The 57671-nt window shown below is 71.5% G+C and carries 49 protein-coding genes (1 of these 49 running past the window's edge); 26 read left to right on the plus strand and 23 right to left on the minus strand.

The features are described from left to right. The 5 genes from RIN46_RS02700 to RIN46_RS02720 form a co-directional block, all read right to left on the minus strand. Nucleotides 1-822: ice-binding family protein (locus RIN46_RS02700; protein WP_309109439.1), on the minus strand; the 822-nt coding region annotated here is incomplete at its 3' end. 813 nt (nt 823-1635) lie between these two features. Then, entirely contained in the window at nt 1636-2535 is a 900-nt protein-coding gene (locus RIN46_RS02705; protein ID WP_309080107.1) for an amino acid ABC transporter permease, read from the minus strand. Further along, nucleotides 2532-3212 (minus strand): amino acid ABC transporter permease, encoded by a 681-nt coding sequence (locus RIN46_RS02710; RefSeq protein ID WP_309080106.1) that lies wholly within the window; start codon nt 3210-3212, stop codon nt 2532-2534. The genes RIN46_RS02705 and RIN46_RS02710 overlap by 4 nt, the downstream gene beginning before the upstream one ends. Nucleotides 3213-3297: 85 nt before the next feature. After that, the gene (locus RIN46_RS02715; protein ID WP_309080105.1) at nt 3298-4137 is read right to left on the minus strand and encodes a glutamate ABC transporter substrate-binding protein; all 840 of its coding nucleotides are present in this window, start codon (nt 4135-4137) and stop codon (nt 3298-3300) included. A gap of 72 nt (nt 4138-4209) precedes the next feature. Continuing rightward, a complete protein-coding gene (locus RIN46_RS02720; RefSeq protein ID WP_309080133.1) occupies nt 4210-4929 on the minus strand; it encodes an amino acid ABC transporter ATP-binding protein in 720 nt (239 codons plus the stop codon). A gap of 178 nt (nt 4930-5107) precedes the next feature. On the opposite strand from RIN46_RS02720, the gene RIN46_RS02725 reads away from it, so the two are divergent. The 3 genes from RIN46_RS02725 (at nt 5108) to RIN46_RS02735 (ending at nt 6552) form a co-directional block, all read left to right on the plus strand. Further along, on the plus strand, nt 5108-5917 hold the full coding sequence (locus RIN46_RS02725) for a TIGR00730 family Rossman fold protein (RefSeq protein WP_309080104.1): 810 nt from the start codon (nt 5108-5110) through the stop codon (nt 5915-5917). A 6-nt stretch (nt 5918-5923) separates the two neighbouring features. Then, a complete protein-coding gene (locus RIN46_RS02730; RefSeq protein ID WP_309080103.1) occupies nt 5924-6220 on the plus strand; it encodes a DivIVA domain-containing protein in 297 nt (98 codons plus the stop codon). A 164-nt stretch (nt 6221-6384) separates the two neighbouring features. Further along, nucleotides 6385-6552, plus strand: a complete 168-nt coding sequence (locus RIN46_RS02735) for a DUF3117 domain-containing protein (RefSeq protein WP_309080102.1) — start codon at nt 6385-6387, stop codon at nt 6550-6552. 64 nt (nt 6553-6616) lie between these two features. Here the strand turns inward: RIN46_RS02735 and RIN46_RS02740 are convergent, their stop codons facing one another. After that, complete coding sequence (locus RIN46_RS02740) at nt 6617-7249, minus strand: O-methyltransferase (RefSeq protein WP_309080101.1); 633 nt, start codon at nt 7247-7249, stop codon at nt 6617-6619. Between the two features lie 152 nt (nt 7250-7401). On the opposite strand from RIN46_RS02740, the gene sigE reads away from it, so the two are divergent. The 3 genes from sigE to RIN46_RS02755 all read left to right on the plus strand — a co-directional run bounded on the left by sigE (nt 7402) and on the right by RIN46_RS02755 (nt 9685). Beyond that, complete coding sequence (gene sigE, locus RIN46_RS02745) at nt 7402-8004, plus strand: RNA polymerase sigma factor SigE (protein ID WP_309080100.1); 603 nt, start codon at nt 7402-7404, stop codon at nt 8002-8004. Between the two features lie 8 nt (nt 8005-8012). Beyond that, nucleotides 8013-9137, plus strand: coding sequence for a zf-HC2 domain-containing protein (locus RIN46_RS02750; protein WP_309080099.1), 1125 nt, complete (start codon nt 8013-8015; stop codon nt 9135-9137). Nucleotides 9138-9208: 71 nt separating this feature from the next. Next, the gene (locus tag RIN46_RS02755) at nt 9209-9685 is read left to right on the plus strand and encodes a Sec-independent protein translocase TatB (RefSeq protein WP_309080098.1); all 477 of its coding nucleotides are present in this window, start codon (nt 9209-9211) and stop codon (nt 9683-9685) included. A 15-nt stretch (nt 9686-9700) separates the two neighbouring features. Here the strand turns inward: RIN46_RS02755 and RIN46_RS02760 are convergent, their stop codons facing one another. The 3 genes from RIN46_RS02760 to RIN46_RS02770 are packed head-to-tail and all read right to left on the minus strand — an operon-like array spanning nt 9701 to nt 12733. Next, nucleotides 9701-10828, minus strand: coding sequence for a P-loop NTPase (locus RIN46_RS02760; protein WP_309080097.1), 1128 nt, complete (start codon nt 10826-10828; stop codon nt 9701-9703). Beyond that, nucleotides 10825-11460 carry a DUF1003 domain-containing protein gene (locus tag RIN46_RS02765; protein WP_309080096.1) on the minus strand — a complete coding sequence of 212 codons (636 nt, stop codon included), beginning with the start codon at nt 11458-11460 and terminating at the stop codon, nt 10825-10827. Before RIN46_RS02765 ends, RIN46_RS02760 begins: the two co-directional genes overlap by 4 nt. Continuing rightward, complete coding sequence (locus tag RIN46_RS02770) at nt 11453-12733, minus strand: magnesium transporter MgtE N-terminal domain-containing protein (RefSeq protein WP_309080095.1); 1281 nt, start codon at nt 12731-12733, stop codon at nt 11453-11455. The genes RIN46_RS02765 and RIN46_RS02770 overlap by 8 nt, the downstream gene beginning before the upstream one ends. Nucleotides 12734-12885: 152 nt before the next feature. Between RIN46_RS02770 and RIN46_RS02775 the strand changes: the two genes are divergently transcribed. Further along, entirely contained in the window at nt 12886-13869 is a 984-nt protein-coding gene (locus RIN46_RS02775) for a general stress protein (RefSeq protein ID WP_309080094.1), read from the plus strand. A 96-nt stretch (nt 13870-13965) separates the two neighbouring features. On the opposite strand, the gene RIN46_RS02780 is transcribed toward RIN46_RS02775, so the two are convergent. Further along, nucleotides 13966-15513, minus strand: coding sequence for an aminopeptidase P family protein (locus tag RIN46_RS02780; RefSeq protein ID WP_309080093.1), 1548 nt, complete (start codon nt 15511-15513; stop codon nt 13966-13968). Nucleotides 15514-15574: 61 nt separating this feature from the next. Between RIN46_RS02780 and RIN46_RS02785 the strand changes: the two genes are divergently transcribed. Next, a complete protein-coding gene (locus RIN46_RS02785; protein WP_309080092.1) occupies nt 15575-16423 on the plus strand; it encodes a PHP domain-containing protein in 849 nt (282 codons plus the stop codon). 63 nt (nt 16424-16486) lie between these two features. On the opposite strand, the gene RIN46_RS02790 is transcribed toward RIN46_RS02785, so the two are convergent. The 3 genes from RIN46_RS02790 to RIN46_RS02800 all read right to left on the minus strand — a co-directional run bounded on the left by RIN46_RS02790 (nt 16487) and on the right by RIN46_RS02800 (nt 20813). Next, nucleotides 16487-17359, minus strand: a complete 873-nt coding sequence (locus tag RIN46_RS02790; RefSeq protein WP_309080091.1) for a DNA methyltransferase — start codon at nt 17357-17359, stop codon at nt 16487-16489. 3 nt (nt 17360-17362) lie between these two features. Further along, nucleotides 17363-19024: a DEAD/DEAH box helicase gene (locus RIN46_RS02795; protein WP_375141834.1), complete on the minus strand. Its 1662-nt coding sequence runs from the start codon at nt 19022-19024 to the stop codon at nt 17363-17365. 331 nt (nt 19025-19355) lie between these two features. Continuing rightward, complete coding sequence (locus tag RIN46_RS02800; protein ID WP_309080090.1) at nt 19356-20813, minus strand: RNB domain-containing ribonuclease; 1458 nt, start codon at nt 20811-20813, stop codon at nt 19356-19358. Nucleotides 20814-20940: 127 nt separating this feature from the next. Here RIN46_RS02800 and RIN46_RS02805 point away from each other — a divergent pair, with 127 nt between their 5' ends. Beyond that, a complete protein-coding gene (locus tag RIN46_RS02805) occupies nt 20941-21600 on the plus strand; it encodes a ferritin-like fold-containing protein (RefSeq protein ID WP_309080089.1) in 660 nt (219 codons plus the stop codon). A gap of 54 nt (nt 21601-21654) precedes the next feature. Here RIN46_RS02805 and RIN46_RS02810 read toward each other — a convergent pair whose 3' ends face one another. Continuing rightward, nucleotides 21655-21876, minus strand: coding sequence for a DUF3107 domain-containing protein (locus RIN46_RS02810; RefSeq protein WP_309080088.1), 222 nt, complete (start codon nt 21874-21876; stop codon nt 21655-21657). 15 nt (nt 21877-21891) lie between these two features. After that, nucleotides 21892-22551 carry a TetR/AcrR family transcriptional regulator gene (locus tag RIN46_RS02815; protein WP_309080087.1) on the minus strand — a complete coding sequence of 220 codons (660 nt, stop codon included), beginning with the start codon at nt 22549-22551 and terminating at the stop codon, nt 21892-21894. Nucleotides 22552-22711: 160 nt separating this feature from the next. Between RIN46_RS02815 and moeB the strand changes: the two genes are divergently transcribed. Further along, a complete protein-coding gene (moeB, locus tag RIN46_RS02820) occupies nt 22712-23962 on the plus strand; it encodes a molybdopterin-synthase adenylyltransferase MoeB (protein ID WP_309080086.1) in 1251 nt (416 codons plus the stop codon). Nucleotides 23963-24028: 66 nt separating this feature from the next. Here moeB and RIN46_RS02825 read toward each other — a convergent pair whose 3' ends face one another. Continuing rightward, entirely contained in the window at nt 24029-25432 is a 1404-nt protein-coding gene (locus tag RIN46_RS02825) for a glutamyl-tRNA reductase (RefSeq protein WP_309080085.1), read from the minus strand. 148 nt (nt 25433-25580) lie between these two features. On the opposite strand from RIN46_RS02825, the gene hemE reads away from it, so the two are divergent. The 8 genes from hemE to hemL all read left to right on the plus strand — a co-directional run bounded on the left by hemE (nt 25581) and on the right by hemL (nt 34444). Then, nucleotides 25581-26642, plus strand: coding sequence for a uroporphyrinogen decarboxylase (gene hemE, locus RIN46_RS02830; RefSeq protein WP_309080084.1), 1062 nt, complete (start codon nt 25581-25583; stop codon nt 26640-26642). Nucleotides 26643-26672: 30 nt separating this feature from the next. Beyond that, nucleotides 26673-28187, plus strand: a complete 1515-nt coding sequence (locus RIN46_RS02835) for an FAD-dependent oxidoreductase (protein WP_309080083.1) — start codon at nt 26673-26675, stop codon at nt 28185-28187. Nucleotides 28188-28249: 62 nt separating this feature from the next. Next, nucleotides 28250-28957 (plus strand): hydrogen peroxide-dependent heme synthase, encoded by a 708-nt coding sequence (hemQ, locus tag RIN46_RS02840; RefSeq protein WP_309080082.1) that lies wholly within the window; start codon nt 28250-28252, stop codon nt 28955-28957. Beyond that, nucleotides 28957-30162: a ferrochelatase gene (locus RIN46_RS02845; RefSeq protein ID WP_309080081.1), complete on the plus strand. Its 1206-nt coding sequence runs from the start codon at nt 28957-28959 to the stop codon at nt 30160-30162. The genes hemQ and RIN46_RS02845 overlap by 1 nt, the downstream gene beginning before the upstream one ends. Then, nucleotides 30159-31127 (plus strand): hydroxymethylbilane synthase, encoded by a 969-nt coding sequence (gene hemC / locus RIN46_RS02850; protein WP_309080080.1) that lies wholly within the window; start codon nt 30159-30161, stop codon nt 31125-31127. The genes RIN46_RS02845 and hemC overlap by 4 nt, the downstream gene beginning before the upstream one ends. A 16-nt stretch (nt 31128-31143) precedes the next feature. Further along, complete coding sequence (locus tag RIN46_RS02855; protein WP_309080079.1) at nt 31144-32100, plus strand: uroporphyrinogen-III synthase; 957 nt, start codon at nt 31144-31146, stop codon at nt 32098-32100. Further along, nucleotides 32097-33077: a porphobilinogen synthase gene (gene hemB, locus RIN46_RS02860; protein ID WP_309080078.1), complete on the plus strand. Its 981-nt coding sequence runs from the start codon at nt 32097-32099 to the stop codon at nt 33075-33077. Before RIN46_RS02855 ends, hemB begins: the two co-directional genes overlap by 4 nt. Nucleotides 33078-33118: 41 nt before the next feature. Next, nucleotides 33119-34444 carry a glutamate-1-semialdehyde 2,1-aminomutase gene (gene hemL, locus RIN46_RS02865; protein WP_309080077.1) on the plus strand — a complete coding sequence of 442 codons (1326 nt, stop codon included), beginning with the start codon at nt 33119-33121 and terminating at the stop codon, nt 34442-34444. A gap of 117 nt (nt 34445-34561) precedes the next feature. Here the strand turns inward: hemL and RIN46_RS02870 are convergent, their stop codons facing one another. The 4 genes from RIN46_RS02870 to RIN46_RS02885 all read right to left on the minus strand — a co-directional run bounded on the left by RIN46_RS02870 (nt 34562) and on the right by RIN46_RS02885 (nt 38081). Beyond that, nucleotides 34562-35395, minus strand: coding sequence for a MetQ/NlpA family ABC transporter substrate-binding protein (locus RIN46_RS02870; protein ID WP_309080076.1), 834 nt, complete (start codon nt 35393-35395; stop codon nt 34562-34564). 124 nt (nt 35396-35519) lie between these two features. Further along, the gene (locus RIN46_RS02875) at nt 35520-36200 is read right to left on the minus strand and encodes a methionine ABC transporter permease (RefSeq protein ID WP_309080075.1); all 681 of its coding nucleotides are present in this window, start codon (nt 36198-36200) and stop codon (nt 35520-35522) included. 2 nt (nt 36201-36202) lie between these two features. Continuing rightward, nucleotides 36203-37192: an ATP-binding cassette domain-containing protein gene (locus RIN46_RS02880; RefSeq protein WP_309080074.1), complete on the minus strand. Its 990-nt coding sequence runs from the start codon at nt 37190-37192 to the stop codon at nt 36203-36205. 166 nt (nt 37193-37358) lie between these two features. After that, entirely contained in the window at nt 37359-38081 is a 723-nt protein-coding gene (locus RIN46_RS02885) for a 3'-5' exonuclease (RefSeq protein ID WP_309080073.1), read from the minus strand. Nucleotides 38082-38186: 105 nt separating this feature from the next. On the opposite strand from RIN46_RS02885, the gene RIN46_RS02890 reads away from it, so the two are divergent. The 3 genes from RIN46_RS02890 (at nt 38187) to RIN46_RS02900 (ending at nt 45385) form a co-directional block, all read left to right on the plus strand. Beyond that, a complete protein-coding gene (locus RIN46_RS02890) occupies nt 38187-38564 on the plus strand; it encodes an MGMT family protein (protein ID WP_309080072.1) in 378 nt (125 codons plus the stop codon). A 69-nt stretch (nt 38565-38633) separates the two neighbouring features. Beyond that, entirely contained in the window at nt 38634-41981 is a 3348-nt protein-coding gene (locus tag RIN46_RS02895; RefSeq protein ID WP_309080071.1) for an ATP-dependent DNA helicase, read from the plus strand. Next, the gene (locus RIN46_RS02900; RefSeq protein ID WP_309080070.1) at nt 41978-45385 is read left to right on the plus strand and encodes an ATP-dependent DNA helicase; all 3408 of its coding nucleotides are present in this window, start codon (nt 41978-41980) and stop codon (nt 45383-45385) included. Before RIN46_RS02895 ends, RIN46_RS02900 begins: the two co-directional genes overlap by 4 nt. 59 nt (nt 45386-45444) lie before the next feature. On the opposite strand, the gene RIN46_RS02905 is transcribed toward RIN46_RS02900, so the two are convergent. Beyond that, entirely contained in the window at nt 45445-46812 is a 1368-nt protein-coding gene (locus RIN46_RS02905; RefSeq protein WP_309080069.1) for a phosphotransferase, read from the minus strand. A gap of 178 nt (nt 46813-46990) precedes the next feature. On the opposite strand from RIN46_RS02905, the gene nudC reads away from it, so the two are divergent. Together nudC and RIN46_RS02915 are read left to right on the plus strand one after the other, a co-directional pair. Then, a complete protein-coding gene (gene nudC, locus RIN46_RS02910; protein ID WP_309080068.1) occupies nt 46991-48088 on the plus strand; it encodes an NAD(+) diphosphatase in 1098 nt (365 codons plus the stop codon). After that, on the plus strand, nt 48085-50190 hold the full coding sequence (locus RIN46_RS02915) for an ATP-dependent DNA helicase UvrD2 (protein ID WP_309080067.1): 2106 nt from the start codon (nt 48085-48087) through the stop codon (nt 50188-50190). Before nudC ends, RIN46_RS02915 begins: the two co-directional genes overlap by 4 nt. 48 nt (nt 50191-50238) lie before the next feature. Here RIN46_RS02915 and RIN46_RS02920 read toward each other — a convergent pair whose 3' ends face one another. Then, entirely contained in the window at nt 50239-51444 is a 1206-nt protein-coding gene (locus RIN46_RS02920; RefSeq protein WP_309080066.1) for a hypothetical protein, read from the minus strand. A gap of 159 nt (nt 51445-51603) precedes the next feature. Here RIN46_RS02920 and RIN46_RS02925 point away from each other — a divergent pair, with 159 nt between their 5' ends. Next, nucleotides 51604-52314: a YgjP-like metallopeptidase domain-containing protein gene (locus RIN46_RS02925; RefSeq protein ID WP_309080065.1), complete on the plus strand. Its 711-nt coding sequence runs from the start codon at nt 51604-51606 to the stop codon at nt 52312-52314. A 13-nt stretch (nt 52315-52327) separates the two neighbouring features. Here RIN46_RS02925 and RIN46_RS02930 read toward each other — a convergent pair whose 3' ends face one another. Then, nucleotides 52328-53821, minus strand: coding sequence for a zinc-dependent metalloprotease (locus tag RIN46_RS02930; protein WP_309080064.1), 1494 nt, complete (start codon nt 53819-53821; stop codon nt 52328-52330). 102 nt (nt 53822-53923) lie between these two features. Here RIN46_RS02930 and RIN46_RS02935 point away from each other — a divergent pair, with 102 nt between their 5' ends. Continuing rightward, entirely contained in the window at nt 53924-54997 is a 1074-nt protein-coding gene (locus RIN46_RS02935; RefSeq protein WP_309080063.1) for a S16 family serine protease, read from the plus strand. A gap of 186 nt (nt 54998-55183) precedes the next feature. Continuing rightward, a protein-coding gene (locus RIN46_RS02940; protein ID WP_375141833.1) for a UPF0182 family protein crosses the window boundary here: on the plus strand, nt 55184-57671 show its 5' portion. 545 nt of this gene lie beyond the right edge of the window; 2488 of the gene's 3033 nt are visible here — the first part of the coding sequence; its start codon is at nt 55184-55186; its stop codon lies beyond the right edge, outside the window.

Here is a 57671-nt window from a genome sequence, read left to right on the forward strand (position 1 = left end):
GGGCTCTGCGGGGGTGCTGGGCTCTGCGGGGGTGCTGGGCTCTGCGGGGGTGCTGGGCTCTGCGGGGGTGCTGGGCTCTGCGGGGGTGCTGGGTTCCGCGGGGGTGCTGGGTTCCGCGGGGGTGCTGGGCTCTGCGGGGGTGCTGGGTTCCGCGGGGGTGTCGGCGCAGCGTGGGTCTGTAAAGACGTTGTTGTCGAGCGTCACCGACCCGTTGCGCGCAAGCACCCGACCTTCCACTGCAGTGTCCGTGGTGACCGTCACGGAGGTCATCGCCATGATGGTGCCCACGAACTCAGAGCTTGTCCCGAGCGTTGCCGATGATCCCACCTGCCAGAACACGTTGCAGGCTTGAGCGCCGTTGGTGAGCGCGACGACGCTATCCGTCGCCGTCGTCAAACTCGAGCCGATCTGGAAAATCCACACGGCGCTCGGGTCGCCCTCGGCATCGAGAGTTACCGTCCCTGTCAGCGCCGCCGACGACGAGGAGGTGTATACACCCTCCACAAGGGTCTGGCCACCCAGGTCATCGGAAATCAACGCGTCCGACGTTTGGTCAGCCGCGCTATTGTAGGCCGTGACAAGGTCATTCTGCGCTTGCTGAGCATGCGCGTCCGCCGTGTGCGTGGTGCCGCCCGAAACAATTCCAGGCGGAAAACCCGTGATGGAGGTGCCTGGGTAAACGCCGAGGTCACCCTCGACCACGCTGGGTCCTGTATTCGTCACCGATTGGCCCCCGAGCACTGCATAGGACTCTGCCGTGCCAAGTTCGACGACGGTAGCTGCGTAGGCGCTCGAACTGAACGACAGAAGCCCCGCGAGCACTGCACCAAGGGATAGAGCACTAATGGCGCGAATTCGTTGGAGCGGTTGAGTCGGGTTCAATCTGCGATGGGATGGCGTGACGGATTTCATGGAAATTGCTCTCTCTTTCCCCCGAGGTGCGAGGGAGCACCGCCCAACGTGGGCTATCGCTGACGATACGCGACGGGTGTCGGAGAAGATAGAGGGCTTGGGTCGTCACTTTCGGCCGCATTTCGCCCATTCGCCCGGCGTGTGCACAGTTGGTTCCGTTCCAGCCCTGAGGCGGCCTGGGTTCGATTTCCCCGGCCTATGAGGATCAGCGGCTCGATCGTGGTTGACCGAGGGCGCTCGAACTCTTTCGGGTGTATTCCTGATTCGAGTGCAGTGGCGGCTCTGCCGGTGCAGCTGACCGTGTCGTTGGAGACCGCTTTGGCTGGGAGCCGTCGGGTTTTCCGTTTTCAGTTGAGCAGTTCGACTTGCGTGATTCCCCGGAAGGGTTCAGCCATTGCGTTAGTGCTCATAAAAGTCTTCGCCTGGCGATCTCACTGGTTCGTTTGATGAGGCGGTAGATCCCACAGGTCATGTGTCGTTACAGTCATGCCGTCCTGGGTGTCCAGTGCCGGAGCACAGCAGTCACGGGCGAGCGTCCTCTGCACCGTCGGCGTGGGTGTGCCTATGGTTTCGACGCCGACAACGACGTGCCCGGAACGGGTCGGTCCGATCTTGGTCATCCTGACGACGGAGCCGAGCTGGACGAAGAGCGTGACCGGATCGATGAACCGCCTGATCGTTCAATCCCACCTCTCCTGGCCGGCGGATGGGGCGTCGTCAGGACTACTTCCTCGGCGTCGTAATGCCGGGACCCTCGGGCATCACCAGCCCGATGTCGTCCGAGCCGTCGTCCTCCGTGGCGCTTGCCTTCGCGCGGCGCCGGGCCACGCGGGTCGAGACCCACTGGGCGAGGTAGGTCAGCGCGAAGTTGATCAGGATGAAGATCGCTGCAACGACCACCAGTGCCTGGAAGACATTGGCGTTGCCGGTTCCGACCAGCCGCCCGCTGAAGAGCAGCTCGTTGTAGTTGATGATGGCGCCAAGCGCGGAGTCCTTGAGGATGACGACGAACTGCCCGAGCAGCGCCGGCATCATCGCCACCAATGCCTGCGGAATCTCGATGAGGCGGAGCGACTGGCCGCGGGTGAGGCCGATGGCTATGCCGGCCTCGCGCTGGCCCTTGGGCAACCCGTGTACGCCCGACCGGACCAGCTCCGCGACGACAGAACCGTTGTAGAGCGTCAGTGCGAGCACCACCGCGACGAAAGGAGCGTCGCCGGAGGGGACGATGCCCATGCGGCCGAAGAAGATCCAGAAGAAGATCATCATCAGGAGCACCGGCACTGCACGGAAGAATTCCACGATCACCGAGCTGACGCCGTTGACGAGCTTGTTCTGCGCGAGCCGGCCCATGCCGAACACCAGGCCGAAGACCAGCGATGCGATGATCGCGATGGCGGCCGACTTCAGCGTGTTCACCAGACCTGGCAGGAGATAGTTCTCCCAGGTCCCCGACTGCGCAAAAGAGCTCCACTTCGCAGCGTCGAGCTGGCCGAAATCGGCGAGGACCTTGACCACCCACGCCAACAGGGCGAGGACGGCCACAACGCCGAGGATGTTGGCGATCAGGATGCGCCGCCTGGCCCGGGGGCCGGGGGCGTCGAATAGGACGGATCCGCTCATCGTGCCACCGCCAGCTTCTTGGAGAGGTACGTCGTCAGCATGCCGACCGGGAGCACCACGATCACGAAGAACACGGCGACGGTCAGGAAGATCGGGATGCCCACGTCCGGCCGGAACTCCATCATCACCTTCATGGTGCCGGAGATCTCGGCGACCGAGCCTGCCGTCGCGACCGTCGAGTTCTTGATCAGCGCGATCAGGACGTTGCCGATCGGAGCGATCGCACCCCGGAAGGCCTGGGGAAGGATCACGATGCGCGCCGCAGGGAGGAAGCTCAGCCCGATCGCGCGGGCCGCCTCAGCCTGGCCGAGCGGCACCGTGTTCACGCCGGAGCGAATGGCTTCGCAGAAGAAGGCCGCGTGGTAGATCGTCAGACCGATGATGGCGATCCGGAAGAAGTTCAGGTTGAAGTCGGACGCCAGAGTGACCCGGAAGACGCCGAAGAGGACCAGTACGCCGAACGTGAGGATGATGGTCAGAGGGGTGTTGCGGAAGATGTTGACGTACGCGGCGCCCGCCCAGCGGAGGCTGGGCACGGGGGAGATGCGCATGAGCGCCAGCAGCGTGCCCAGCAGGAACGACGCGATCGCCGCCCAGAAGGTCAACTGCAGGTTGGTCCAGAACGTGGACAACATCTGTCCGCCGTAGGTTTCCCAGAGGGAAAGGTAGGCATCCACGGCCTAGCTCCTTTGCGGTCGGGTCTGACGCGAACCGGCGGCCCGGCATCCGCCCGGCCGCCGGTTCGCGTTCATCATTCGAGGACTACGCGCAGGCGTCCGGCGTCGGCGGGTTGAGCTCGGAGTTCGGCTCGTAGCCGGTGCCCTCGGTGTTGGCCTTGAGGGCCTCCTCCCAGGCGCCTTCCTCGATCATCTTGGTGATCGCGGCGTTGACGTCCTCGCAGATGTCGTTCTCCTGGGGGAGACCGACGCCGTAGCGCTCCTCGGAGAACGTGTTGCCGACGACCTTGAACTTGCCCTTATTGGCCTCGGTGGCCGCGAGACCGGCGAGGATGATGTCGTCGGTGGTGATCGCGTCGATGCTGCCGGTCTCCAGCAGTCCGAGGCAGTCTGCGTAGCCGCCCTGCTCCACCAGGTTGATGCCCGGGTGCAGGTCCTTCAGCTTCGTCGCCGACGTGGAACCGGTGACGGAGCAGAGCTGTTTGCCCTCGAGGTCCTCCGGACCCGAGATCGACTCCTCGTCCGCCCGGACCAGGAGGTCCTGGCCGGCCACGAAGTACGGTCCCGCGAACGCCACACGCTCCTTGCGCTCGTCGGTGATGGAGTAGGTCGCGAAGATCATGTCGACGCCGTTCGTCTCCAGGAGGGTCTCGCGGTTCGCCGACGGGGCGGAGACCCACTCGATCTGGTCCTCCGAGTAGCCGAGCTCGTTCGCGACGTACTTGGCCACGTCGACGTCGAATCCCGTGTACTCGGAGCCTTCCTGGAAGCCGAGGCCCGGCTGGTCGAACTTGATGCCGATGCGGACGTTCTCGCCGCCGGCCTCGCCCTCGCCCTCGCCGCCGGCGTCGGAGCCGCCACAGGCGGACAGGGTCAGCGCAGCGACGGCCGCCATGGACGCCAGCGCGATGCGGTTCTTGCGCATGTTCTTCTCCTTGTGTCTGGCCGGTGTCTCCGGCCGTCGTGGACTCCGGCGCGAGCCGGAAGCGTCGTTCGCCTAGTGGGTGATGAGTTTGCCGAGGAAGTCCTTGGCGCGGTCGGACTGCGGGTTCGTGAAGAACTCCTGGGGGGCCGCCTGCTCGACGATCGCGCCGTCGGACATGAACACCACACGGTCGGCCGCCTTGCGGGCGAAGCCCATCTCGTGGGTCACGACGATCATGGTCATCCCCTCCTGCGCGAGCCCGACCATGGTGTCCAGCACCTCCTGGATCATCTCCGGGTCCAGGGCGGAGGTGGGCTCGTCGAAGAGCATGACCTTCGGTCGCATGGCCAGCGCGCGGGCAATGGCCACCCGTTGCTGCTGCCCACCGGAGAGCTGGGCGGGCAGCTTGTCCTTCTGGTTCGCCACGCCGACGCGGGTCAGGAGCTCCATCGCCAGCTTGTCCGCCTCGGCCTTCTTCATGCCCTTGACCTTGATCGGTCCCAGCGTCACGTTCTCGAGGATCGACTTGTGGGCGAACAGGTTGAAGGACTGGAAGACCATTCCGACGTCGGCGCGCAGACGGGCGAGTGCCTTGCCCTCCTCGGGCAGCTTCACGCCATCGATGTAGATGGAGCCGTCGTCGATCGGCTCCAGGCGGTTGATGGTCCGGCACAGTGTCGACTTGCCCGAACCGGACGGCCCGAGCACCACCACGACCTCGCCGCGTGCGACCTCCAGCTCGATGTCCTGCAGGACGTGCAGCGGCCCGTAGTGCTTGTTGACCTTCTCCATGCGGACGACCGGGCCGGCGGCTTCGGCGCCCCTGCCAGTGTCAGTTGCGTTCATGTCAGAGACACTACTGGATGTAAGCCGTACCACAAGGGGCTGAGTGCCCGTTCACAAGGCGAAATTAACCGCATTGCAATGTAAAGCCGGAGCCGGGCCGCGTTCGACCCGTAGGCTGGGGAGCATGGGCAAGCACCACATCACAGCCGCCGACTTCGACTCCGTGCCGGATCCGGCACGCCGCAAGGGTTCGGTGGTGCTCCGACGCGACCGCGCCAAGACCAGCCAGTCCGATCAGATGCTGTTCGAGACGCCGCGGGACACGACGTTCGTCCACTCGGACCCCTGGCGCGTGCTGCGCATCCAGAGCGAGTTCGTGGAGGGTTTCGGCACGCTCGCCGAGCTCGGCCGGACCATCTGCGTCTTCGGCTCGGCCCGCACCCACCGCGACTCCGCGGAGTACCGGACGGCCGAGCAGATCGGGCGCCTGCTCGTCGGGCACGGTTACGCCGTCATGACCGGGGGCGGCCCCGGGGCGATGGAGGCGGCCAACAAGGGCGCGGTCGAGGGCGGGGGCACGTCCGTGGGGCTCGGGATCGAGCTGCCGTTCGAGACCGGGTTGAACGAGTACGTCGACATCGGCATCAACTTCCGGTACTTCTTCGCGCGCAAGACGATGTTCCTGAAGTACTCCCAGGGCTTCATCGTCATGCCGGGCGGCTTCGGCACGCTCGACGAGCTGTTCGAGGCGCTGACCCTCGTCCAGACCGAGAAGGTCACCAACTTCCCGATCGTCCTGTTCGGTACGGCGTTCTGGGGTCCGCTGATCGACTGGCTGAAGGGCACCCTGCTGGAGCAGGGGACCATCTCGGCCGAGGACCTCGAGCTGTTCCATCTCACGGACGATCCCGAGGACGCGGTCGAGTGGGCCACCACGTACCACCCGGAGCAGCCGCAGGGCACCGAGGCGGCCCGGCGACTGGGCCCGCAGTAGGCCGTCGTGACGCTGGCACTCCTGTTCCTCGCCATCCTGGTCCTCGGTACGACGGCGCTGCTCGTCTTCGGCCGGGGACGAGCGGCCGGTGCCCCGGGGGCCGGGCTCGACGAGGCGCCGTCGTCGCTTCCCCCGGTGTTCCTGCCTGAACGGCCCGGGGCGGCCGACGTGCGGGATGTTCGATTCTCACTTGCGTTCCGGGGTTACCGATGCGATCAGGTCGACGAGGTGATCGACGCGCTCTCCGCCGAGATCGAACGTCTCAAAGCGGAGCGCGGCAACGGCGAGGACCCCTGTGATTAGCACCACGGGGCGAAGTTCGGAATAATGTGAAATGCAGATTGAAGGGGACTGCGGATCCTGGGGCGGCGCGGTTGCGCCGGTCCGCCGGTCCGCTCGACGTCCTTCGATCCACCACTTGGCGGGGCCGCAGGGGTTCCGTCTGTCGAGAGAGGAAGTCAGCACCGATGGCTGCGATGAAACCGCGTACCGGCGACGGCCCCATGGAGGTCACCAAGGAAGGCCGGAGCCTCATTATGCGCGTGCCGATCGATGGCGGTGGGCGTCTCGTGGTGGAACTCAACGCCGACGAGGCGGCCGAGCTCAAGGAGTGCCTGGTCGGCATCACCGAATAGCCGGCCGGTGCGATCAGGGACAAGGGCGGGGACCGGGGCAGGCGCCCCGGTCCCCGCTGTCGTCTCAGCGCTTGACGGCCAGGAGCACGCCGGTGCCCGTCGGCAGCATCGAGATGACCATGTCCTCGCGGTCGCGCAGCAGCCGTGAGGCCTGGCGGGCGGCCACCGTCCCGGGCTGCCGGACGGCCGGCAGCGGGACCTTGTCCATGTCCAGGGCGTCGTTGAGGACCAGCATCCCGCCGCTGCGGAGCAGGCGCGCGCCCTGCTCGACGTATTCCACCAGGTGGGTCTTGTCGGCGTCCAGGAGGACGAAGTCGTAGGCCGACGTCGTCAGGCGGGGCAGGACGTCGCGGGCGCGGCCGGCGATCGTGCGGGTCCGGGAGGCGGGCACGCCGGCCTCGGCGAAGGCCTGCCGGGCGGCATCGAGGTGGTCCACGTCGACGTCGATCGTCGTGAAGACGGTCTGGGCGGAGAACCCGCGCAGCAGGCTGAGGCCCGAGACGCCGGCTCCCGTCCCGACCTCGACGGCGGTGCGCGCCCGCGACTGGGCCGCCAGCACGGTCAGGAGCGCGGCCGTGCCGGAGGTCACGGCGCGGACGCCGAGCTCGTACGCCCGCTCCCGCGCCCGCGTCAGCACCTCGTCCTCCAGCGGCAGTGCCTCGGAATAGGACCAGCTGCTGTGCTTGTCGGTGCTCATCTGCGGGTGCAACATCCTTCGGGGTCGGGTACGAGCGGTGGCGGCACGGGTGCCTCCGGACCGCGAACCATCACAGTTTAGCGCCGCCGGCCCCGAGCCGGTGCGGGGCTGATATCCAGAGATTTCACAGTGATGGATGGCACCATTGAAGCGTGAACTATTCACCAGTCCAGCCCGACTCCGCGGCGGCAGAACCCGAGAGCGTGCCCAGCTGGGAGACGATCGTGGAGGAGCATTCGTCGCAGGTGTACCGGCTGGCGTACCGGCTGACCGGCAACGCCCCTGACGCCGAGGACCTGACCCAGGAGACCTTCGTCCGCGTCTTCCGCTCGCTCCACACGTTCACCCCGGGCACGATCGGGGGGTGGCTGCACCGCATCACCACCAACCTCTTCCTCGATCAGGCGCGCCGGAAGAGCCGCATCCGGTTCGACGCACTTGCGCCCGACGCCGAGTCGCGGCTGGCCGGCCGCGAGCCCGGCCCGGAGCGCACCTTCGAGCACAACAACCTCGACGTCGATGTCCAGCGTGCCCTGGACGCACTGCCCGCGGACTTCCGCGCCGCCGTCGTGCTCTGCGACCTGGAGGGCTTCTCCTACGAGGAGGTCGCCGCCGCCCTGGGCGTGAAGCTCGGCACCGTCCGCTCCCGCATCCACCGCGGCCGTGCGCTCCTCCGGGACCGCCTCGAGCACCGCAATCCGCGCCGCACGACCCCGACCATGACGCTCCCGCGGGTGAAGCGGGCCGTCTCGTAGGCATCAGCATGCATCGAACCGAACGTCTCCTCGAGCCGTACATCACCGGCGAACTGCCCACGCCGCGGTCCCAGAAGGTGGAGACCCATCTGCGCGAATGCGCCGACTGTCGGCTCGAACTCGCCACCCTCCGCCGTCGCCGCCTCCGCGCCGAGCGGCTCCGACACGCGGCCGCCCGGTCGGCGGGCGGACCCGCCGGCTTCACGAGCACCGGAGGCCCCTTCGGCGGCGACGTGCACGCCCCCCTCTCCGCCGGCAATCGCCCCGGCGCGGGTATCTCCGTCGGCCCCGGGCCGGCGACCGCGGGGGACCGCGCCCGCTGGACACGCCCCGAGGGAGCCGCGCACGACGGGGGAGCCGCGCACGACGGGGGAGAGCGAGGCGGGCATCGCCCGGCCACGCTGCCCGTGCTGGGCCTCGCCGTCGTCTGCTCGCTCATCGCGGGGCTCTTCGCCGTGGCCTGGGCGATGGGCGGGACGGGCGCGGCCGCGGCCAGCGCCGCCGCAGGACAGGCCGCCGCATGGGACGAGGACGGAACGGAGCTGACCCCCGCCGCGGTCGTCGAACTGCAGAACTCCGGGTGGAACCTGCCCGACCTGTCCTACATGGACTACCGGCCCGTGCGTGCGCTCGGGTTCGTCGTGGAGGGCCAGCCACGGGTCGAGCTCACCTACCAGGGTCCCGCCGGCACGCTCGCGATCGTGGAGCGGCGCAAGGCCGAGACGGAGAGCACTGCCGTCGATGCCTCGGTGGAGGCGGATGCCTCCCGCCTCGCCGCGGAGGGGCGCGCCGCGGTGCGGGGGGACAGTTCCGGTGGGGACGGTTCTGGTCCTTCCGAATCCGGGGAGGGACGCGCGCCGACCTTCGACCTGCACGGGGTCATGGTCCGCCACGCCGTCGCGCCCGTCTCGCCGACGGCGCGCGGGCTCGAGGGCGAGAGCTCCTCGATCGACACTCCCGACGCCGTCTACACGGTCACGCTGCCCGAGGGCGGCCCACGCGAGGCAGTGGTGAACCGGATCGTGCTCACCGAGTACTCGCAGTTGGAGCACGCGCCGGTGGCCGACGACGACATGCTCTCCCGCATCGCCCGCGGATTCAGCCGCATGGGCCTGCTCGACATCCTCGGCTAGTCCTCCGGCGGCGATGCGACATGAGTCCGAACGGATACAGGCCGCAGGCCGGGAGCAGGTAGTCTCATAACGTGTTTGGAATCAACGGTGGCGAGTTCCTCATCCTCGCGTTGCTCGCGGTGCTCGTGCTGGGCCCGGACAAGCTGCCCGGTTATGCACAGCAGCTCGCGGAGCTGGTGAAGAACGTCCGCCGGATGGCACAGGGCGCCAAGGAGCAGCTCCGGGACGAGGTCGGCGACGACATCGCCGACATCGACTGGCGCAAGCTCGATCCCCGGCAGTACGACCCCCGCCGGATCATCAAGGAGGCGCTCCTCGACGACTTCGAGGACGCCGCCCGAGCCGCCCGCGAGACCCCGAAAGCCACCGCGCGGAAGTCGGTCTCCGCCGGCGCGGCGCGCCAGTCGATCGAGACCACCCCCGGCTCGGCGGCCGGTGCTTCCGGAGCCATGGGGGGCGCGGCCGCCCTCGGCGCGGGGGCCGCCCTGGGCACGACGCGACGCCTCGCGCCGGGAGACCCGGCCCCGTTCGACGTCGAAGCGACCTGAAGCGGTCGCTGACGCCTACCGCGGCGTGACGTCCAGACGCAGGCCGGCCAGCCCGCGCGGACGGCGCGCGAGCCGGTGGGCGATTCCCCGGATCTCCTGCGATGCCGCCGACTCAGGCCGGCTCACCACGATCGGCACGCCCGCGTCACCGCCCTCGCGGAGCTGCGGCTCCAGCGGCACCGAGCCCAGTAGCGGCACGTCGACGCCGAGGCGGGACTGCAGGCGCTCGGCCAGCGCCGCGCCGCCGCCGGCGCCGAAGGGCTCCATCCGCGTCCCGTCCGGCAGCTGCAGCCAGGACATGTTCTCCACCACGCCGACGACCTCCTGACCCGTCGTCTCGGCCACGGCGCCGGCGCGCTCGGCGACCTCCGCGGCGGCGGACTGCGGCGTCGTCACCACCAGCAGCTGCGAGCCGGGCAGGAGCTGGGAGACGGAGATCGCGATGTCCCCGGTGCCGGGCGGAAGATCCAGCAGCAGCACGTCGAGATCGCCGAAGTGCACGTCGGTGAGGAACTGCTCCAGGGCGCGGTGGAGCATGGGGCCCCGCCAGACAACAGGTTGGTTGCCCTCGACGAACATGCCGATCGAGATGACTTTGACCCCATGGGCGACCGGGGGCAGGATGAGCTCGTCCACCCGGGTCGGCGCCTGGGTGATGCCCATCAGCCCCGGGACCGAGAAGCCGTGGACGTCGGCGTCGATCACGCCCACGCGCAGGCCGTCGGCCGCCAGGGCGCAGGCGAGGTTGACCGTCAGACTGGACTTGCCGACGCCGCCCTTGCCGCTCGCGACGCCGATGACCCGGGTGAGGCTGTTCGGCTGCGTGAAGGGCACCACGCGGGACGTGAGCCCGTCCTTCAGCGCCTGCCGCTGCTCCGGCGTCATCACGCCGAGCTCGACGTCGACCGCAGCGATGCCGGGGACGGAGGTCGCCGCGGCCGTGACGTCCTCGACGATCGTGTTCCGCAGCGGGCACCCCGCGATGGTCAGCAGGACGTGCACGGTGGCCGAACGGTCGTCGTACGCCTCGGCGGAGGCGACCATGCCGAGATCGGTGATCGGCCGGCGGAGCTCCGGGTCCTGGACGGAGCCGAGGGCGGCCGAGAGGAGGCGGGTGAGTTCCGGATCGGGGGTGGGGCTCACTGCGGCCTTCCCGGAGTGGAGGAGCTCGGCGGGCCGGACGCGTCGCCGGGGGAGACCTGCGGGATCTGCGTGGTGGCGTCCGAGACGCGTTCGCGGCGCTTTGGCGCCCGGCCGCGCAGGCGGATCTCCTCGCCGTCGTTCGACTCGAGGAGGTCCTCGAGGGCGCTGCGCAGCTCGCTGCGCACGTAGTCGCGGGTGGCGACGTCGCGCAACGCGATGCGCAGGGCCGCGAGCTCGCGGGTCAGGTACTCGGTGTCGTGCAGGTTGCGCTCGGCTCGTTTGCGGTCCTCCGTGAGGGAGACCTTGTCCCGGTCGTCCTGGCGGTTCTGGGCGAGGAGCAGCAGCGGAGCGGCATAGGACGCCTGCAGGGACAGCATCAGCGTCAGCGCGGTGAAGCCCAGCGCGGCGTCGTCGAAGCGCCACTCGATGGGCGCCAGGGTGTTCCAGAGCAGCCAGACCACGCAGAACACGGTCATGTAGAGCAGGAACAGCGGAGTGCCCATGAACCGGGCGAAGCCCTCCGTGGCGCGGCCGAAGGCATCCGGGTCCGGGCGGAACCGCGGTACCCGGCGCGCGCTGGCTGGCAGCGGCGTGTCCAGGTTCCGCTGGGGGCGGGAGCTCTTCTCAGCCATTCGCTGCCTCCTCCGCATCGTCGTTGGTCCGCCAGTCGTCCGGGAGCAGGTGGTCCAGGACGTCGTCGACGGTGACCGAGCCGACGAGGCGCCCCTGGTCGTTGACCACCGGCAGGCTCGTCAGATTGTACGTGGCGAGCATCCGGGCGACATCCGCCACCGTCGCCAGGTCGTTCACCGGCTCCAGGTCTGTGTCGATGATGTTCCCCAGCGGCTCCGGCGGCGGCATGCGCAGGAGGGCCTGGATGTGCACGACGCCGAGGTACCGTCCCGTGGGGGTCTCCAGCGGCGGCCGGCACACATAGACGGCCGACGCCGTGGCCGGGCTGAGCTCCTCCTGCCGGACATAGGCGAGGGCCTCGGCGACCGTGGCCTCAGGCGGCAGGATGACGGGCACGGGCGTCATCAGCGAGCCGGCGGTGTCCTCCTCGTACTCGAGCAGGCGCCGGACGTCGTCGGCGCCGTCGGGCTCCATGAGCTGCAGCAGGGCCTCCTGCTGTTCGTCGGAGAGCTCGTTGAGGAGGTCGGCCGCGTCGTCGGGGTCCATCTCCTCGAGCACGTCGGCCGCGCGTTCCATGTCCAGGGCGGAGAGGATCTGGACCTGCTCCTCGTCCGGGAGTTCCTGCAGGACGACGGCGAGGCGGTCGTCCTGCAGCTCGGCCGCGACCTCGAGCCGGCGCTTGTCCGACATCTCGTGGAGGGCCTCGGCGAAGTCGGCCGGCTTGAGCTCGTCGTGCGCCGCCACGAACTGGGTCGCCGCCTGCGGCTCCGAGTCGTTGAGGTGGAGGATGTCGTTCCACTCCACCACCACGCGCTCGCCGCGGGAGAGGCGGCGGAAGGGCCGGAAGCCGGTGTCGCGCTCGCCGCGGCGCACATAGTACGCGGAGACCACCCAGTCGCCGTTGCGCAGCCGGTCCAGCCCGATGTCCTCGATCACGCCGATGCCGGTGCCGTCCTTGAAGGTGACGCGCTGGTCCAGCAGCTCGCCGACCGCCAGCCGCTCGGCACCGCGCTTCTGGAAGCGGCGCAGGTTCACCAGGCCGGAGCAGATGATCTGCCCGGCCTCGATCGCCTGCACGCGGGTGACCGGGACGAAGACGCGGCGCTTGCCCGGGACCTCGACGAGCAGGCCCACCATGTGCGCAGGTTTGCTCGGCCCGCGGTCGACGACGACGACGTCGCGCAGGCGGCCGAGCCGGTCGCCGAGCGGGTCGAAGACGTCGAGGCCGAGCAGACGGGCGACGAATACCTTGGTGGTCAGGGAGCTGCTCATGCTGTCAAGGCTACTGCCTGTGCCGCGTCGTCGGGGGCCGCACAGGCCCGGACGGGCGGCCCGCGTTCGCCGCGGCCAGGGGGCGGTTCACCCGCAGCGATACCCGCCCGGCCGCGGCTCCCGTCTCGGGGCAGAGGGGGCACAATGGGGGTATGTCGACTCCGTTTGGTTCCACCCCGTCCCAGCAGGACCAGTTCACACTGCCGCGCGGCGAGATCCTCGGCCGCTACGAGTCCTACCTCGATGCGCAGAAGGTGGTGGACTACCTGGCGGACAACGACTTCCCCGTTGCGAACGTCAGTATCATCGGCTGCGACCTCAAGAGCGTCGAGCGGGTGACGGCCAAGCTGAGCTACCCGCGGGTGGCCCTCTCCGGTGCCGCCCAGGGCGCCATGTTCGGTGTCTTCGTGGGACTGCTGCTGAGCCTGTTCACGACCGGCAACCCGATCAGCCAGTTGCTCTCCTCGATCGGGCTCGGCATGGCGATCTGGATGATCGTCGGCGTCGTCGGCTACTCGCTCCGCCGCGGCAAGCGCGACTTCGCCTCGTCCAGTCAGATCATGGCCGGCTACTACGACGTCGTCGTGGCGTTCGAGCACGCGCAGGCGGCACGGAACCTCGCGTCCAGCCTGCCCATGAGCCGCGTCCAAGCCGGCAACGTCACCCCGGCGTGGGCGCCGCGCGACAACTCGGGTGGCGCGACCCCGCCGGCCCACGGCACGGGCTCGGCACCGACCGCTCCCGGCACGGGCCCTGGGTCGGCTGCCTCCCCGGCCGCGGCGACCGGGAGCGATCAGCCGCAGGGACCCACCACGCAGAACGGGACGCCGTCGCGCCCGCGCTCGGGTTACGAGGACCTGCCGGACGGCCGACCGCGCTTCGGCGCACGGCTCGAGCCGGAGACCGGGGATACCGCAGCCGGCCCCTCGGCGCCGCACACCGACGGAGAGAGCGCCGCCGGGACGCCGTCGGGAGAGCGGCAGGACGCGTCGGCGTCGTCGACCGATCCGGAGTCGGCCGGACGCGGGAGTCACGAACCCGAGACCGACCGCCCGTCCGACGCCGAGGCGAACGAGCCGTCGGCAGGGACCTCGGAGACCCACGAGCCCGGAAGCGGCACCGACCGAGACCGCTGAGCCGGGGCCTTCGAGCTCGGCTCGGAGCATGGAGGAGGGCGGCGGCGAGATCGAATCTCGCCGCCGCCCTCCTCCATGTCTGTGGGACTGTCCGGGTCAGCCCTGCTGGGTCCTGAGCCAGGCCTCGATCTCGTCGGGGGTGCGCGGCAGGTCGGACGAGAGGTTCACACAGCCGTCCTCGGTGACGAGCACGTCGTCCTCCAGCCGGACGCCGATCCCGCGGTACTCCTCGGGGACGGCGAGGTCCTCGGCCTTGAAGTACAGGCCGGGCTCGATCGTGAAGACCATGCCCGGCTCCAGCACGCCGTCGAGGTAGAGCTCGCGCTTGGCCTGCGCGCAGTCGTGCACATCGAGCCCCAGGTGGTGGCTCGTCCCGTGCGGCATCCAGCGGCGGTGCTGCTGGCCCGCGTCCGAGAGCGCCTCGTCCAGCGACACGGGCAGCAGGCCCCACTCGTCGAGTCGCTCGGCCAGCACGGTGATGGCCGCCTGGTGCAGGTCCCGGAACCGATTCCCCGGCTTGGCGACGGCGAAGGCCGCCTCCTGTGCGTCGAGCACGGCCTGGTAGATCCTCCGCTGGACCTCGGAGTAGGTCCCGTTCACCGGCAGCGTGCGCGTGATGTCCGCGGTGTACAGCGAGTCGGCCTCGACACCGGCGTCCACGAGGATGAGGTCGCCGGCGTTGACCTGGCCGTTGTTGCGGATCCAGTGCAGGACCGTGGCGTTGTTTCCGGAGGCGGCGATGGTGTCGTAGCCGAGGTCGTTGCCCTCCTCGCGGGCCCGGGCGAAGAACGCGCCCTCGACCACGCGCTCGCCGCGCTTGTGCTCCACGGCGCGGGGGAGCGCCTGGGCGACCTGGTGGAACCCGTTGATCGTGGCCTGGACGGCCGTGCGCATCTGCTCGATCTCCCACTCGTCCTTCACCAGCCGGAGCTCGGAGAGCGCCTCGGCGAGCTCGGCGTCGAGCCGGTCCGACTCCTCCAGGTCGACGGCGGTGTTGATCCGGGAGGTGTCGACGAGGGCGTCGCAGTTCAGGTCGACGTCGCGCAGCAACCGGATGCGCACGCCGCCGAGGGCCTGGTGGCCGGCGTTCTCGGTGATCGCGTCCTCGAGCTTCTCGTCCATGTGCGCCGTGGGCAGGCCGAGGCGGGCCTGGAGCTCCGCGAGCGTGGGGCGTGGCCCGATCCAGAACTCGCCGGTGCGCGCGTTGGAGTAGAACTCCTCCGAGTCGCGGCCGGCCATGGGCCGGAAGTAGAGGGTGGCCCGGTGGTGGCCGCCGTCGTCGCCCGTGCCCTCGGCGACGGGCTCGAACACGAGGACGGCGTCCGGCTCGTGGTCCAGGCCGAGGCCGGTCAGGTGGGCGAACCCGGAGTGCGGCCGGAAACGGTAGTCGGTGTCATTGGAGCGGACCTTCAGCGGTCCGGCCGGGACGACCAGCCGCTCGCCGGGGAAGCGCTCGGAGAGCCTCCGTCGCCGCTGCGCCGCGAAGGGTGCGACGGCGTCCTCGGGCGGGAGGGAGGTGTCGGCGGGAGCCCAATGGCTGCCCATGAACTCTTTGAAGGCCGCCGACGAGGGGCGCTGCGAACGGTTGTTCACACGGTCCTCGATCGGCTGATCGCTGCCAGAAGTGGGGTTGTCTTCAGTCATCACCGACACATCGTCTCAGACGGCGGCGGACTCCACCACCGGGCGGGACTAGGGTGGTGGCATGCTGATCGATCTGCACGCGCACTCCCGGATCTCCGACGGCACGGAGACGCCGCGGGAGCTCGTCCGGGCCGCCGCCGAGGCCGGTCTCGACGTCGTCGCGCTGACCGATCACGACCAGACGGCCGGGTGGGACGAGGCGGCGGCCGCGGCCCGGGAGTTCGGCGTCGGGCTCGTCCCCGGCATGGAGGTCTCCTGCATGACCGGGTCCGGGATCAGCGTCCATCTGCTCAGCTATCTGCACGACCCGGCGGACAGCGCACTGCTCGCGGAGGTCGGTCGGGCGCGGGACTCGCGGATGCACCGGGCCCGGCGGATGGTCGACCTGCTCGGGGAGGACTTCCCCATCAGCTGGGAGACCGTCATGGAGCACACGGCTGAGGGGGCGACGATCGGCCGGCCGCACATCGCGGACGCGCTCGTCGCGACGGGCGTGGTCCCGACGCGCAGCCGGGCGTTCGACACGATGCTCTCCCACCGGTCGCGGTACTACGTGGGCCACTACGCGCTCGACCCCGTGGAGGCCGTGCGACTCGTCGCGGCCGCCGGGGGAGTCCCCGTGTTCGCCCACCCGGTGGCCTCCGAGCGGGGCCGCGTGGTGGGCGAGGACGTGCTCCAGGCGATGATCGCCGCCGGGCTGGCCGGCCTGGAGATCGACCACCGCGACAATCCCGAGCCCGGCCGCCGGCGGCTGCGCCAGCTGGCCGCCGCGCACGGCCTGATCGTCACCGGCTCCAGCGACTACCACGGCACCGGCAAGCCCAACCGGCTCGGGGAGAACACCACCGCGCCGGAGATGCTCGAGCGCATCCTCGCCGCGGGCACCGGGACCCGCGCCGTCGGACTCTAGCCGTCCGCGGGACGGCCGGACGGCCAGCCGGGCGTCGCGCCGGCGGCCCGTGGGGGCCTGCCGTCAGGGACGGACGACGACGGCGTGCTCGCCGAGGCGTTCGGCCATGACGTGCACGGCCTCCTCGTTCGCGTCCACGCAGACGAAGCGCCGGCCCAGCTGGGCCGCGGCGGCACCGGTGGTCCCGGAGCCCGCGAAGAAGTCCAGCACCCAGTCGCCCGGCCGGGAGCTGGCGCCGATGATGCGGCGCAGCACGCCCAGTGGCTTCTGCGTCGGATAGCCGGTCTTCTCCCGCCCGGTCGGCGAGACGATCGTGTGCCACCAGACGTCCGTCGGCAGCTTGCCCAGGGCCGCCTTCTCCGGCGTCACGAGTCCGGGCGCCATGTACGGCTCCCGGTCGACCTCGAGCGCGTCGAAGTGGTAGGCGGAGGGGTTCTTCACGTACACGAGGATGTTGTCGTGCTTGGCCGGCCAGCGGTTCTTGGAGCGCCCGCCGAAGTCGTAGGCCCACACGATCTCGTTCAGGAAGCACTCCCGGCCGAAGACGGCGTCCAGCATGACCTTGGCGTAGTGGACCTCCCGGTAGTCCAGGTGCACGTAGAGCGTGCCGTCGTCCGCGAGGAGCCGCCAGGCCTCGCGGAGCCGCGGCTCCAGGAATCCCCAGTAGTCGTCGAACGCGTCGTCGTAGCTGCGCAGCGCGCCGCGCAGGGTCGAGTAGGAGACCCCCTTGAAGCCGACCCGGTCGCCCTCGCCGTCGGCGACGCGGACGCTGGTGGTGGACTGGCGCAGCTGCCTCCGGCCGGTGTTGAACGGCGGGTCCACGTAGATGAGCGTGAACGCACCGTCCGGCAGCGTGGGCAGGTAGTCGGCGTTGTCGGCGTGGACCACCAGGTCGGGGCCCTCGGGGGCCCACGCCGCGGATCGCGTCGGTTCCACCCCTTACTCGGAGTCGGTGTTCTTCACGACCTCGCCGTTGCGGCGGCGGGTCCGGGAGCGACGACGACGCGGCTGGGCGCCCTCGGCTCCGCCGGCCTCGCCCGCGGCCCCGGAGCCCGGGGTCGGCTCGGCATCGGCCGCTTCGGCGCGGCGGCCGCGTCCCTCGCCGGTGGACTCGCGGTTGGGGCGGTCGGCGCGGCCGTGGCCGCGGCCGTGGCGGCGCTCGCCGTCGTGCCCGCCCTCGGCCCGGCCCCCGCGGCCGCCGCGGGAGCGGCTCCGGCCGGCCGGGGCCTCCTTGGCGGGACGCTTGCCCGTCTCGCCCAGGTCCTCGACGGCCTCGCCCGCCAGACCGTCCAGCTTGCGCAGGTGGCGCGGCAGGCGGCCCTTGGTGCCCTCGGGGATGTTCAGTTCGGCGTAGAGGTGCGGCGAGGACGAGTACGTCTCCACGGGCTCGGGCCGGTCCAGGCCGAGGGCCTTGTTGATCAGGCCCCAGCGCGGCAGGTCCTCCCAGTCGACCAGCGTCACGGCCGTGCCCTTGTTGCCGGCGCGGCCGGTGCGGCCGACGCGGTGCACGTAGGTCTTCTCGTCCTCCGGGCACTGCAGGTTGATGACGTGGGTGACGTCGTCGACGTCGATGCCGCGGGCGGCGACGTCGGTGGCGACGAGCACGTCGATCTTGTGGTTGCGGAACGCCCGGAGCGCCTGCTCTCGGGCGCCCTGGCCGAGATCGCCGTGGAGTGCGCCGGCGGAGAAGCCGCGGTCGGAGAGCTCCTCGGCGAGCTTGGCGGCGCTGCGTTTGGTGCGGGCGAAGACGATGGTGCGGCCGCGGCCCTCCGACTGGAGGATGCGGGCGACGATCTCGTCCTTGTCCAGTGGGTGGGCGCGGTAGATGACCTGGCGGATGTCCTTCTTGGTGATGCCCTCGTCCAGCGGGTCGCGCGCGCTGATGTGGGTGGGCTGGGACATGAACCGGCGGGCCATGGCGATGACCGGACCGGGCATGGTCGCCGAGAAGAGCATCGTCTGGCGGACGGCCGGCAGGGCGGCGAGGAGGCGTTCGACGTCGGGCAGGAAGCCCAGGTCGAGCATCTCGTCGGCCTCGTCCAGGACGATCATCCGGATGTTGCCCAGGTTCAGGTGGCGCTGCTTGTGCAGGTCCAGCAGGCGTCCCGGCGTGCCGACGACGACCTCGACGCCCTTCTCGAGCTGCTCGATCTGCGGCTCGTAGGCGCGGCCGCCGTAGATGGTGGCGATGCGGGTGGTGCTCAGCTGGGCGGCCTTGGTCAGGTCCTGGGCCACCTGGACGGCCAGCTCGCGGGTCGGGGCCACGATGAGCGCCTGCGGTGCGCCCGGGGTGGGCAGGTCGGCGTAGCCGGGCTCGTCGGGGTTCACGACCCGGTGCAGGACCGGCAGTCCGAAGCCGAGCGTCTTGCCCGTTCCGGTCTTGGCCTGGCCGATGATGTCGTGGCCGCTGAGTGCGATCGGCAGCGTCATGGACTGGATGGGGAAGGGGGCGAGGATCCCGGAGTCCGCGAGGGACTTGACCAGCTCGCCGCGCAGCTCGAAGTCGGCGAACGTCTGCTCGGGGGCCTCGGCGGGGGCTTCGATCGGTGCGTCGAGGGGAGCGATGCTCTCCTCGTTGGTGTTCTCAGGTGTGGTCGTCAATGACTTCTCATTCTTCTCGGCGCCAGCCTCCGTGCCCTCTCGGGCCGAGGAACCGCGTCCGGAGCCGGATGCCCGTCGCCGTCGGCCGCGCTTCGGCGGTCGGGCGGGGATCGGGGGCGGTCGGGGACGGTCCTGCGGACGGGGCGGACGCTGGCGCGTCCAGCGGAGCCGATCGTGGTCTTCTGCGGCGACGGGCGCACCCGGCGGGGCGGCGTCGCTCAATGGCAGGTTCGCTGGGAAACGCTGCAAAAGAGGGTCGAACTCGTACGATCGGGCATCCTTCTCTACGCGGCCAGTCTAACCCGGCGACCGCTGGAACGCCGCGAGGCCGTCAGCTGCGGTCCCCGGAGGTCGCCGGCACGCCCGTGATCTCGAACCGCACCCGCCGCTCGGCGATGTCCGCCTCCGCGGCGCGGACCCGGACGCGGTCGCCCGGGGAGGCCTCGCCGTCGGCCTTCGCCATGATGGCCGGGTCCACGATCTGCACGGTCCCCTCGTCGTCGATCACGATGGCGTCGAACTCGTCCCCGATCCGCTCCGCCAGGAGCGCGGCCTCGACGGCGTCGACGGCCTGCCGCTCCGCCGCCGAGGCGCGCCGGCCCGAGGCCCGCATCAGCTCCGGCAGTTCCGGCAGGGCCGTGCGGACGGACTCGGGCACCGGCTCGCCGTGGACGAGGTCCCAGCAGGTCTGCAGGACGAACCGGTCCACGAGCCGGCGCAGCGGCGCGGTGGTGTGCGCGTAGGGCGCGGCGATCGCGGCCTGGACGGCGTCGTCGGGCACGTCGCCGTCGAACGCCGTGTAGTCGGCCCCGCGGAACAGGATCGTCGCCGCATGCATCAGCGCCAGGGCCTCCGCGTCGGAGACGTCGAGCGAGGCCAGGAACTCGCCATAGGGCTGCCCCTCCGGCCAGGGGTGGCCGAGCGCCTCGGCCTGCCGCCGGAACTCCTGCACGCGCCGGTCATCCGGGGCGGGCATGGTGCGCAGGACGCCGACGCGCCCCTCGAGCATGATCCTCGCCGCCTCCATCCCCGTCATCAGGGAGATCTGCGCGTTCCAGTCCTCGACCGGGAGGCCGCCGCGCTGGACCAGCACGTAGCGGCCGGACGCGTCGACCTCGATCTCCTGCTCGGGGATGCGCAGGCTGGCCCCGCCGCGCTGGCGCTCCAGCGCACCACGCAGGGGGCCGATCTCGCGCAGCAGGGGCAGCGTGTCCCCGCCGGGCAGGTCCTCCTCGCCGGCGTCGAGCGCCGCCTGGACCCCCTCGTAGTCGAGCTTGGCGCGGCTGCGGACCGTGGCCCGGTCGAGGCCGGTGCGGACCACCGCGCCGGCGGCGTCGAGCGCGAAGGTCCAGACGTACGCGCCCCGCTCGCGGTTCGGCAGCAGGCTGCCGGCGTCCTCGGCGATGGCCTCCGGGTGCAGGCCGACCCGCCGGTGCGGCAGGTAGACGGTCTGACCCCGCTCGCGGGTCGCGGCGTCCAGGGCTCCGCCGGGGCGGATGAAGGCCGGCACGTCCGCGATGGCGTAGCGCACCGTGAACCCGTCGCCGTCCCGCTCGATGTGGACGGCCTGGTCGAGGTCGGTCGACGTGGGCGGGTCGATCGTCACGAACTCGACGGAGGTGAGGTCGAGGTCCGGCAGGACGACGGCGGCCGCCGCGCCCTCGGCCTCGGCGAGCACGTCGGCGGCGAACTCCGCGGGTGGCTCGAGGCCCGAGACGATGTCTGCGAGGGCGTCGGCGAGACTGGACTGGAGCGCGCGGGCCGAGAGCCCGACCTGTTGGGTGATCACGGCCACACCCTAGCAATCGGCGGGGCACCGGGGGCGCACCGGGTCTGCGGCGCCACCCGGCAGCGGCCGGGAAAGCGCCGGAACGGTGGACGGTGGGCCCGGCAGGGTCGCCGGTAGGGTTGCTGCCATGATGGACAGCCCCCTCGACCGCTCCCTGGAACCTTTCCTCTACGGGCTCATGGCCTACCGGGAGCTCACCGCGTTCGAGCGCCTCTCCTCGGACGCGCGCTTCTCGCCGACGCTGGCGGACCGGATGGACCTGGCCCGGCTGGCCGTGACGGAGTACGAGCACTTCGAGCTGGTCCGCGCGGCACTGCTCGAGGCCGGCCTCGAGCCGGACGCCGCCATGGCCCCCTACGTGGACGGGATCGACCGGCTGCACGAGCGGACGCGCCCGGGGGACTGGTACGAGTCGCTCATGAAGGCCTACGTCATGGACGCCCTGACCAGCGATCTTTACGCGGCGCTCGGCACCGGCCCGGATCAGCGAGCGCTGCTGACTGAGCGGGCGCGGGCCCTGGTCGGGCGGATCCAGCGGATGGACGACCAGACCGCATGGCTGGCGGGACGACTGCAGCGCGCGATGGACGAGGACGCGCGCCTCGCGCCGCGGCTGGCGCTCTGGGGGCGCCGCGTGGTGGGGGAGTCGCTGACGCAGGCCCGCCGCCTGCTGGAGCGCGACGACGTCGGGCCCCTGTTCGGCGGGGCCGACGCCAAAGCGGCCCTCCTCGCGAACCTGACGCAGCGCCATTCCCGGCGCATGTCGGCGCTGGGACTGACGTCGTAGGGGAGGGGGCCGCCTCGGCCGTGCCCGGCTCTCGGCCGTGCGGCCGGTGAGGATCTACTGCGCGAAGCCGACCGGGCGCGGCGTGACGTTGCCGATCTCGACATAGCCGATGGTCGCGACCGGGACGACGACCTGCCGGCCCTTCGCATCGCTGAGGGTCAGCAGTCCGCCGTCGGCGAAGGCCTTCGAGACGATCTCCGAGACCGCCTCCTGGGACTGGTCCGAGTCGACAACGACCTCGCGGGCAATGTTCTGAATACCGATGCGTACGTCCATGGTGGTTAACCTACGTCAGGACTCCTTCGGGAACCGGCCAATTCCGCGCCAAGCTAAACGCGCCACGAGCTCGCTGGCCTCGTCGAGATCGACCTGGTCCGCGACCTCGAGCCACGCCCGGGCGGCGACCTGCGCCATGCCCGAGAGGCTCCGGCCCAGGAGGAGCGCCCGGGCCTGGTCCAGATTCGTGTCGCCGGCGATGACGTTCGCGATCTCGTCGGCGATCCGCGCGTTGAACTCGTCGAAGCGGCCGCTGACCTCGTCGTCGTTGAGGAGATCCGACTCGAAGACGAGCCGGTGGGCCTGGTGGTCGGCCGCGACGAAGTCGAAATACGTGCGGATCGCCGCGTTCACGCGCTCCTTGTTGTCCGCCGTCGAGCGCAGGGCCGCCACCATCGCCTCCGTGAGGACGGCCAGATGCTGGTCGATCAGCGCCAGGTAGAGCTCCCGCTTGCCGGGGAAGTGCTGGTAGAGCACCGGCTTGCTGACCTGCGCCCGGTCCGCGATGTCGTCCATCGCCGCGCCGTGGTAGCCGTTGGCCACGAACACGCGGTGCGCGGCCTCCAGCAGCTGGGCGCGGCGCTGCGCCCGCGGCAGGCGGGCCGGACGCCGTGCGCCCTCGTCCTCCGCCGATGCCCGGGCGGCGCCCGCGTTCTGCCCGCCGCTGTCCTCCACGCTGCTCCGCCTCTCCCCGGCGTGCCGCTGCCGTGTGGCCGACACGCCGCCGCGTCCATGTCTCGTCCGTGCCGCTGTGTGACGCGGCACGGACCCCGATTCTACGCGCGCCGGGCGCTGCCGCCGTGACCCGCCGTCGTGGTGATCCTAGAGTTGGTCCATGGACTCCGCGACCCACGACCCCGCAACCGCCGCCGCCCCCGGGACCGCGCCGTCCGCGCAGGGGCGCGGGGGTCCCGAAGCGTCGACGGGCCGCGTGCCACCGCTCGTGGCCCCCGGCCCCGAGCTCACCGAGGACGAGTACCGTCGGTTCTCCCGCCACATCCTGATCCCGGAGATCGGCGTGACCGGCCAGCGCCGCCTGAAGAACGCGAAGGTCCTGGTCATCGGCGCCGGTGGGCTGGGCTCCCCGGCGCTGCTGTACCTCGCGGCGGCCGGCGTCGGCACGCTGGGGATCATCGACGACGACGTCGTGGACGCCTCCAACCTGCAGCGCCAGGTCATCCACGGCACCAGCCGGATCGGCCGGCTCAAGACCGAGTCGGCGCGGGAGACGATCGCCGACCTCAACCCGGAAACCGCCGTCGTCCTCCACAACGAGCGGTTGACGCGGGAGAACATCCTGGAGATCTTCGCCGACTACGACCTCGTCCTCGACGGAACGGACAACTTCGCGACCCGGTACCTCGTCAACGACGCCGCCGCGATCCTCGGCAAGCCCTACGTATGGGGCTCCATCCTGCGCTTCGACGGCCAGGTCAGCGTCTTCTGGCGCGGCCACGGCCCCACCTACCGGGACCTCTACCCCGAGGCGCCCCCGGCCGGCAGCGTGCCGTCGTGCGCCGAGGGCGGCGTGTTCGGGGTGCTGTGCGCGCAGATCGGCTCCGTCATGGTGGCCGAGGCGATCAAGCTCATCACGGGCACCGGCGAGCCCCTGCTGGGCCGGGTCCTGATGCTCGACGCCCTCGCGATGTCCTGGCGGGAGATCCGCCTGCGGCCCGATCCCGCGGTCCAGCAGCCCGCGGAGCTGCTCGAGGACTACCCGGCGTTCTGCGGCATCGCTCCGCCGTCGGGCGACGAGGTGCCGGCCGTCTCCGCGTCGGAGCTGCGCGACCTGCTCGCCGCGCGTGCCGCGGGCGGACCCGGCTTCCGGCTCATCGACGTGCGCGAGGCGGGCGAGGCGGAGATCGTCTCGATCGACGGCGCCGAGCTGGCCCCGCGCGGGGAGATCCTCAGCGGCGAGGTGGACCTGCCGCGGGACGAGCCGCTGATCCTGCACTGCAAGTCCGGCGGCCGCTCGGCGGAGGTGCTGCGGCACCTGCGCGCCCAGGGGTACGACGACGTCCGGCACCTCGACGGCGGCATCACCGCCTGGGTGCGCGAGGTCGAACCGGGGAAGCCGCTCTACTGAGGCCGCCCCGCGGCGGATCCGGCAGGGCGTGGTCGGGCTGTGCCGTGGGTCGGGCTGCGCCGTGGGTCAGGCCGTGCGGTGGGGCGCGTGGATCGCGTCGTCCGGCATCGCGGCCCGGCGGGCGGCTGCCGCGGTGGACTCGTCCAGCAGCTCGGCGGCGGCCGCGGCGCCGCGCGTCCGGTCGGCCTTCTTGGCCCGGCGCTGCTTGGCGGTCTCGGCGATCTGCTCCTCGGAGATGTCGAACAGCGCGCCGAGTGCATTCACGACCTCGTCGCTGCGGCCCTCGGCGGCCAGCTCCCGCGCCCGCACGGTGGGCACGTGGAGCAGCTGGCGCATCATGCGGCGCATCGCGAACTCCACCTCCTCCGCGGCGGCGGTGCAGCCGTGCTGGGCCCGCACCCGCTCGATCTCCGTCTCGAGGACCTGGTGCGTGTGCTTGCGCAGCGCGACGATCGCGGCGTCGGCCGAGCGCTCGCGCAGCTCCAGATCGAACTCCTCGACGGCCTTCGCGACGATCCGTCGGGCCTCGTCCAGCGCGGCCGCCTGTTCGGCCGGCGCGGCCATGCGGACGGACTCGAGCGTGATGACGTCGACGTTCCCGAGGTCCTCCAGGGAGGGGTCGAAGTCGCGGGTCAGCGCCAGATCGATGGCCACCAGGGGGCGCTCGCCCCGGCCCGACTCGGCCAGGTCCTCGGCGGTGATCCGCTGGTCCCCGCCCGAGCAGCCGATGATGACGTCGGCGGCGGCGAGCGCCTCCGGCAACGTCTCGTCGGTCAGCGGGGTGCCGCCACGCGTGGCGGCGAAGGCCTGCGCGCGCCCGGAGTGGGAGTAGACGGCGATCCGGCCGGCGTGGCGCTGCTGCAGCAGCGACATGGTGGCGCCGGCGTACGCACCGGTGCCGAAGACGACGACGGACTTGTCCGCCCAGTCGTCGTCGGCGAGATCCTCCGCCAGATCGAGCGCGACCGAGACGATCGACAGGCCGCGGCCGCCGAGGCCGGTGCTCGAGCCGACGTCCTTGGCGGTCCGGGATGCGGTCTGGAACAGACGCACCAGCGGACCGGTGGCCGTGCCGTGCTGCTGGGCCTCGATGAGCGCACGGCGGACCTGCCCGGCGATCTCCCGTTCGCCGATGACGGCGGAGTCGAGTCCGGCGCCGACCGCGAAGAGGTGGCTCACGGCGTCGCGCCCGGTCTTGGTGGCCAGTGCGGAGGAGACCGTGTGCTCGTCCAGACCGGAGAGCTCGGCGATCTCGGCGATGACCGCCGAGCGGGCCGCCTCGACGTCGTCCTCTGAGGCTGCCTCCGCGTACACCTCGTACCGGTTGCACGTCGCGAGCACGACGGCGCCGTTGATCGGCGTCGTGCCATCGAGTACACCGGTAGCGACCTCGGAGGCGCCGGCGCTCAGGCGGGCGACCGTCTCCAGGTCCACATCTGAATGGGAGGCAACGAGGGATAGGAAAACCACAGTGTCTCCATGGTATCCCCAGTAGGGGTTAAGGGTCCCCTAAGCCGGGGGTGGGTGACATCTCCCCGTCACGTGGCGTTCACCACGCGGGTCGCCTCGCGCGCCCGGTGATTAGCGGAACCCGACCCCGGTTGGCAGAATGACGTGCATGACCTTGAGCGCCAACCACCCGCTGCTGGACGGCCGTACAGCGGGCTCGCCGCTGATCGCCGCCTACCGCGGCGAGAAGCCGTCCCGCCGTCCCGTCTGGTTCATGCGCCAGGCCGGCCGCTCCCTGCCCGAGTACCGGAAGCTGCGCGAGGGGATCGGCATGCTCGACTCCTGCCTGAAGCCAGACCTCGCCGCCGAGATCACGCTGCAGCCGGTCCGCCGGCACGACGTCGACGCGGGCATCTTCTTCTCCGACATCGTCATCCCGCTCAAGCTGGGCGGCGTGGACGTGGACATCGTCCCCGGCGTCGGCCCGGTGCTCGGCACCCCCGTGCGCACGGCCGCGGACGTGGCGAACCTGCCCGAGCTGGACGATGCCGCCCTCGAGCCGATCCGCGAGGCCGTCGCCCTGACCGTCGCCGAGCTGGGCAGCACGCCGCTGATCGGCTTCGCCGGCGCCCCCTTCACCCTCGCGGCCTACATGGTCGAGGGCCGCCCCTCCCGGGACCACCTGGGCCCGCGGACCATGATGCACGCCGACCCGGAGACCTGGCAGGCGCTGGCCGGCTGGGCGGCGGATGCGTCCGGGAAGTTCCTCCGCGCCCAGATCGAGGCCGGCGCCAGCGCCGGCCAGCTCTTCGACTCCTGGGCCGGCAGCCTGGGCCTGGCCGACTACCGGGAGCACGTCGCCCCGGCCTCGGCCCGCGCGCTGGACGCCGTGCGGGACCTCGGCGCCCCGCTCGTCCACTTCGGTACGGGGACCTCCGAGCTCCTCGTGGCCATGCGCGACGTCGGGGTCGACGTCGTCGGCGTCGACTACCGGCTGCCCCTGGCCGAGGCCAACCGCCGCCTCGACGGCACCGTCCCGCTGCAGGGCAACATCGACCCGGCCCTGCTCTCCGCGCCGTGGGAGGTCCTCGAGGCGCACGTGCGCGACGTCGTCGCCTCCGGCTCCGCGGCGCCTGGGCACGTCGTCAATCTGGGCCACGGCGTGCCGCCCGAGACGGACCCGGAGGTCCTCACCCGGGTGGTCTCCCTCATCCACTCGATCGAACCGTAGCCCGCATCACGACCCGTCAGGGAAGGCACCGTGTCCACAGCTGAGAGCACTCCGCGCCGCATCGTCCCCGCCGCCGTCGTCGGCGGGGGTGTGTCCGGCCTGATCGCCGCGCGCGAGCTGGCGATCGCCGGCTTCTCCGTGACGCTGCTCGAGGCGACCGACGCCCTCGGCGGCTGTGTGGCGGGGCACGAGGTGGCCGGACTGGTCCTCGACGCCGGGGCCGAGTCGTTCGCGACCCGCAGCAGCGCCGTGGCCGACCTGCTCGAGGACCTCGGCCTGGGCGAGGACATCGTCTACCCCGCCGGCGGCGGGGCGTGGCTCTACTCCGCCGAGGCGCACGGGCCCGCTCGGCACGGCCGGGACGGAGGGCCGGGGACGCAGGACGGTCGGGCCCAGCCGCTCCCGCAGACCGGCATCCTCGGCATCCCCGGCGACCCGCTGGCCGACGACGTCCGTGCCCTCATCGGCCAGACCGCTGCCCTGCGCGCCGCTGCGGACCTGGCGATGCCGGTCGCGAAGTCCCTCACGGACGGCTCCATGAGCCTCGGCGCGCTCGTGCGCTCGCGCATGGGCTCCGCCGTCCTCGACGCGCTCGTCACGCCCGTCGTCTCGGGCGTCCACTCGGCCGATCCGGACACGCTCGACGTCGACGTCGTCGCCCCCGGTCTGCGGGCCGCCGTCGTGGAGCACGGCTCCCTGGCCCGCGCCGTCGGCGCCCTGCGCTCCGCCGCCCCGGCCGGCTCGGCCGTCGCCGGCCTCCGCGGCGGGGACCTGCGGCTCACCGAGGCCCTCGTCGCGGACCTCGAGGACCGCGGCGTGGAGCTGCGCCGGGGCGTGCGCGCCACCGCCCTGCGCCGGCACGCCGACGGCTACACCGTCTCGCTCTCCAGCTCCGCCGCCGACGGGACCGTCGGCGCCGGGAACGGCGGTCCGGACGAGGCCCTCGAGGTGCAGCGGCTCGTCGTCGCCACCGACGGGCCCTCCGCCGTCGATCTCCTCGGCCACCTGGAACCGGCCCTGGAGGAGCACCGTCCCGAGGCCGGCGCCGGCGTCAGCCTCGTCACCCTGGTGGTGGACCGCCCCGAGCTCGACGACGCGCCGCGCGGGACCGGCGTGCTCGTCGCGCGCGACGCGGCCGACGTCGCCGCGAAGGCGCTCACGCATGCCACCGCCAAGTGGGAGTGGCTGGCCCAGGAGGCCGGCCCGGGCACCCACGTGCTGCGCCTGTCCTACGGACGTCTGTCCGAGGCGAAGGCGCGCATCGCTGACGCGGACGACGCCACGCTCTACGCCACCGCGCTCGCCGACGCGGCCACGCTCCTCGGCCTCGAGCTCGGCGAGGCCGACGTCCTCGGCTGGGACGTCGTCCGCTACTCCGGGGCCCTGCCGTTCGCGACCACCGGCCACCGCCGGCGCGTCGAGGCGGTCCGTGGGATCCTCGAGGCCTTCCCGCAGCTCGACGCCGTCGGCGCCTGGCTCTCCGGGACCGGACTCGCCGCCGTCGTCGCGGACACCCGGGCCCGCACCCGCATCAGCGCCAGCTGACCGGGGCACCGCACACCACCAGCACCGCAGCTGGAACCACGCCACATCAAGAAAGAGGCACCATGAGCGAGAACCGTTCGAACAGCCCCGTGATCGCGGACCGCGAGCGCGAGGGCGACACCCTGCACTTCACGCTGTGGACGGTGTTCAAGCGCGAATCCGACCTGGACCGCTCCGAGGGCGTCGGAGCCTTCGAGGCGCTGGTGGAGGAGCTCGCGGCCGACGGCGTCACCCTGCGCGGAGCCTACGACGTCTCCGGCATGCGCGCCGACGCCGACGTCATGGTCTGGCTCCACGGCCCCACGGCCGAAGGCCTGCAGGCCGCCGTGCGCAAGATCCGCCGCACCTACCTCTTCGCCGAGACGTCCGTGGTCTGGTCCTCGATGGGCGTCCACCGCGAGGCCGAGTTCGCGAAGGACCACTCGCCGGCCTTCTCCCGCGGCGTCCCCGCGGGCGAGTGGATGACCGTCTACCCGTTCGTCCGCTCCTACGAGTGGTACCTGCTGGACCCGGCCGAGCGCGGCAAGATGCTGCGCGACCACGGCATCCTCGGGCGCGACTTCCCGGACGTGCTCGCCAACACGGTGGCCGCGTTCGCGCTGAACGACTACGAGTGGATGATCTGCCTCGAGGCCCCGGTCCTGATCGACCTCGTGGACATGATGCGCCACCTGCGCTACACCGACGCCCGGAACCACGTCCGCGAGGAGGTCCCGTTCTACACGGGCCAGCGGATCGACATCGCACAGATCGCGGAGGTGCTGCGCTGATGAGCCGCGCCGAGAACCAGACCACCGAGGGACTGGGGTACGACGCCGTCCTCCTCGCCTCCTTCGGCGGCCCCGAGGGCCAGGACGATGTCATCCCGTTCCTGCGCAACGTCACGGCCGGGCGCGGGATCCCGGACGAGCGCCTGGAGGAGGTCGCGACCCACTACCGGGCCAACGGCGGCGTCAGCCCGATCAACGAGCAGAACCGCGACCTGCTGGCGGCCCTCGAGGCCGAGATCGCCCGGCGTGACTGGAGCCTGCCGCTGTACTGGGGCAACCGCAACTGGGACCCGTACATCCCCGAGGCCCTCCAGCAGATGTACGACGACGGCCACCGCCGCGTCCTCATGCTGGTCACCAGCGCCTACGCCGGCTACTCGAGCTGCTGCCAGTACCGCGAGGACATCGCCCAGGCCTACGGGAAGACCGGTCTCGAGGGCAAGATCGACGTCGTGAAGATCCGCCAGTTCTTCTACGATCGCGCGTTCATCGCCCCGTTCCAGGAGGCGCTCGCCGCGGGGCTGGCCGACGTCCGGGCGCAGCTGGCCGCCAAGGGCGAGCCGGAGGCGAAGCCCAAGGTCGTCTTCGTCACGCACTCCATCCCCACGGCCATCGCCGAGGCGCAGGGCCCGGACCACGTGAAGGACGAGTACGCCACGGACGCGTACACGGCCCAGCACCTCGCCGTGGCCCGCACGCTGATGGAGACCGTGCCGGAGGCCGCCGGCCTCGAGCACTCGCTGGTGTTCCAGTCGCGCTCGGGGGCGCCGACCACGCCGTGGCTCGAGCCGGACATCAACGACGCCATCGAGGAGTACGCCGCCGCGGGCACTCGCGGCGTCGTGGTCATGCCGATCGGCTTCGTGTCCGACCACATGGAGGTCAAGTGGGACCTCGACACCGAGGCCAAGGACACCGCGGCGGAGCTCGGGCTGGCCTTCCACCGTGCCCCGACGCCGGGGACGCACGCCGCCTTCGTCGGCGGGCTCGTGGACATCGTCGCCGAGCAGCTGCACGGCGCGGACGGCCAGCCGCCCGCCGCGGGCGAGCAGGTGGTCCCCGGCGACTGGAGCGACATCTGCTGCGTCACCGGCTGCCGGCCCATGCTGACCGCGCGCTCGGGTGCACGCCGGCCGGCTGCTGACCCGGCGCCCGCGGCGTCGGATGCCGCCTCCTCGGACCAGGCGGGGCCGGCGTCGCGATGAGCGAGTTCACGGTCGGGACCCGCGGGTCCGCGCTCGCCACCACCCAGACCGGGCACGTGGCGGAGGCCCTGAGCGGGCTCACCGGCCAGGACCACCGCACCGTACTGGTCAAGACGGAGGGCGACGTCACGTCCGGTTCGCTCGCGCAGCTCGGCGGCACCGGCGTCTTCGCCGCCGCCCTGCGCGTGGCGCTGCTCGAGGGCCGGTGCGACCTGGCCGTGCACTCGCTGAAGGACCTGCCGACGAAGCAGCCCGAGGGGCTGGTCATCGCCGCCATCCCGCCGCGGGTGGATGTGCGCGACGCGCTCTGCGCCCGCGACGGGCTGTTCCTGGCGGAGCTGCCGGAGGGCGCCACCGTCGGGACCGGCTCGCCGCGCCGCGCCGCGCAGCTGCGGTACGCCCGGCCGGACCTGCAGATCGTCGACATCCGCGGGAACGTCGGGACGCGCCTGGGTCGCGTGAAGGGCTCGCCGGCCCAGGCGGACGACGGCGGCGTGGGCCGCGTCGCCCAGGGCGACCTCGACGCCGTCGTGCTCGCCGCGGCCGGCCTCGAGCGGCTCGGCCTGCACGCGCACATCACCGAGTACCTCGATCCGGCCGACGTGCTGCCCGCCCCCGGGCAGGGCGCGCTCGCCGTCGAGTGCCGGCCCGAGACCGCCCGTACGGGCGCGCTGGCCGAGGCCCTGCGCGAGCTGGACGACCTGCCCACGCGGCTCGCCGTCACGAGCGAGCGCGCGCTCCTGGCCCGGCTGGAGGGCGGATGCGCCGCCCCGATCGGCGCCCTCGCCCGCGTCGAGGGGGAGCGCCTGCTTCTGGATGCCGTCGTCGCCGCGCCGGACGGTGCGGACGTCATCCGGCGCAGCGCGTCCACCCGCCAGCTCACGGTCGATGGCGCCGAGGCACTCGGACGCGAGCTCGCCGACCTCATGCTCCGCGAGGGCGCGGCCGATCTGGCCGGGCTGTAGCCGGGAGGCGGGCAAGATGACCGGAACCATGAACGATGCCTCTCCGGGCGGGGAGCGGGCGGGGGCGGCCGGCGCCCTGGACGGTCTGACGGCCCTGCTCATGCGCAGCCCCGACCGGGCGGGGCGGACGGTGGCGGAGCTCGCCCGACGGGGGGCGGCCACGGTGCTCTGCCCGCTGATCGACTTCGAGCTGCCGGCCGACACGACCGCGCTCGACGACGGCCTGATCGGCCTGCTCGACGGCCGCTACGACTGGATGGTCCTCACCTCCATCACCACGGTCCGCGCGTTGAAGCAGCGGTCGCGGGCTCTCGGGCGGGAGTTCCGTGTGCCGGCCGGCACACGGATCGGGGCCGTCGGCGACGCCACCGCCCGCGCGGCGCGGGCCGAGGGCATGGACATCGAACTGCTCCCGAGCCCGGAGCGCGGGCAGTCGGCGGAGGGGCTGGTCTCCCTCTGGGAGGAGACGGTCGCCGGCTCCTCCGGGCACGCCCCGGCACGGGTCTTCCTGCCGCAGGCGGACCTCGCGACCGAGGCCCTCGCCGCAGGGCTGCAGCGCGCCGGCGAGACGACCGACGTCGTCGTCGCGTACCGGACCGTCGATGCCCCGGCCCGACCCGAGCTGCGGCTCACCGAGCCGCTGGCCGTCGCCGACGGCAGCGTGCCGGAGCGCGGCGCCGTCCAGCTGTCGGCGGACGGGCTTGCGCACCTCGTCCGCACCCGCGGCGTGGACGCCGTCCTGTTCACCTCGCCGAGCATCGCGCGCCGCTTCACCGACCTGGTCGGCCCTCTCGACGGCCCGGACGGGATCGTGCCCGTCGCCATCGGGCAGCCGACGGCGGCCGAGCTGCACGGCCTGGGGCACCGCGGGATCGCGGTCGCCGCGGCCCCGACCCCGGAGGCCATGGCCGAGGCGTGGACGGCCGCCCTCGCCGCCATCCGACCGACCGACACCACCAAGGAGCAGTCATGAGCTTCCCCCTCCACCGCCCGCGCCGCCTGCGCACGACGCCCGCGATGCGCCGGCTCAGCGCGGAGGTCACCCTCGAGCCGCAGCACCTCATCCTCCCGGCCTTCATCCGCGAGGGCCTCGACGAGCCGAACCCGATCACCTCGATGCCCGGCGTCGTGCAGCACACCACCGACTCGCTCAAGCGCGCGGCGGCAGAGGCGGTGGAGCTCGGCCTCGGCGGCATCATGCTCTTCGGAATCCCCGCGGAACGGGACGCCACCGGAAGCGCCGGCCTCGACCCGGACGGCGTCCTGAACCGCGCCATCGGCGACGTCCGGATCGAGGTCGGCGACGAGCTCGTGGTCATGGGCGACGTCTGCCTCGACGAGTTCACCGACCACGGGCACTGCGGCGTCCTCGACGCGCAGGGCGCCGTCGACAACGACGCGACGCTGGAACTGTACGGGCGGATGGCCGTCGCCCAGGCCGACGCCGGAGCGCACATGCTCGGCCCCTCCGGCATGATGGACGGCCAGGTCGGCGTCATCCGGCAGGCGCTCGACGCCGCCGGACACCACGACGTCTCCATCCTCGCCTACGCCGCCAAGTACGCCTCGGCCTTCTACGGACCGTTCCGCGAGGCGGTGGACTCCCAGCTGACGGGGGACCGCCGGACCTACCAGATGGACGCCGCCAACCGGCGCGAGGCCCTCCACGAGGTCGAACTGGACCTGGCCGAGGGGGCCGACATGGTCATGGTGAAGCCGGCCATGAGCTATATGGACATCATCGCCGACGTGGCCGCCATGTCGCCGGTGCCGGTGTCGGCCTACCAGATCTCGGGCGAGTACGCGATGATCGAGGCCGCCGCCGCCAACGGCTGGATCGACCGCCGGGGCGCCGTCCTCGAATCGGTCCTCGGCATCCGGCGCGCGGGGGCGGATACGGTCTTGACCTACTGGGCGTCCGAGATCGCCGCCTGGCTGCGCGAACGCTAGGCTGAAAGGCCGAGAAGCACGAGCATTCCAGAGAGGTTCCCTTGAGCGCATCACAGAGTCAGAACGAGGCCTACTACGCTGCCGCCCAGCAGTTGATGCCGGGCGGCGTGAACTCCCCGGTGCGGGCCTTCGGCTCGGTCGGCGGCAGCCCGCGCTTCATGGTCGAGGCGGAGGGCCCCTACCTGACCGACGCCGACGGGCAGCGGTACGTCGATCTGGTGTGCTCGTGGGGCCCCGCGCTGCTGGGGCACAGGCACCCCGCCATCCAGGAGGCGGTCCACGCCGCCGTGGACCGGGGGCTGTCCTTCGGCGCCTCGACGCCGGACGAGTCCCGCCTCGCGCAGCTGGTCATGCAGCGGGTCGGGGGAGTGGACCGCCTGCGCATGGTGTCCACGGGGACCGAGGCGACGATGACCGCCGTCCGCCTGGCCCGCGGCTTCACCGGCCGCGAGCTGGTCGTGAAGTTCGCCGGCTGCTACCACGGCCACCTGGATGGGCTGCTCGCGGCGGCCGGCTCGGGGGTCGCCACGATGGCCCTCCCCGGTTCCGCCGGCGTCACGGCCGCGACCGCGGCCGAGACGCTGGTCCTGCCCTACAACGACCGATCCGCCGTCGAGGCGGTGTTCGCCGAGCACGGCCAGAGCATCGCTGCCGTGATCACCGAGTCGGCGCCGGCGAACATGGGCGTCGTGACCCCGGGGCCGGGCTTCAACAAGTTCCTGAAGGAGACGGCGGACGCCCACGGCGCCCTGCTGATCCTGGACGAGGTCCTCACCGGGTTCCGCGTCTCGGACGCCGGCTACTGGGGCCTCTCGGGCCGCGCGGAGGGCTGGACGCCGGACCTCTACACGTTCGGCAAGGTGATCGGGGCCGGACTGCCGACCGCGGCGCTCGGCGGCCGCGCAGCGGTGATGGACTACCTGGCGCCCACCGGCCCCGTCTACCAGGCGGGCACGCTCTCCGGGAACCCGGTGGCCATGGCGGCCGGCATCGCCCAGCTGGAGAACGCGACCCCCGACGTCTACGCGCACCTCGACGCCAAGAGTGTCGAGCTGCAGCGAGCCCTCGGCGAGGCCCTTGACGCGGCCGGGGCCGACTACTCGATCCAGACCGCCGGCAACCTGTTCTCGGTGGCCTTCGGCACCAGCGCGCAGGGAGTGCACGACTACGCGCAGGCCCAGGCGCAGGAGTCATTCCGCTACGGCCCGTTCTTCCACTCGATGCTCGAGTCCGGCGTCTACCTCCCCCCGAGCGTCTTCGAGGCATGGTTCCTCTCCGCCGCCCACGACGACGCGGCGATGAACCAGATCCTCGATGCGCTGCCGGCGGCAGCCCAGGCGGCAGCCGCGGCGAAGCCGGCCGCGTAGCGGATCAGGCCAGGAGCCACGGGGAGTGGCCCGAGACGACGACGGCGCCCGGCCACCTTCCGCGAAGGTGACCGGGCGCCGTCGTGCATTCCCGGGCGGGAGCGTGCGCTGCCGTGACTACTCGGTCGGCATGACGTCGCCGTTGGGCCAGGATTCCTTGATGAACTGCTTGACCTCGTCGGACTGCATGAGCTCCTCCAGCTTCTCGATGGCCGGGGTGCTCTCGCCGGCACGCCAGGCGAGGAAATTGGCGTAGGGGTTCTCCGCCGTGACGTCCTCGACCAGGAGGGCGTCCTCCGTGCTCATGCCGGCCTCGAGGATGTAGTTGCCGTTGACGATCGCGACGTCGACCTGCGGATCCTGGACCTGCTGGACGAGGACCTCGGGCTGGTTCTCCTCGAATTCCAGACCCTTCGGGTTCTGCTCCTCGGTGAGGGACAGCGCCGTCGTGTCGTCCTCGATGTTCTGCAGCAGGCCGCCCTTCTCCAGCAGGTTCAGGGCGCGGAGCTGGTTGGACGGATCGTTGGTGATGGCCACCATGCCGCCGTCCGGGATCTCCTCGACCGAGGCGTGCTGCGAGAACGCGGCGTAGGGCTCGATGTGGATGCCGGCGCCGTGCTCGAACTCGTAGCCCTTGGTCGCCACCTGGTCCTCGAACCACGGGAGATGCTGGTAGTAGTTCACGTCGATGCTGCCCTCGGCGAGGGCGATGTTCGGCGTCTGGTAGTCGTCGAACTCCTGGATCTCGATGTCGATCCCGGCCTCGGGGGCCAGGTTCTGGTCGACGTACTCGAGGATCTTGGCGTGCGGGACGGGCATGGCGCCGACGGTCACGACCACCGGTTCCTCGGGGTTGGGGGACTCCGCGCTGGGGGTGGACGAGCCACCGCAAGCCGTCAGCGCGAAGAGAGCGACCGCACCGGTCGCTGCGAGTGAGAGCTTGTGACGCATGGGAACGCATCCTTTTCGGGTCCGGCCCGCCCCGGACGGGGAGGGCGAGTGGTGCGACCGGCGGCTACCAGTCGCAATCCGCCGCGCGGGGCGTCGGAGATCTAGGGTGTCCTGGGGTGCCGGGTCAGCGGTGGTCCACCCGGCGGCTCAACCAATCGCCGAGGACCTGGATCAGCTGGACGAGGATGACCATGACGGCGATCGTCACGATCATGACCGCGACGTCGTACCGCTGGTAGCCGTAGTTGTAGGCGAGGCGGCCCAGGCCGCCGCCGCCGATGAGACCGGCCATCGCCGAGTAGCCGACGAGCATGACGAGCGTGGTCGTGATGCCCGCGACGATCGACGGCATCGCCTCCGGCAGCATGACCTTGCGGACGACCTGCCTGCGGCTGGACCCCATCACCAGGGCGGCGTCGATCTTGCCGCCCTGGACGTCCCGCAGGGAGGTCTCGACGAGACGCGCGAAGAAGGGGGCCGTCGCGATCGTCAGAGAGACACAGGCAGCGATGGGGCCGATCGACGTCCCGACGATGAAGCGCGTGAACGGGATCAGCGCGAGCATCAGGATCGCGTAGGGGATGGAACGGGTGATGTTCACGACGATCCCCGACAGGACCGCGTTGAGCGGCCGCATGGGGGCCAGGCCGCCCGGCGCGGTCACATGGAGGACGATGCCGAGCGGGACGCCGATGACCACGGTGGCGATGCCGGAGATGACGATCATCTGCAGCGTCTCCAGCAGCGCCTCCGGCAGCGCGTTGGTGATGCCGGGATTCTCGAAGAGCGAATTCAACCAGTCCATGTTCAGGCCTCCTTCACCGAGACGGCGACCCCGATGGCACCGAGGTGGGTTTTGATCGCCTCGATGTCGGCGTCTGTGGGCAGATGGATGCGTAGATGCGCGAACTGCGTGCCGCCGAGATGCTCGACGGACCCGGCGAGGACGTTGACGTCGACGCCGAACTGGCGCGTGATGCTCGAGATCACCGGCTCGACGGCCTGGTCCCCGGAGTAGAGCAGCTCGAGGATGAAACCGGCCGGGATGGCATCCGGGGCGTCGCCGGGCAGAGGCAGCAGCGCCTGGGCGAGCCGCCCATCGATGTTCGCGACGACCTCGGCGAGCCGGCCGTGCTCGACGATGCGGCCGGCCTCCAACAGGGAGACGGAGTCGCAGGCGCGCTTAACCACGTTCATCTCGTGGGTGATGATCAGCACGGTGACGCTCAGGCGGTCGCGGACGGCCTTGATCAGGGTGAGGATCTCGTCGGTCGTGGTCGGATCGAGGGCCGACGTCGGCTCGTCGCAGAGCAGGACATCGGGATCGGTGGCGAGCGCGCGGGCGATGCCGACGCGCTGGCGCTGGCCGCCCGAGAGCTGGGACGGGTACGCCTCAGCGAAACGGGCCAGACCGACGATCTGCAGCAGCTCGTCGACCTTCGCGCGGATCTGCGCCTTGGGCGTGCCCACGAGCTCGAGCGGGTAGGCGATGTTCTCGGCCGTCGTCCTCGAGTCGAAGAGGTTGGCGTGCTGGAACACCATGCCGATCCGCCGACGCGCGGTCAACAGCTCTTTGTCCGAGATGCCGGAGAGGTCGCGCCCGTCCAGGGAGACGGAGCCGGACGTGGGGCGGTCCAGCAGGGTCAGGCAGCGCACGAGCGTGGACTTGCCCGCACCGGAGTGCCCGATGATGCCGTGGATCTGCCCCTTGCCGACACTGAGGGAGACTCCGTCGAGCGCGACGACTTCGCGGTCTCCCTGGCGGTAGACCTTGCGCAAATCGGTAATGGTGATCAAATGAACCTCAGGGTGTCGATCGGCAGGGGTCGGGATCTATTGAAACACCCGGCGACCCGGTATCAGGACACGACGGGTCACGGGCCGACATGTGAATGCGGCCCGGTCGTCACGACTGTGGTAGATGACACGTCGTTGCTGCCCGCAGGTTGCGGGCGGAGGGCGCCTAGAGCGCGGGCTTGTGCGGCCAGACGCCGTCGACCGTCGCGAGCGGATCCCTCCCGCGCAGGAACCGCTGGAAGTCCTCCGCCCAGGCGGAGTGCCAGTTGACCTGGGCGGCATGGAGCTCGAGAGGGTCGATCTGCAGCTCGCGGTAGCGCGTCACCTGCGCGTCGGCCACGCCGATCGTCGCCGCAGCGTCCGCGAGCGAGGTGTGCGCATTGCTGAGCGGGACCCGGTAGTACTCCGCGAGCGCGGTCAGCGTCCGCTTGCCTCGACGGTAGCGCTCGACGCGACGGTCCAGCACCAGGGGATCGATGACCGGCGCCGGGTCCAGCAGCCCGTGTCCGTGCCGGGCGGCCTCCCGGTTGAGAACCGTGAAGTCGTAGCAGGCGTTGAAGGCGAGGACGGGCATCGTCGCGAACAGGTCCGTCAGATGCCTGGCGATCTCCCCGACCGCTTCGAGGGCCGGAAGCCCCTCGGCACGCGCCCGCTCGGTCGTGACCCCGTGGACCTCTGAAGCGGCCGGCGGGATCTCCACGCCCGGGTCGACGAGCCATTCGCGGTGATGCACGATCTCGCTCCGGCCGTTCACGATGATGACCGAGGCGGTCACGATCCGTGCCGATTCGGGGTCCGTTCCGGTCGTCTCCAGGTCGAATGCCGCACGCGGCAGTTCGTGCCAGAGGACGGGGGCGGCCGATTCGGTGTGCGCGGACTGTTCGATCATGCTTCAACGGTACCGGCAGCAGCCCTCGGGATAGGACCGGTCGCGTCGCCGGCCCACCGTCCCGGCCCTCTCGCCGACGTAGGCGGTCGGACTACGCTGGCCGGTGTGCACAGTCCCCTGAACCTCGCGATCTATGAGGTCGTCGCCTGCATCCCCGCGGGATCGGCCGTCTCCTACGGCGACGTGGCCGAACTGCTGGGCGCGGGCGGGCCCCGTCAGGTCGGGGCCGCCATGGCCGGCAGCGCGGGAGAGGATCTGCCCTGGTGGCGTGTCGTCCGCGCCGACGGCTCGCTGCCGAGGGAACTGGCGGAACGTGCACGGCCCCACTGGGTGTCCGAGTCGACACCGGTGCGGGGCAGCGGCCCGGATCGCGTGCGCTTCCCGGACGCAAGATGGCGGCCGTCCGTCGACGAGTTCGCCAGGATCGACGCCATCGCCGCGCTGCTGCATCGGGGGGAGGACCGGAGCGGTGGCGACCCGTGAGCCAAGATGCGGGAGCCACGTGATTGCATAGGGCAGTCAGAGACAGCCCTGCGGACCAGGAGGAGCGGCATGGAGGCTACCGAGGCGCCACCGGGCACCGCGGCGGAGCTCGGCACCGCGACGGAGCCCCGGGACCATCGATCGGACGCAGCAGGGCCGTTGCACCTGCAGAGCCTGTCGCCGGCGCAGGAAGCCGTGACGGCTCTCCGCCGAGGGCATGGGCCGGTCCTCGTCCTCGGCGCCCCGGGCACCGGCAAGACGACGGCTCTGCTCGCGGTCGTCGCCCGCCGTCTCGGTCTCGGAGCGGGCTCCGGCCGGTCACCCGGGGCCGGGCCCGCAGCTCCGGCCGCCGACCTCGAGCCGGGGCAACTGCTCGTGCTGACCTCCGCGCGTGCCCACGGGGCGCGGCTGCGCGACCGGCTCTCGGAGGCGGTGGACGTGACGTTCTCCGAGCCGGCCGTGCGCACCTGGTCCTCGTACGCGTTCGACCTCATCCGGCGTGCGCGGCTGGGGGGATTCCTGCCGCAGCTCCAACGTCCGCCCCGCCTCTTGACCGGACCGGAGCAGGACGCCCTCATCGGGCAGATCCTCACCGGTCATGCCCAGGGCGCGCCGAGCGCCCCCGGCTGGCCGGAGTCGCTCGGCGAGGCCCTCGAGACGCGGGGGTTCCGGGGTCAGCTCCGCGAATTCTTCGACCGGCTCTCCGAGCACGGGCTCGAGCCGGCCGATGTCCAACAGCTCGGCCGGCGGCATCTGATCCCGGAGTGGGAGGCCGCCGCCCACGTCTACCAGGAGTACCGAGACCTGCTGGACCTCGGTAATGCCGAGGCCTTCGACCCCGCCGGTTTGATCAGCACGGCCGCCGCTCTCCTGGAGGAGCACGAGGAGCTCCGCGAGGCCGAGACCGCCCGATTGCAGTTGATCGTCGTGGACGACCTCCAGGAGGCCAACCCCGCGCAGTACAGGCTGCTGTCCGCGCTGGGCCGTGGTCGAGACGTGCTGGCGTTCGCGGCCCCGGACTCGGTCGTCCAGGGGTTCCGGGGTGCCCGGCCGGACTTCCTGGGCCGCGTCGAGGCGTTTCTGGGCACGGCGGAGCGTCCGGTCCGGCGTGTGGAACTCACGGAGTCCTTCAGGATGCCCACGGCTGTCGCGGAGGCGTGGGCACGGGTGGTGCGTCGCATCCCGGTCTCGGCTGGACGCGCCGGGCGCGACGTCCGGACCGACGGCCGAGGGCAGACGGGGGCGGCCGCAGCGCATCTCGTCGAGAGCCCCGTGCACGAGCAGCGGTACGTGGCCCTCCGGGTCCTGCAGGAGCACCTGCTGAACGGGCGATCCCTCAATGACATCGCGGTCATCGTCCGTCATGGCGGGCTCGTGCGGGACATGGCGCGTCATCTCACCCAGCAGGGCGTGCCCGTGACGGTCCCGCCAGCGGAGGTCCCGCTCAAGGACGAGCCGGCGGTCTGGCCGCTGGTCGCGCTACTCGACCTGGCCCAGAGCGACGACCCCGTCCCCTCCCCGGAGCTGGCCGAGTCCCTCATGACGTCGCGCTTCGGCGGCGCTACGGCTCTCGACGTGCGGCGGCTGCGGCAGCGGCTTCGCGCTGCCGACGGCTCGCTGCCGCGCCGGAGCAGCAGCGAACTCCTCGGGGCCGTCTTCCGCGAGCCCGAGCTCCTGACCGGGCTCGGACGGGAGGCCGGCGGTGCCCGGCGGATCGTGCGGATGTTCACCGCCCTGCAGGCCCACCTCGACGACGACAGCGCCAACGTCGAGACCGCACTGTGGTCCCTGTGGCACGCGTCCGGGCTGGAGGAGTCCTGGCGTCAGGCTGCGCTCGCCGGGGGAAGCGCGGGCCAGCGCGCGGACTTGGACCTAGACGCACTGCTGGCCCTGTTCCAGGCCGCCGAGCGCTACATCGACCAGCTGCCGGGGGCGACGATCGCCCAGTTCGTCGACTACATCGAGTCCCAGGACCTCCCCATGGATTCGCTCGCCGGTCGCGGTGGCGCTGCGGAGGCCGTCTCCGTGCTCACTCCGGCCGCCGCGGTGGGTCGTGAATGGGACCTGGTCCTGATCCCCGGCCTGCAGGAGGGGATCTGGCCCAACACCCGGCTCCGCGGGGAGCTGCTCAGGACCGGCGCCCTCTCCGCCCTCGTCGAGGACGGTGCGGAGGCCATGAAGCAGCGTGACGCTGCCTCCCGCGTCCGCGCTGTGCGCGCCGACGAGTTCCGCGCCTTCGCCGCCGCAGCATCGCGAGCCCGGGAGCAGCTCGTCTGCATCGCGGTGGCCTCCGAGGACGCGCAGCCCTCGGCCCTGATCGACCTGATCGACCCGCTGGAGGCCGACCGCCCCCTCACGCCGGTGCCGCGTCCGTACACGCTGTCAGGCCTCGTCGCCCACCTCCGGCGCACGGCGGAGGCGAGCCAGACATCGGCCCTGGCCGCAGCGAGGGAGCCGGCCGAGGCGCGCCGGTCCACCGCGGTCGACGACGAACCGCCCGAGGGCAGGGACGCCGGTGTCGTCCTCGGCCGGTTGGCCCACGCCGGCGTCCGCGGGGCCCACCCCGACACGTGGTGGGGCCTCGTGCCGTCCACGAGCACCGGCCCGACGGCACCGCCGGACCGGGTCCCCGCGGTCTCGCCCTCGCGCGTCCAGGCGGTTCTGGAATCGCCGCTGAACTGGTTCGTCCAGGCCGCCGGCGGGGAGGCCGCGGTCGACTTCGCGCGCAGTCTGGGTACGCTCGTGCACTCCATCGCCGAGGAGATGCCCGAGGCGACCGGCGACCAGTACAAGGCGGAGCTGGAGCGCCGATGGCCCGATCTGGACCTTCCGCCGGGCTGGGAGACTGAGAAGGACCGGACCCGGGCCGAGGAGATGCTGCGCAAACTGGCCCTCTACGGCATCGAGATGCGCAAGAGCGGGAGGCGGCTCGTCGGACAGGAGATCCCCATCGACGTCGTTGTCGACCGCGACGGTCGGCAGGCGCGCATCAAGGGCGTCATCGACCGCGTGGAGCTCGGCGAGGACGGGCGTCCGTACGTCGTCGACCTCAAGACCGGCAAATCGAAGCCGACCCGGGAGGAGGTCCAGCAGCATCCACAGCTGGGGACCTACCAGGCAGCGGTGCTCGCCGGCGCGCTCGGGGACCGCCTCCCGCTGCCCGTCCTCCCGTGTCCCGCAGGGGCAGCCCTGGTCCAGCTGGGCGACGGGACGAAGACGGCCAAGCCGCAGGAGCAGCACCCCATCCGGGGCGCCGACGACGACTGGGCCACGCCACTGGTGCTCGAGGCCGCCGGCCTCATGGGCGCTGCCGACTTCCTGGCCCGCCACGACCCCTCCAGGGGGCGCTCTGTGCCCTGCAGGCTCCCGGGAGTCTGCCCGCTGTGCGACGAAGGAAGGCAGGTGACGCAGCCGTGATCACCTCGATGCGGTTCACTCCGGAGGACCTCGCGGACCGACTCGGCCAGTTCCAGCCGACCGAGCAGCAGTCGGCCATCATCTCTGCCCCCTTGGAGCCGATGCTGGTGATCGCCGGCGCGGGATCCGGCAAGACGGCGACCATGGCGGATCGGGTCGTGTGGCTCGTCGCGAACGGGTTCGTCCGCCCGGACGAAGTCCTCGGGGTCACCTTCACCCGGAAGGCGGCCGGGGAACTCGCCCACCGCATCCGGATCCAGCTCATGCGGCTCGCCGAGCACGGGCTGATCGACGGAGAGCTGGACGAGCTGGGCGAGCCCAGCGTCTCCACATACCACGCCTACGCGAACTCGCTCGTCGCGGACCACGGCATGCGCATCGGCATCGAACCCGACGCGGAGCTCCTCGGCAGCGCGCAGACCTGGCAGCTCGCGGACCGGATCGTCCAGGAGTACGACGGCGATCCCGCCGAGCTGCAGGCGGCCCGCTCGACCCTGACCGACGCCGTCGTGCACTTCGCCTCCGAATGCGCCGAGCACCTGATCGCCCCGGGCGAGGCAGCTGCCCACCTCGAGGCCGAGACGGCTCGGCTCGACGCGCTGCCCTATCTCGCCGGCAAGGAGAAGGACCGGGCCCAGGCGGCCGAGAAGATCATCGGCATGCTGCGCACCCGCGCAGCCGTGGCCCGTCTGGCCGAACGATACGCGGCGGCCAAGCGCGAGCGCTCGGTCCTGGACTACGGCGACCTCGTCGCGTTCGCGGCCCGGATCGCCCGGGACGTCCCCGCGGCGCGCGAGGAGGAACGGTCGCGGTTCAAGGTCGTGCTCCTGGACGAGTTCCAGGACACCTCGCATGCTCAGATGGTCCTCTTCTCGTCCCTCTTCGGGGACGGTCATGCCGTCACAGCCGTCGGCGACCCCAACCAGTCGATCTACGGGTTCCGCGGCGCCTCCGCGGGTCAGCTCTTCCGCTTCCCCCAGGAGTTCCCCAGGGTCACCGAGTCGGGACGGGAGCCCGCTGTCGCGGCGCACCTCACCACGGCATGGAGGAACTCCGTGAACATCCTGGAGGCGGCGAACGCTGTCTCCGCACCGCTGGTCCGCGAGTCGGAGCGGGGCGGCTCCATCGGCGTCGAACCGCTCGTCCCGAGCCCGGTCGCCGGCGCGGGGCGCGTTGAACTCGCCCGGCTCCCCACCAGCGGGGAGGAGATGCGGTGGCTCGGCCGTCGCCTGCAGGAGGCACGCGAGAGCGCCCTGCGCGAGACCGGCACGCTGCCCACCGCAGCCGTGCTGTTCCGGCGCCGGGAGGAACTCGCCGAGATGGCCGCGGCGCTCGACGAACTCGGGATGGACTACGAGATCGTCGGCCTGTCCGGTCTGCTCGCCCTGCCCGAGATCGTCGACATGGTGGCCACACTGCGCATCCTCGTGGACCCCAACCGGTCCGACGCGCTGCTGCGCCTCCTCGCCGGCGCCCGCTGGCGGCTCGGCCCCGCCGACCTCCTCGCGTTCTCCGAGTGGGCACAGGCCCTCGCCTGGCGCCGCCAGCGTGCCCTGGCCGCCCCCGCGCCGAACCCCGAGACGTCGACCGAATCGGAGAGTGACGCCGCCGGTCCCAGCGCGCCGCCCCAGGAGATCACCGACATGGCGAGCCTGGTCGAGGCCCTCGACGAACTGCCGCCCCCGGGATGGACCAGCCGCAGCGGTCGGAGCCTGACCGTCGCCGCGCGTGAGCGCCTGGGCCGTTTCCAGCAGGAGGTCCGGTACCTGCGCACGTTCGTCGACGACGACCTGCTCGCCCTGCTGAACGAGGTCGAGCGGACCCTCGGACTCGACATCGAACTCGCCGCCAAGCCCGGCCAGGACATCCACGCGGCCCGTCGCAGCCTCGACGCGTTCGCCGATGTGGCGGCGACCTATCGCTCGACCGCCGCCGGAACATCGCTGACCGGATTCCTCGCCTGGCTCGATGCCGCCGCCGAGCAGGAGGGCGGCCTGCCGATCCCGCAGGGCGACACCGGCTCACGCGCAGTCCAGCTCCTGACCATCCACGCCTCCAAGGGCCTCGAATGGGACGTCGTCGCCGTGGCGGGGCTGAACGACAGCGTGTTCCCGACAGCCCGGGACAACCGGTGGAGCAGCGGACACCAGGCACTGCCGTGGCCGCTGCGCGGGGACCGGCACGACCTTCCCCAGTGGGACCTCGACCAGCCGGACCTCAAATCAGTCCTCGAGGCAGAGAAGGAGTTCAAGGGCCTGGTCGCCGCCCATGTCGAGCTCGAGGAGCGCCGGCTCGCGTACGTCGCCCTGACCCGCGCTCGGCATCTCCTCATTGCGACCTGCTCCGTCTGGTGCGGCAGCCGGAGCAAACCCGTCGGCGTCTCGCCGTTCATGCAGGACCTGCTGCCGCTGACGGAGGGCCCGACGCCGCGCGCCGTGCCCAGCATCTGGTGCGCCGACGAGGACGCGCCGACCGAGAACCCCTACCGTGAGGAGCCACTCGAGGCGGTCTGGCCCTTCGACCCGCTGGAGGGCCCGCACGTCACGCGCGGCGGCGTCGAATTGGCACCCCCGCCGTCCAGACGGCCCGCCCTCGAGGGGGCCGCTGCGCGGGTCCGCGAGACGGCGGTCGCCCTTCGCGCGGCTGCAGCGGGCCGGACCGGCGCAGCCGCGACCGAGGTCGAGCACGACGAAGCCGCCCAGCGCATCGCCACGGAGGAGGGGCGCGCCTGGCTCGCCGAGGCGGAGCTGCTCCTGAAACGGCAGCAGCGGACAGCCGCGCCGAAGGAGTACGAACTGCCGCGGCACGTCAGGGCGTCGCTGTTCGTCGACCTCGCGAGCGAACGACAGGCCGTCCTCGCCCAGCTCAGGCGCCCCGTTCCGCGTCGCCCGGGCCTGGCCGCACGGAAGGGCACCGCCTTCCACGCCTGGGTCGAGGAGCGATTCGGCAGCAGCGGCATGCTCGACATGGAGGAGTGGACCACCGCGGCCGACACCCACATCGACGACGCCTACGACCTCGAGGACATGAAGGCGGCCTTCCTGGCATCGGAGTGGGCGGACCGGCAGCCCGTGGAGGTCGAGGTCCCCTTCGAGACGAACATCGGCCCGGTCAACGTCCGTGGTCGGATCGACGCCGTCTTCGCCGAGCGGCGACCCGACGGCGAGCTCCACTGGACACTGGTGGACTGGAAGACGGGCCGCGTGCCGACTGGTCGGGAGGCCGAGGCGAAGGCGATCCAGCTCGCCGTGTACCGGCTCGGCTGGGCCCGCCTCCATGGTCTGGACGTCGACAGAGTCGACGCCGCGTTCTTCTATGTCACCCAGGGGCGGACACTGAGACCGCCGCGGCTGGCGTCTGAGGGAGAGCTCGAGGAGCTGATCGCCTCGGCGTTCCCCGACTGACGGCTCCGGGCGTCGACCCGGTGTGGTCCTCGCCGGCCGCGGTTCCCGCTGGATCGTCGCTAGTCGTCGCGCTTCTTCGCGTGGATCTGGATGATCGGCATGTCGGAGGTGGCAGCCTCGGGCTCGGTCGGGGAATCCGGCGACGCAGGGTCCTCGGCGGCGGAATCGGTGTGTGCCGTGTCCTCGCCGGCCGGCTCGTTGCCCGCCGCACCGTCCTTGTCGGCCTCCGCCTCGGGGGCGTCTCCGGGGCCCGGCGCGGGGTCGTCGACCACCCCGTCTGGGCCCTTCGTCGCGCTCTCCGGCTCGGCGACGGGCGGGAGTTCCACGACTCGCCCCTCCGCCGGCGGTGCCGCGGCATCGGCCCCGCCGGGGCTGGGCGGGGTCTCCGCCGGGACGCTCCGGAGCGGCGTCGCCCCGGCGCCGGCCTCGTCGGCCGCGGTGGCCTGGGCACCGGCTTGAGCGGTGTCGGACTGCGCTGCCTCACCGGGGGTGTACCGCGGTGGCTCGACCACGCTGATCGGCTGCCCACCGTACTCGGCGATGTCCTGGTCGAGATCGATCAGCATCTGCTCCGCCTCGTGCACCCGCGCCTGCTCGCCCCCGGCCAACGCCTTGGACAGCCACTGGGCCAGTGCGAATTCGGCGGCCAGAGCGGCCCGCCGCATGATGTGGGGGTCGGACTTCTCGCCGCGTTCGGCGACGTAGGCCTCGACCACGGCGTCGCTGAACGAGGGCTCGGATGCGGCCGCGAGCCAGGCGAGATCGTCGGCGGGGTCGCCGATACGCAGATCGGTCCATCCCGTGACGGCGGTGACGGAGGAGCCCTTCACCAGGAGGTGGTCCTCGTGGAGGTCGCCATGGACGACCGTCGGATTGAACCGCCAGAGCCCCACGTCCTCGAGGGCGTGCTCCCACCGTCGCAGCAGCCGAGAGGGGATCTTGCCCGTGGTGGCGGCCTGGTCCAGCTCGTTCAGACGGCGCTGGCGGAACTGGTCCGCCGAGTAGACCGGCAGGTCGGCGCGGTCGACGACTTCCTCCGGCAGGCTGTGGATCGCCGCGATGGCGCGGCCGATGTTCGCGGCCGTCGTGCCACCGGCGGCGATGAGCTCGTCCAGCGGCACCGCGAAGCCGTCGAGGTGGTTGTACACGAACGTCCGCAGCGGCCCCTGCCGGACCGTGCCCGCGATCGACGGGATCCGGAAGGGCAGGGCCGCCCGCACGGCGGGCGTGAACGAGCGCAGCGCGGCGAGCTCGGTCTCGAGCCGCATGCTGGCCTCGTCGTGCCGTGGTGCGCGGATCCGCCACTGGTTGTTCTGCGAGTCCCGGACCAGCGCCGAATCGAAGTCGTCGGCATCGTCAGCCAGCGCTGCGACGCCGACAGGGGAGAGCCCCGGGACGGCGGCCGTCGCGATGGCGGCAAGTTCCATGGGAGAGCGTTTCACCCTTACACCGTAGTGTGCGACGGCGGCACCGGGCGGCCGACGGTGGCGGCGAGTCGCCAATATTGGGCAAACGTACAGGGGGCGCGCCTAGTCGACTTGTCGTCCTCCACAGGGGACTGGGCGCGAGCGCGGGAGCGGTGGCGCCCCGAGTACGGTAGGACCCATGACTGCCCGTATCGAAGCATCCGGCATCGCGCCCTTGGCCTCCGGCGCGGCGGCCGCGGATCCGCTCGAGCGCCATTGCGCCGCGCGCGCCGCCGACGACTGGATGGAGCGGCTCGCCGCCGACGAGGGAACCCGCTATCTCGCCGTCTGGCCCCGGCGGGGCATCCTCGCCGTCCCGACGCGCGGGGACAGCTCGCACGGCGAAGCCCCACGCGGGAACTCGCCGCGCGGGGATCGGCTCGTGCTCACTCGCCAGGAGCCGTTCGCCGGGCAGCCGCCGACCGGTGCTCCGCTGCTGCGCGTCTATCTGGGCGAGGCGCGGATCCCGGACGCTCCCGGTGGCGAGGCGGCGTCGCACCACGTCGTCGCGGTGGTGCCCCTCGCGCCGGCGCACCCCCAATTCGACGGGGACTGCCTGGGTGTGCCGCGGCTCCCCGACGCGGAGAGCGCGGCCGACGTCGTCTGGTCCGGCCTGCGCGAGCTCGCGCCGGCCCTCGGACCGGCCGAGCTGGAACTCGTCCTGGCGGCTACGGCGATCGTCAACTGGCATCGCACCCATACGCACTGCCCGCGCTGCGGAACCGCCACCGCGGTCACCCAGAGCGGATGGGTGCGCGTGTGCCCGGCCGACGGCAGCGAGCACTTCCCGCGCACGGATCCGGCCGTGATCGTGGCCGTCACCGATGCCGAGGATCGGCTGCTGCTCGGCGCGAACGCGGCCTGGGGCGGGCGGCGCTACTCGACGCTGGCGGGTTTCGTCGAGCCCGGGGAGACGCTCGAGGCAGCGGTCGTCCGGGAGATTCAGGAGGAGGCCGGGATCAGGCTCCACACCGTTCGCTACGCCGGCTCGCAGTCCTGGCCGCTCCCCGCCTCCCTCATGCTGGCCTTCACGGCCAGCACGGACGACGTCGAGCCCACGCCCGACGGCGAGGAGATCGTCGACCTGCGGTGGTTCACCCGGCAGGAGCTCGCCGCCGCCGTCGAGTCGGAGGAGATCGGCGTGCCCACCCCGGCGTCCGTCGCCAGGGCGCTGGTGGAACTTTGGTACGGTGAGCCGTTGCCCGAACCGCGCCAGCCGGAGAATCAGAGCGAGTGAGCACCGACCACCCCATCCTCAACGGACTCGACGCCGAACAGCGCGCCGTGGCCACCCACCTCGCGGGACCGCTGTGCGTCCTGGCGGGGGCGGGAACCGGCAAGACCCGCGCCATCACCCACCGGATCGCCTACGGGGTCCAGACGGGCGCCTACCAGGCCAACCAGGTCCTGGCCGTCACCTTCACCGCCCGCGCTGCAGCGGAGATGCGCACGCGGCTGCGTGACCTCGGGGCTCCCGGCGTCCAGGCCCGAACGTTCCACGCCGCGGCCCTGCGCCAGCTCCAGTACTTCTGGCCCCAGTCCATCGGCGGCCAGATGCCGGCGATCATCGACTACAAGGCGCAGATGGTCGCCGAGGCCGCCCGGCGCCTGCGCATGAGCACCGATCGAGCCTCCATCCGCGACCTCGCCGCCGAGATCGAGTGGGCCAAGGTCTCGATGAACACGCCGGAGAACTACGTGGAGGCGGCCGCCGGACGGGCCGACGTCGCAGGCTTCGACAAGACGACCGTCGCCCGGATCTTCCAGTCCTACGAGGACGTGAAGACTGACCGGCACATGATCGACTTCGAGGACGTCCTGCTCCTCACCGTCGGCATCCTCGACACGGACGAACGCATCGCCGCGCAGATCCGCAGCCAGTACCGGCACTTCGTCGTCGACGAGTACCAGGACGTCTCCCCGCTGCAGCAGCGGCTCCTGAACCTCTGGCTGGGGGACCGGGACGAGCTCTGCGTGGTCGGCGACGCCAGCCAGACCATCTACTCCTTCACCGGGGCCACGCCCGCCCACCTGCTCGAGTTCACGAAGTCCCATCCGGGAGCACCCGTCGTCAGGCTCGTCCGCGACTACCGCTCCACACCCCAGGTCGTGGATCTGGCCAATCGGCTCCTCAGCGGGCGCCGGATCGAGGCCGGGGTGCCGGACCGGGACGTCGTCTGGCCGGAGCCGCTGGAACTCGTCGCCCAGCGCGACGATGGTCCGCCGCCGTCGTTCCACGAGCTCGGGGACGACGAGGCGGAGGGCGCGTTCGTCGCCCAGCGGATCCAGACGCTCATCGACGAGGGAACGAAACCCTCCGAGATCGCGATCCTGTACCGGACCAACGGGCAGTCGGAGACGTACGAGCAGGCGCTCGCAGCCGCAGGCATCGGCTACCAGCTCCGGGGAGGAGAGCGGTTCTTCCAGCGTCGTGAGGTCCGCGACGGCATCCTCCAGCTCCGGGCCGCCTCCCGCCTGGACGCCGAGGGCAGCGTGACCCAGCAGGTCAAGGACATCCTGTCCTCGCTCGGCTACAGCGAGGCGCCGCCGGCAGCGTCGGGAGCGGTCCGCGAGCGCTGGGAGTCGCTCAGCGCGCTCGTCGCTCTCGCTGAGGAGCTGGAGCGCACGCGCTCGGGACCCGAGCAGTCGTTCACGCTGATGGAGTTCGTGGCGGAGCTCGACGAACGAGCGGCAGCGCAGCACGCGCCGACCGTCCAGGGCGTCACCCTGGCATCCCTGCACTCGGCCAAGGGGCTCGAATGGGACGCCGTGTTCCTCGTCGGGCTCAGCGACGGGCTGATGCCGATCTCCTTCGCCGATGACCAGGCCGGGTACGACGAGGAACGGCGCCTGCTCTACGTGGGCATCACCCGGGCCAGGATCCACCTGTCCCTGAGCTGGTCGCTCTCCCGGACGCCCGGCGGACGGGCGAGCCGCCGCGCGTCCCGATTCCTCGACCGCCTCCGCCCCCGCGCCGAGGCCGCGGGGATCCCCGGAGCGAAGCCGGTCAAGCGGCGCCGTCAGGCGGGTCCTCCGACCTGTCGGGTCTGCGGCAGCCTGCTGTCGACGCCGGGTCAGCGCAAGGTCGGGCGTTGCAACGACTGCCCGGCCGGGTACGACGAGGCCGTGTTCGAGCAGCTCCGCGAATGGCGGCGCGCCACCGCGCTGGATGCGGCGGTACCGGCCTTCGTCATCTTCACCGATGCGACCCTCATCGCCATCGCCGAGCAGAACCCGCAGGATACGGCCGCCCTCGCGAAGATCCCGGGCGTCGGGCGCACCAAGCTCGAACGCTACGGGTCGGAGGTGCTCTCGATCCTGGGCGGCGCGGAGGCCTGATCGGCCCGCTCGCACCGGAGACGGGGTGCGGGAGGCGACCGGGCGTTCTCAACCGGCCGGGATGCACAGGCACCCCGGCCGCGGGGCGACGTCGTCGTAGCGCAGGCCGCCGGTGGCCAGATCCACGCCGATGATCCGAGCGGCCGAGGCCGGCACGTTGACGGCATCCACGGCCATCAGCACGTGCATGGCGGCCAGGCTGCCCACGGTCGCGGCGAGCGTCAGCTCCAGTTCCGTGGGGCGCGGCAGGCACGGGAGTGCCGTCCGCTCCGCCCGCAGCCGATCCAGTGCCCGGTTGCCGCACTCCCGGCAGGGAGTCAGCCCGGGCACGTGCAGCGGACCGATACTGGCCGTCCCGTCGCCGTGCTCGAGCGGCAGGAGCAGCCAGTGCTCGGGCGGCTCGTCCACCGCGGCGGCCGACTGGGCGGCCCCCGGCGCTCCACCGTGCCGGGACGAGGAGAGGAGGACCACCGTGGTCGCCTCCGATGCCGTATCGAGCGTGCCGCGCCCGGTCGTCGCATCGGCGCTCTGCCGCCGCGAGGGGGACGGGGCACGGTCCGGCAGGTCGGCGCAGAGCCGGGCGTCCGGGTGGCGGGCGGCGAGGGCGCGGAGCAGCTCGCTGCCGCGCGGGCGGCCGATCCGGTTCCGGCTCAGGAGTCCGGTCAGGGCGTCCTGCGGGGTCACGGAGCCTGCGTCGCGCACCACGAGCGTGCCGATGCCTGCGCCGAGGAGCAGATCGGCGGCGTACTGGGCGGCGCGCGGTGCGCCCTCCAGGACGACGACGGCCTCCGCCCGGCGCTGCAGGCCGCGCCCGGCGTGTTGGTCGTAGGCGACGGACCAGTGGGCGATGTCCGGTGCGAGCCCGAGCCGGGTCCCGGTGCGCGCCGGGCCGGGCGGGACCGGCACCAGAGCCGGGGCCAGCAGCGCGTCGAGCTCGCGGCAGCGCTCGGGTGGCGGGTAGCCGGGGTCGGCCACGAGGGGCGGAGCCGAGCGGGAGCTGCGGTGGGCGAGGGCCGTCGCGTAGGCGTGGTCGGCATCGTCGAGCCCCTGCAGTTCCAGGGCGGTTCGGCCGCCGCCGATCCGCAGGCAGTCGCCGTCGCGCTGCAGGGCGAAGCCCGGATTGAGGCAGCGCCGTGGCGGGTGCTGCATCCCGAGCGGGGGCGCGGCATACCCGGCCGGTCCTGCGGGACCGGCGGGGGCGGGCCGCAGACGGGACGGTGGGGGAGGCGGTGCGGGTGTGACGGGGATGCTCATCCCGGCATCGTTGCACGCTTCGCGTCGGGGGCGTGGGGTTATCCACAACCGGGCGTCGAGATGCGGGACCCCGGACGGCCCGACTGTAGATTCTCAAGTGGTCGAGAGCACTGGGCGGTCCGTGAGGGGCCGCCCGGGGAACAACGAGGAGGACGGGCCATGGCACTGCAGGTCATCCGCGAGTACCGGATCGACGACGGCACGCCCGTCCGCATCCTGGCGTCGACGCGGAGGAACAAGTCTGTGGCGGCCAAGTGGCGCGGTGCCGCCATCGAGGTCACCGTGCCGGCCTGGATGAGCGAGGACGCGCAGGCGCGCCACGTCGACTCGCTGCTACGGCGCATGCGCTCGAAGCGCGGTCTCGCGGCGCACCGGCGCAGCGACGACGCCCTGCTCCAGCGGGCCCGGCGGCTGGATGTCGAGTACCTGCACGGGTTGGCGCGCCCCGAGGTCGTCCGCTGGGTGACGAATCAGAATTCGCGGTGGGCGTCCGCGACGAGTGCGCGCAAGTCGATCAGGGTGTCGCACCGACTCAAGGGCGCCCCGGACTACGTGCTCGATGCGGTTCTCGTCCACGAGCTCTCGCACCTGATCGCCACTGACGGCCACGGCCCCCAGTTCCGTGCCCTCGAACGGCGCTACCCGCGTCTGGAGGAGGCCAATGCCTTCCTCGCGGGGGCGAGCTTCGCCTGGGGCACGGCCACCGGGGACAGCACTCCCGGGCTCGACGACGACCCCGACGAAGACGACCCCGACGACGAGGACGCCGATGGCCCGGACGCCGATGGCTCGGACACGGCGGAGAGCGCCGGGCCGGCACCCGGCAGCCGGCCGAATGCCGACGGGCTGGACCTGAACGGCTGGCTCTAGGTGCCTCCGGGGCCTACCGGTCGTCCTGGTCTGGCCCCTGGTCCTCGCGGTCGGTGCCGGCCTCGTTGGAGCCTCCCGCTCCGCTGGAGTTGCCGCTGTCGGTCTCCGTCTCGTCGGCCGGCTCGTCGAAGCCCCCCGAGAGGAGCTTGGTGAGGGCCTCGTCGATCTCGCTGTCCGCAGCATCGGCGAGCCGTCGGCGCTCCGTGAAGCCGTGGGGATCGTCGAGGTCCTCCGAGGTCGGCATGAGGTCGGGGTGGGCCCAGACGTCGTCCCGCCCCTCGTAGCCGCGCTCCTCCCGCATGACCCTCCAGAACTCTGCCGCGTCCCGCAGCCTGCGAGGCCGCAGCTCGAGTCCCACCAGTGAGGCGAACGCCTGCTCGGCGGGCCCCCCGGTGGCGCGCCGCCGGCGCAGCATCTCGCGCAGGGCCGGCGCGGAGGGGAGATTGACCGCGGCCTCGGCGACGACGTCGTCGACCCAGCCCTCGATGAGCGCGAGCGCGGTCTCGAGTCTGGCCAGCGCGCTGTCCTGCTGCGGCGTCCGCTGAGGCGTGAACAACCCCTCGCCCGCGATGGCCTGGAGCGACTCCGGCTGCAGGGGATCGACGTCCCGCATGGCCTCCTCCACCCGGGACATGTCGATGTGGATGCCGCGGGCGTACGCCTCGATCGCGCCCAGCACATGCGAACGGAGCCACGGCACGCGGGCGAAGAGCCGCAGGTGGGCGGCCTCGCGCAGGGCGATGAAGAGCAGGATCTCCTGCTCGGGTGCGTCAAGGTCGGCCCCGAACGCCTTCACGTTGTGCGGCAGGAGCACGGGCCGCTGCCCGGCGAGTGGGAGCCCGATGTCCGTGGCCCCGAAGACGTCCTTGGCGAGTCCGCCGACGGCCGTGCCCAGCTGCATGCCGAACAGTGCGCCGCCGAGGTTCCGGAACATCCCCTGCGCGCCGGCGAGCATCGCCTTCGCCTCCTCGGGGACCTGCTCCTGCATGGCCGTCGTCATCGCCGTCGACATCGACTCGGCCACATCCGCCGTGAGGACCTTCCAGGTGTCCATCGTGGCGGCGATCCACTCGGCCCGCGACAGCGCCTCGAAGTCGGCCGGGACGCCGTCGAACGCCGTCGCGCGGTCCAGCCACAGCTCGGCGAGATGGCCGGCCTCGCGGGCGGCCTGCCTCAGCTGGTCGGACACGCTCGGATCATCTCCTGCAGCGGCCTGCCGCGCCGAGTCCTGCGCGAGCTTCCAGTTCACGGCGCCGCCGTCGCCGCTGGCCATGGCGCCCATCAGGCTCTGCATCTGCCGGAACATGGCCTGCATGGCCTCCGGGTCCGTCTGCCCGCCCATGGCCTTCTTCAATTCCTCCGGCAGCTGGCTGGCATCCATGCTGCGCGGATCGAAACCGGGGATTCCGCCGCCCTGACCGCCGAACAGCTGCGAGAACATCTCGCTGAACGGGTCGCGGTCGTCGTCCGGGCCGTCGGGGCGCTGGTTCTCCGAGTTGTCTGCCATGGGTCAACCGTACTCCGCGAGTCCGCACAGCGGACTCTCCCGCGCGACCGGTTCGCTGACGGCAAATCCCGCCTCGGCCGGCCGGCCAGTAGGCTGGAGGCCATGCATCAAGGAGCCCCGACGCAGCATGCCCGCCAGGCGCCCGGCCAGCAGCGCCGCGGCCGCACGCTGACCGCAGCGACCGCGATCGGCGTCGGGCTCGCCTTCGTGGCGATGCTCCTCCCCGCTCCGTACGTCGTCGAGGCCCCCGGACCGGTGGTGAACACCGTCGGCGAGGCGCAGGGCGAGCCGGTCCTCTCCGTCGGCGGCCACCGCTCCTATCCGACGTCGGGCCGGCTGGACCTGACCACCGTCTACGTCCGCGGCGGAGCCGGACGCCAGATCAGCTTCTTCGACACCCTCGTCGCCTGGACCAGCGGCGATCAGGACGTCTTCCCCGCGGAGAGCGTCTATCCACGCGGCGTGACGGGGGAGGAGGTCTCCGAGCAGAACACCGCGGCGATGGACGACTCACAGGAGACCGCCGTCGCAGCCGCCCTGGGCGAGCTGGGCATCGACTACGCGTCGGAGATCTCCGTGGTCGACTTCGCCAGCGACCTGAACAGCGACGTCCTCGAGGAGGGCGACGTCGTCCTGGCCGTCAACGGCGGCGCGGTCACGACCGCGCAGGACGTGCGCGACGCGTTGCAGGAGGCGGAGAGCTCCACGCTCCGCATCCGTCGCGGCGGCGAGGAGCTCGACGTCGAGGTGGACAGCGAGGAGGTCGACGGAGCCCGCCGCGTCGGGATCTACCTCCGCACCGAGTACGACTTCCCCTTCGAGGTCCGCTTCGGACTGGAGGACATCGGCGGTCCGAGCGCCGGCATGATGTTCGCCCTGGGGGTCGTCGAGCTGCTGACGCCCGGTCAGCTTCCCGGCGACACCCACGTGGCCGGGACCGGGACCGTCACGGCGGGCGGGATGATCGGCCCCATCGGCGGCATCGCGCAGAAGGCGGTCGGCGCACGCGAGGCGGGGGCGGAGGTCTTCCTCGCGCCCGCCGGCAACTGCGCCGACCTCGAGGGCAGGGTCCCGGAGGGGCTCGACGTCGTCCGGGTCGAGACCCTGGCCGACGCGTACGACGCCGTGGCGCACCTGGGCGGCGGCGGAGCGGCGGGGGACCTGCCCACCTGCTGAACGTGCCGGCGGCGCGGGCCGCGGGCGGCTGCGTCCCGGGCCGGCGGCGCGGGTGGCCGGGGCCGTGACGCCCGCCACGGGATCCTCGGCTGCGTGGTTCGCCACACAGGCTCTGTTCAGGCAGAATGGGCGGCAAACTATGCCTTGCCGGGCATGGTGACGAAAACCCGTTGACGTGAGGTTCTCATGACGTTTGGTACAGACTTCCCCTTCGGCGGACGCCCGCCGGGGTCCGGCGATTCCGACGACGGCCGGCAGCCGCCGAGGGAGCCGCATCGGAAGCGGTCGCCGTTGATGCCGACCCTGATCGTCCTCGCGGTCCTCGTGGTCGGCTTCGTCTTCTTCGCCAACACGTACGCCGACGTGCTGTGGTTCAACCAGCTCGGCTACGCGGAGGTCTTCTGGACCCAGAAGCTCACGCAGATCGCGATCTTCGTCGTGGCCTTCCTCCTGATGGGGGTCGGCGTCTGGGCCAGCCTGCGGATCGCGTACCGGTCGCGGCCGATCTACGCGTCCGCCGCCAGCCAGAACGACATCCTGGGCCGCTACCAGGCCCAGCTCGAGCCGATGCGGCGTCTGCTGATGATCGGTGTTCCCGTGGTCCTGGCGTTCTTCTCGGGCGCCGCGGTCGCGAGCCAGTGGGACACGGTTCTGCTCTTCCTCCACCAGCAGCCGTTCGGCGAGGCCGACCCCGAGTTCGGGATGGACCTCTCCTTCTTCCTCAACACGCTGCCCTTCCTCGGCCTCGTCCTCGGCTACCTCGTCTCGGTCGTGCTCATCGGCGGCATCGCCGGCATCCTGATGCACTACCTCTACGGCGGCATCCAGATCGAGGAGCGCGGGGGCGTCAAGGTCACCAAGGCCGCCCGGCTGCACATCGTCGTCGTCGTCGCCCTGTTCCTGCTGCTCCAGGCCGGCAACTACTGGCTCGACCGCTACTCGACGCTGCTCAGCCAGGACGGCCGGGTAGCCGGAGCGCTCTACACGGACGTCAACGCCGTCATTCCCACCAAGACCATTCTCGCGGTGGCCGCCGTGCTCGTCGCGATCCTCTTCGTCGTCGGCGGGATCCTCGGCCGCTGGAAGCTGCCCATCGTCGGCACGGCCATGCTCGTCGTGACCGCGATCGTCGCGGGCGGCGTCTACCCGTTCGTGGTGCAGCAGTACCAGGTGGTGCCCTCGGAGAAGACCCGCGAGCGCGAGTACATCGCCAAGAACATCGAGATGACCCGTCAGGCGTACGACATCGACGACGTCCAGGCCTCCAACTACGACGCCACCACGGACACGGCGCAGAATGCGCTCGCGGCGGACTCGGCGACGACCACCAACATCCGTCTGCTGGACCCGAACCTCGTCTCCGACGCGTTCTCGCAGCTCCAGCAGTTCCGCCCCTACTACCAGTTCGCCGAGACGCTCGACGTCGACCGCTACGAGATCGACGGCGAGACGGAGGACACGGTCATCGCGGTGCGCGACGTCAACGTCGACACCGACGACTCGTGGGTCAACCAGCACATCACCTACACGCACGGCTACGGCGTCGTCGCAGCCTACGGGGCCCAGGTCGCGGCCGGTGGGCGGCCCGACTTCTCGCTCGGCGGCATCCCGACGACGGGCGAGCTGGCCAGCGAGGACGACTACGAGCCGCGCATCTACTTCGGCGAGTTCTCGCCCGAGTACTCGATCGTCGGCGGTCCGGAGGGCTGGGAGCCGCGCGAGCTGGACCGTCCGCAGGACGAGTCCGGCGAGGGTGACGCCAACACCACGTTCTCCGGCGACGGCGGCCCGAACGTGGGCAACCCGCTGAACCGCCTGGTCTACGCCCTGAAGTTCGGCTCGACGGACCTGCTGCTCTCCAGCGACGTGAACTCCGAGTCGCAGATCCTCTACGACCGGAACCCGAAGGAGCGCATCCAGAAGGTCGCCCCGTACCTGACCGTCGACTCGAACTCCTACCCGGCGATCGTGGACGGCCGCGTGAAGTGGATCGTCGACGCCTACACGACGAGCGACAACTTCCCGTACGCGCAATCGCAGCGCCTCGAGTCCGCGGTGACCGACTCGCTGTCCGACGGCGAGCGGGCCGTCACGGCTTCCGGGCAGGTCAACTACATCCGCAACTCGGTCAAGGCCACGGTCGACGCCTATGACGGCTCCGTGGACCTGTACGCCTGGGAGCCGGACGAGCCGCTGCTGAAGGCCTGGCAGTCCGTGTTCCCCACATCCATCAAGCCCTACTCGGAGATGTCGGCGGACCTGATGGCGCACGTGCGCTATCCGGAGGACATGTTCAAGATCCAGCGCGAGGTGCTGGGCAGGTACCACGTCACGGACCCGGACAACTTCTACGAGGCCAACGACGCCTGGCAGGTCCCGAACGACCCGACCTCCGACGAGCAGGTCAAGCAGCCGCCGTTCTACCTCTCCATGAAGATGCCGGAGCAGGAGGAGGAGGCGTTCTCGCTCACGTCGACGTTCATCCCGCAGGGCAATCAGGCCGGCAACCAGCGCAACGTCCTGTACGGCTTCCTGGCCGCGGAGTCCGACGCCGGCGGGGAGGCCGGCAAGAAGGCGGAGGGCTACGGTACGCTCCGGCTCCTGGAGCTGCCCCGCAGCACCGTGATTCCGGGCCCCGGTCAGGCCCAGCAGAACTTCGACTCCAACACCGCCG

Source organism: Zhihengliuella sp. (assembly GCF_031178195.1).
Taxonomy (GTDB): domain Bacteria; phylum Actinomycetota; class Actinomycetes; order Actinomycetales; family Micrococcaceae; genus Zhihengliuella.

Excerpts from the sequence above, each read along its gene's own strand:
- RIN46_RS02705 (WP_309080107.1), bottom strand. The coding sequence starts at position 2,535 with ATGAGCGGATCCGTCCTATTCGACGCCCCCGGCCCCCGGGCCAGGCGG.
- RIN46_RS02715 (WP_309080105.1), bottom strand. The coding sequence starts at position 4,137 with ATGCGCAAGAACCGCATCGCGCTGGCGTCCATGGCGGCCGTCGCTGCG.
- RIN46_RS02720 (WP_309080133.1), bottom strand. The coding sequence starts at position 4,929 with ATGGAGAAGGTCAACAAGCACTACGGGCCGCTGCACGTCCTGCAGGAC.
- RIN46_RS02725 (WP_309080104.1), top strand. The coding sequence starts at position 5,108 with ATGGGCAAGCACCACATCACAGCCGCCGACTTCGACTCCGTGCCGGAT.
- RIN46_RS02735 (WP_309080102.1), top strand. The coding sequence starts at position 6,385 with ATGGCTGCGATGAAACCGCGTACCGGCGACGGCCCCATGGAGGTCACC.
- RIN46_RS02740 (WP_309080101.1), bottom strand. The coding sequence starts at position 7,249 with ATGAGCACCGACAAGCACAGCAGCTGGTCCTATTCCGAGGCACTGCCG.
- RIN46_RS02750 (WP_309080099.1), top strand. The coding sequence starts at position 8,013 with ATGCATCGAACCGAACGTCTCCTCGAGCCGTACATCACCGGCGAACTG.
- RIN46_RS02765 (WP_309080096.1), bottom strand. The coding sequence starts at position 11,460 with ATGGCTGAGAAGAGCTCCCGCCCCCAGCGGAACCTGGACACGCCGCTG.
- RIN46_RS02770 (WP_309080095.1), bottom strand. The coding sequence starts at position 12,733 with ATGAGCAGCTCCCTGACCACCAAGGTATTCGTCGCCCGTCTGCTCGGC.
- RIN46_RS02775 (WP_309080094.1), top strand. The coding sequence starts at position 12,886 with ATGTCGACTCCGTTTGGTTCCACCCCGTCCCAGCAGGACCAGTTCACA.
- RIN46_RS02780 (WP_309080093.1), bottom strand. The coding sequence starts at position 15,513 with ATGACTGAAGACAACCCCACTTCTGGCAGCGATCAGCCGATCGAGGAC.
- RIN46_RS02785 (WP_309080092.1), top strand. The coding sequence starts at position 15,575 with ATGCTGATCGATCTGCACGCGCACTCCCGGATCTCCGACGGCACGGAG.
- RIN46_RS02805 (WP_309080089.1), top strand. The coding sequence starts at position 20,941 with ATGATGGACAGCCCCCTCGACCGCTCCCTGGAACCTTTCCTCTACGGG.
- RIN46_RS02810 (WP_309080088.1), bottom strand. The coding sequence starts at position 21,876 with ATGGACGTACGCATCGGTATTCAGAACATTGCCCGCGAGGTCGTTGTC.
- moeB (WP_309080086.1), top strand. The coding sequence starts at position 22,712 with ATGGACTCCGCGACCCACGACCCCGCAACCGCCGCCGCCCCCGGGACC.
- hemE (WP_309080084.1), top strand. The coding sequence starts at position 25,581 with ATGACCTTGAGCGCCAACCACCCGCTGCTGGACGGCCGTACAGCGGGC.
- hemQ (WP_309080082.1), top strand. The coding sequence starts at position 28,250 with ATGAGCGAGAACCGTTCGAACAGCCCCGTGATCGCGGACCGCGAGCGC.
- RIN46_RS02845 (WP_309080081.1), top strand. The coding sequence starts at position 28,957 with ATGAGCCGCGCCGAGAACCAGACCACCGAGGGACTGGGGTACGACGCC.
- hemC (WP_309080080.1), top strand. The coding sequence starts at position 30,159 with ATGAGCGAGTTCACGGTCGGGACCCGCGGGTCCGCGCTCGCCACCACC.
- RIN46_RS02855 (WP_309080079.1), top strand. The coding sequence starts at position 31,144 with ATGACCGGAACCATGAACGATGCCTCTCCGGGCGGGGAGCGGGCGGGG.
- hemB (WP_309080078.1), top strand. The coding sequence starts at position 32,097 with ATGAGCTTCCCCCTCCACCGCCCGCGCCGCCTGCGCACGACGCCCGCG.
- RIN46_RS02870 (WP_309080076.1), bottom strand. The coding sequence starts at position 35,395 with ATGCGTCACAAGCTCTCACTCGCAGCGACCGGTGCGGTCGCTCTCTTC.
- RIN46_RS02875 (WP_309080075.1), bottom strand. The coding sequence starts at position 36,200 with ATGGACTGGTTGAATTCGCTCTTCGAGAATCCCGGCATCACCAACGCG.
- RIN46_RS02885 (WP_309080073.1), bottom strand. The coding sequence starts at position 38,081 with ATGATCGAACAGTCCGCGCACACCGAATCGGCCGCCCCCGTCCTCTGG.
- RIN46_RS02895 (WP_309080071.1), top strand. The coding sequence starts at position 38,634 with ATGGAGGCTACCGAGGCGCCACCGGGCACCGCGGCGGAGCTCGGCACC.
- RIN46_RS02905 (WP_309080069.1), bottom strand. The coding sequence starts at position 46,812 with ATGGAACTTGCCGCCATCGCGACGGCCGCCGTCCCGGGGCTCTCCCCT.
- nudC (WP_309080068.1), top strand. The coding sequence starts at position 46,991 with ATGACTGCCCGTATCGAAGCATCCGGCATCGCGCCCTTGGCCTCCGGC.
- RIN46_RS02920 (WP_309080066.1), bottom strand. The coding sequence starts at position 51,444 with ATGAGCATCCCCGTCACACCCGCACCGCCTCCCCCACCGTCCCGTCTG.
- RIN46_RS02925 (WP_309080065.1), top strand. The coding sequence starts at position 51,604 with ATGGCACTGCAGGTCATCCGCGAGTACCGGATCGACGACGGCACGCCC.
- RIN46_RS02930 (WP_309080064.1), bottom strand. The coding sequence starts at position 53,821 with ATGGCAGACAACTCGGAGAACCAGCGCCCCGACGGCCCGGACGACGAC.
- RIN46_RS02935 (WP_309080063.1), top strand. The coding sequence starts at position 53,924 with ATGCATCAAGGAGCCCCGACGCAGCATGCCCGCCAGGCGCCCGGCCAG.